Origin of the sequence: Novosphingobium sp., assembly GCF_041905565.1 — a bacterium.
In the GTDB taxonomy this organism is placed as follows: Bacteria; Pseudomonadota; Alphaproteobacteria; order Sphingomonadales; family Sphingomonadaceae; genus Novosphingobium.
This window is the reverse complement of sequence record NZ_JAYRKX010000010.1, coordinates 55,758-111,384: the sequence shown is the minus strand read 5'-3', so window position 1 is coordinate 111,384 and position 55,627 is coordinate 55,758. Positions and strand designations below refer to the sequence as shown.

Here is a 55,627-nt window from a genome sequence, read left to right as displayed (position 1 = left end):
CACCCGCTCGTCTGCTCGGCGTTCAACGCCGACTTCGACGGTGACCAGATGGCCGTCCACGTGCCGCTGAGCCTCGAAGCCCAGCTTGAAGCGCGCGTGCTGATGATGTCGACCAACAACATCCTCTCGCCCGCCAACGGCAAGCCGATCATCGTGCCGTCGCAGGACATGGTGCTGGGGCTGTACTATCTGTCGATCGACCGTGAAAACGAACCGGGGCAGGGCATGGCCTTTGCCGATATGGCCGAAGTGCACCAGGCGCTTGAAGCCAAGGCGGTGACGCTACATTCGAAGATCGTGGCCCGCGTGCCGCAGACCGACGAGCAGGGCAACCAGTATCAGAAGCGGTTCGAAACCACCCCGGGCCGCATGCTGATCGGAGAATGCCTGCCCAAGTCGCACACCGTGCCCTTCGATGTGGTCAACAAGGTGCTGACCAAGAAGGAAATCGGCGACGTCATCGACCAGGTCTATCGCCACACCGGCCAGAAGGACACGGTGCTGTTCGCCGACGCAATCATGGCGCTGGGCTTCCGTCACGCGTTCAAGGCGGGGATCTCATTCGGCAAGGACGACATGATCATCCCCGACAGCAAGGATGCGCTGGTCAATGAAACCAAGGAACTGGTGGCTGACTATGAACAGCAGTACCAGGACGGCCTGATCACCCAGCAGGAAAAGTACAACAAGGTGATCGACGCCTGGAGCCGCTGCGGCGACCAGGTCGCGAACGCCATGATGGACGAGATCAAGGCCTCGCCGATCGACCCTGAAACGGGCCGCCAGAAGCCGATCAACTCGATCTACATGATGTCGCACTCCGGTGCGCGTGGTTCCCCGACCCAGATGAAGCAGCTGGCCGGGATGCGCGGGCTGATGGCCAAGCCGTCGGGCGAAATCATCGAGACCCCGATCATCTCGAACTTCAAGGAAGGCCTGACCGTCCTTGAATACTTCAACTCCACCCACGGCGCCCGCAAGGGCCTGGCGGACACCGCGCTCAAGACCGCGAACTCGGGTTACCTGACCCGCCGACTGGTCGACGTATCGCAGGACTGCGTGGTGGTGATCGAGGATTGCGGCACCGAACGCGCGCTGGAAATGCGCTCGATCGTGCAGGGCGGTTCGACGATCGCGTCGCTGGCCGAACGCATCCTGGGCCGCACCCTGGCCGAGGACATCGTCGACAAGGACGGCAAGGTTGTTGCCGCCAAGGGCGATCTGCTGGACGAAGCTGCCGTGGCCGCGATCGAAGCCACCGGCATCCAGGCCGCGCGGATTCGTTCGCCGCTGATCTGCGAAGCCGAACAGGGCGTCTGCGGCACCTGCTATGGCCGCGATCTGGCCCGCGGGACCCCGGTGAACATCGGCGAAGCGGTTGGCGTCATCGCCGCCCAGTCGATCGGTGAACCCGGCACCCAGCTGACCATGCGTACCTTCCACATCGGCGGGGCCGCGCAGGTCAACGAGCAGTCGCACCTCGAGGCGATCTGCGACGGCACGGTGACCTATCGCGACATCCCGACCATCACCGACAAGCGCGGTCGCCGACTCAGCCTGGCGCGCAGCGGTGAAGTGGTGGTGATCGACAGCGAAGGGCGCGAGCGGGCGATCCACAAGGTCCCCTACGGTACTCATCTGCTGCACGAGGACGGCGCGATCATCAATGAAGGCGATCGCCTGGCCGAGTGGGACCCCTTCACCACCCCGATCATCACCGAAAAGTCGGGTATCGTGAAGTACCAGGACCTGGTCGACGGCAAGACCCTGACCGAACAGACCGACGAAGCGACCGGCATGAGCAGCCGCGTCGTGACCGAGAACCGTTCGGCCAGCCGCTCGAAGAAGGAAGACCTGCGTCCGCGCCTGACTTTGCTTGACGATGCCAGCGGTGAAGCCGCGCGCTACATGATGGCGCCGGGCACCACCCTGTCGGTCGAGGATGGCCAGATGGTCGAAGCCGGTGACGTGCTGGCCCGCGCCAGCCGCGAAGCCGCCAAGACCCGCGACATCACCGGCGGTCTGCCGCGCGTTGCGGAACTGTTCGAAGCCCGCAAGCCGAAGGACAACGCGATCATCGCCAAGACCAGCGGCCGGATCGAATTCGTCCGCGACTACAAGGCCAAGCGCAAGATCGCGATCATCCCCGAGGAAGGCGATCCGGTGGAATACCTGATCCCCAAGTCGAAGGTGATCGACGTCCAGGAAGGCGACTGGGTCAAGAAGGGCGACAACCTGATCAGCGGTTCGCCCGATCCGCACGACATCCTGGAAGTGCTCGGGGTCGAGGCGCTGGCCGAATACCTCGTCGCGGAAATCCAGGAAGTCTACCGCTTGCAGGGCGTGAAGATCAACGACAAGCACATCGAGGTGATCGTTCGCCAGATGCTGCAGAAGGTCGAGATCACCGATGGCGGGGACACCACCCTGCTGGCCGGCGAACAGGTCGACCGCGAGGAAATGGACGAAACCAACGCCAAGCTGGCGCCGGGGCTGAAGCCTGCGGAAGGCAAGCCGGTGCTGCTGGGGATCACCAAGGCCTCGCTGCAGACCCGTTCGTTCATCTCGGCCGCCTCGTTCCAGGAAACCACCCGCGTGCTGACGCAGGCGGCGGTTGAAGGGAAGAAGGACTCGCTGATCGGGCTGAAGGAAAACGTCATCGTCGGCCGGCTCATTCCCGCCGGGACCGGCGCTGGCATGAACCGCCTGCGGGTTGCCGCCAGCAGCCGCGACGCGGCCCTGCGCGCCAGCTATCGCAAGCTGCAGGAAGCGCTGATCGCTCCCAGCAGCGCTGCCGAGGAACACGCCGCCGAACTGGCCCAGGGTCCGGAAGCTGCCGGCTTCCACGATCCGCTGGCCGAAGTCGAAGGCGAAACCCACGGCCTCGATGCCGATGCGGGCGAATACCTGAACCCGGAAGCCGGCGAGGAATAAGCCCCTCGTCCGCGCCGATCAGGCCGCTAACAGAAAGCCCCGCCGGAGCGATCCGGCGGGGCTTTTCGCTGGGATACAATGCCTTATAGTCGTGGCCATGGAACCTGCCGCGCAATGCTTCGAGGATCGGGACGGGGGAATCGGCTGGACGGTCGATGACCGCCCCGGCCGTGTGCTTGAAGCCTTCTTTGCGGGCTACGACCGCGCCTTTATCCTGCCGGATGAAAAGGAAGACCTGGCCGGTTTCCAGGCCTGCCTTGGCCTGAATGGCCGCAAGTTTCCGTTTGCGCCGTGGCCTGTGCGCGAACTGGTGATGATTGGGCAGGACCAGCCCGGTGGGCCGGTGCTGGCGGGAGCGAACTTCCTAGCCACGCTGATCGGCGGGCGGATCGCGGTTGCGCTCAACTATGCCTATGTCGAACCGGCAGCGCGGGGCCGCGGTCTGCTGCGCCGCGTGCTCGGCGCGGTCGAACAGGCCAGCCGGGCAGCGCTGGATCGCATGTCCGCGCCGGTCACGCTGTTCATCGAGCAGAACGATCCGCTGCGCCTGTCGGCTGAGCATTATGCCGCCGACAGTGCCTTCAGCGGGATCGACCAGGTTGATCGGCTGGCCGTGTGGGCGCGAATGGGGGCGAAGCTGGTCGATCTCGATTATGTTCAGCCGCCGCTCTCGGCCGGGCAGCAGGCGGATGGCGCGCTGGTCTATGCCGCGCTGCGCCATGACGGTCCCGGGCTGCCCGGCGAATTCCTGGCCGCGCACCTGACCAGCTTCTTCGGGATCTCGGTGCTCAAGGGGATCGATCCGGTGACAAGCCGTGAGGCGGCTGCGCAGATCGATGCGGTTCGACAGGCGGGCACTGTGCGGCTCCTGCCGATGGAGCCGCCGATTGCGGCGCTGCGCCAGGATCCGCCGCCGGCTGATGGCAGCCTGATCGCGCTTGCCCGGAGGTTGTCGGCGTGAACCTGTCCAGGCCCGCCGCGCAGTTCGAACATGCGTCCGACCGGACGCTGCACTGGACCTTGTCGTTCTATATCCCGCCCGAACGGCTGTGGGATACGGGCGCATTGGCAGCGGGAGAGCAGCCGGCATTCGCGTGCCGCTATCGCCCGGAAGCAGTGGCCCGGATGCAACTGGGCGAACCGGTGTCGCGGGCCTTGCGCAACGCGGTGGAACCATTGTTCAACGACATTGCGGACCGCGAGGCCAATGGCGCAGCCTGCGATTTCATCCTGGCGGCGGATCCCAGCGGAGTGCCTGGCGTTGATCCGGATGCGCGCGCGCGGCTGGCGTGCGATGCGACGTTCCATCCGCCCGGCACGGTCAGCTGGCAGACCGAGGGACGCACTTTTACCGCATCGCCCCGGGGACTGGACGCGCCGCGCCCGGCGCGGCTGCGCCGGTTCTGGTTCGTGCACAACAACGGCGCGCTCAGCTGGCATGTCAGCTTTGCGCTGAACTATGACCACACCCCGGGCGACTATCTGTTCCTGTCGATGCTGCAAAAGCTTGCCGCGCCCAAGGAGTTTGCTCTGGATGACCGCCTGCTGGAGAAGTTCTGCAGCGAAGCGGACTGCGGCGTTTCGATCTTCACGGATGAACCGCTCGGGATCGGACCGCTCGACGATCTGCATCTGGCGGTTGGCAATGCGGTGCCGCGGCGGTTCTGGTCGTGCCTGCGCGAGCTGTTCGATGGCGATGCGGCGTGTCTGTTGGAACGGCTGGCGCAGGCGCATGCCGTGCCCGCACCTGCTGCGGGCATGCAACTGCTGCAACTGGCCGGTCTGGTCGAAGTGCCCGGACTGCGGATGCCGCGCTGTCGGACGCTGATCTATTTCAACGATGCGGTCTTTTTCGAGCGATTGTCCCGGCGGGTCGACGGTCAGGATGAGCCTGTATCGCGCCGGACGCTGATCCAGGACGGGTGCTATGCGCCCTATGCCGACCGGCTGGCCACGCTGGTTCGCCGCGCGGGCACCCGGCCCGTGCTGCTGGATGACGATCCGCGCAATCCCGACAGCTTCTGGAACTGGGTCTGCGACCGCCCGGAATATGCCAGCCTCAGCGATGCCGCGGTTGCGGCCATTCGCGCCGGAACTTTCGAGGACGGCGCTGCTCCCGGCACGAAGTGGCATATCCCGAGCTTCGCGCGCGGGCGGCCCGACTGCCTCGACTATCTGTTCCTGTCGGGCTTCAACCAGAACATCATCGATTTCATGAACCAGGACCCGTCCGAAATCCTGGACGGGATCGACCCGATCTATCCATCGACCGATATCCAGCAGGACGAGGGGTTCTTCATCCGCTTCGCCAACCATCGTTCGATGATCACCTATGCGGCGCGCTCGCGCAGTCTCGAGGTGGGGAATGATTACATCGGCACCTGCCCCTATGCGTTTCTGGTGCATGTGTTGTCGCTGCACAAAGAGTTCCTGGCCCGGGACTTCGAAGTCGATACCCTGGCGCAGCTTGCCCGGATCGACGAGCATCTGTGCGGCCGCAACCCCCAGGATGACCTGGGTGATGTCGGCACGGCCATCAACGCGCTCAAGATTGCCCGTTACCGCAATTACGAACAGCACCGCTACATCAACGTGTTCCGCTACGATACCGAACGCGATGTCTTTGCCGAGCTGGAAAAGCTGCGCGGCGTCCAGCGCAAGGAGGCGGCGCTCGACCTGGCTTTGGCCAGCCTGGAAGACCATGCCCAGGACCTCGAGGGGCGGCGCGTGCGCGAACGCGACCGCAGGGTGGCAGGGGTCGTCTTCGTGCTAGGCCTGCTGGTGCTGGCCGATGGTTTGAACCGGATCGGAGACTTCCTGGGCAGCAAGGCCGCCTTGCCGCAAGTGGGCCGGATCCTGCAATGGTCTTCCGCAGGGGCTACCCTGGCCCTGTTCTGCGCGGCCGGCGTGCTGGTGTGGCGCAATCGCGGTTCGCTGGCGGAACTGCTGGGCCTGGGCGGTAATCGCGCGCGGTCACGCTTCGGGACGGATCAATAGCTCATCCAGGGCGGGATCGGCCGGACGCGCCATCAGCCCGGGTTCAAACGTAGGCCATCCGCTCCAGCGCGCCGAAGCAATCGAGCGCGCCGGGATCGCCGAAGGGTTGCAGCTGGCTCATGAACACGCCGCCCACGCCAGTGGTCGGGTCGATCCAGTAATAGGAATTGAAGATCCCGGCCCAGTGCAGGCTGCCCGGCGCGCGGCCGTTGGGGCCCTGTTCGGGGTTGACCAGGAAGCCCAGGCTCCACCCGGTGTGCTGATCAGGGAAGGCATCATAGGGCGGGGCGAAATCGGGCATGGCGCTGCCCATGTAGCCGGCCCGGACCGCGCCGATCTGGTTGCGCGACATTTCGGCGATGCTGGCAGGCGAAAGCACCCGCGCGCCGTCGAGTTCGCCCTGGTTCAGCACCATCCGCACGAAGCGAGCATAGTCCGGCGCGGTCGAGGTGATGCCGCCGCCGCCGCCATCGAATTCCCCGCCGCCGAGGTAGATCGGCACCGGGTTCAGCGTGCCGTCCTTGCCGCGCGCATGGACCCGCGCCGCATCGGCGGGCAGTTCCGCACGGAAGGCGGTGTCGTTCATCCCCAGTGGGGCGAACAGGTTGGCGGTCAGGTAATCGTTCAGTCGTTCGCCCGTCGCCGCCTCGATCGCGAGGCCGACCCAGTCGGTCGCCACCGAATATTCCCAGCGTTCGCCCGGATCGAACATCAGCGGCATGGTGACCGAGGCGCGGGTGCCCGGCACCGGCATGCCCGTGGCGCTGAAATAGCGCAGCACTTCAGGGTGGATGAAGAAATAGCCGAGCCCCGCGGTGTGGGTCAGCAGGTGGCGCAGGGTCACCGCGCGCTTGGCCGGGCGCAGCTGCGGCTGGCCGGCATCGTCGAACCCGGTCAGCACCTGCGGATTGGCCAGTTCCGGCAGCAGTGCGCCGATGTCGGCATCCAGCTCCAGCTTGCCCTGTTCGACCAGCTGCAGCGCCCCGGCCGAAACCAGCGCCTTGGTCATCGAGGCGATCTGGAACAGCGTATCCTCGGCCATCGGCGCATCGCCGCCGGCCTCCTTTACCCCCAGGGCGCGGGCATAACGCACCCCGTCGCGGTCGACGATCAGGCCCACGGCCCCGGCGAGATTGGCCTTGGCAAAGGCGCTTTCGAACTGGTCACTGTTGCTCATGCCGGTCAGGCTAGCGCGGCGCACGGCCAAGGCAAGGCATATTGCGGCCATGGCGGCGCGCGGGTAGGGCAGCGACCATGACCGTCACCACCCGTTTCGCGCCTTCGCCCACCGGGCACCTGCATGTCGGCAATATCCGCACCGCGCTGCACAACTGGTTGCTGGCGAAACAGGCCGGCGGGCGTTTCCTGCTGCGGATCGACGATACCGACGCGCAGCGCAGCCGCGAGGACTATGTCGCAGCGATCCGCGCGGATCTTGCCTGGCTGGGGCTGGTGACGGACGGAGAGGAGCGCCAGTCCGCACGGTTCGACTTGTACGAGCGCGAATTCCAGCGGCTGGTCGCCGCGGGCCGCGTCTATCGCTGCTACGAAACCGCGCAGGAACTGGAGCTGAAGCGCAAGGTGCTGCTTGGGCGCGGCCTGCCGCCGATCTACGACCGTGCCGCGCTGGCGCTGGGCGAGGCGGACCACGCGGCGAAGGCAGCGGCGGGCGAAGCGCCGCACTGGCGCTTCCTGCTCGACCGGGACCAGCCGATCGAATGGCAGGACGGCATCCGGGGCGCCCAGCATTTCGACCCCGCCAAGATGAGCGACCCGGTGGTGCGCCGTGCCGATGGCTCGTGGCTATACCTGTTGCCATCGGTGATCGACGACATTGCCATGGGCATCACCGATGTGCTGCGGGGCGAGGATCACGTGTCGAACACTGCCGCGCAGGTGCAGATGTTCGAAGCGCTTGGCGCCGCGCCGCCGCGTTTTGCGCACGAAGCACTGCTGACCGGGAGCGAGGGCAAGCTGTCGAAGCGGCTCGGCTCGCTGGGCGTGGCCGAGCTGCGCGAAGCAGGCATCGAGCCGGAAGCGCTGGTCGCGCTGCTGGCTCGGCTGGGGACCTCCGATCCGGTCGATCCGGCGCTCGATGCGGCGGCGCTGGCGGCCAGCTTCAACCTGGCCCACTTCGGCCGCGCACCCGCCCGGTTCGACGAGGCGGAACTGCACCGGGTCAACGCGGGGATCGTCCACCGCCTGCCCTTCGCCCGCGTATCGCACCTGTTGCCCGAAGGCATGGGCGAGGCGGCGTGGGAGGCGATCCGCCCGAACCTGGAGCACATTGGCGAGGCGGCGGACTGGTGGCGGGTGATTACCGGGCCGATTGCCGTGCCCGCACTGGAAGACGAAGACCGGGCCTATCTGGCCGCCGCTGCCGAAGCGCTGGCCAGCACCGGCGCGGATTGGGCCGCGCTGACCGGCGCGCTCAAGGAAGCCACCGGCCGCAAAGGCAAGGCGCTGTTCCTGCCGCTGCGCCGCGCGCTGACCGGCATGGACCACGGCCCCGACATGGCCGCGCTGCTGCCGCTGATCGGGCGCGATGCGGCGCTGGAACGATTGCGCGCGGCTGGCTGATCCTGGTTCCACCGTCATTGCGAGCGTAGCGAAGCAATCCAGGGAAGCGCAAACCGCCCTGGATTGCTTCGCTACGCTCGCAATGACGATCTGAGAGTGCGGCTTACGCTTGGTTCTGGCGCACCCAGCGCACGATCTGCTCCACCGGCATGGCCCCTGATGTGCGCGCCAGCTCGCGTCCGCCGGACAGCAGCATCAGCGTCGGGATCGAGCGGATCTGGTAACGCTGCGACAGCATTGGCTCGGCTTCGGTATCGACTTTCAGCAGGCGCAGCTGCGGCTCCAGCACCTTGGCTGCCTGGGCATAGGCCGGGGCCATCGCCTTGCACGGGCCGCACCATTCCGCCCAGAAATCGACCAGCACGGGCAAGGTGCCCTTGGTGACATGGCGGTCGAAGCCCGCTTGATCCACTGCCAGCGGCGCAGCCGTGAACAGGCCCTTGTGGCACTTGCCGCAGGTGGGGTTCGCGCCCAGCCGGGCGGCGGGGACGCGGTTGGCCGCGCCGCAGTGCGGGCAGATCGCCAGGACGGGATCGGGCTGGGTGGTCATGGCAATGGCTTCCTTGAATGCCTCTTCTTTCGAAATGGGCGCGGCTTGATCGGTGTCAAGGATCGCGGCATCATTTTATTAGATATGGCGCATATAGCGCCCGGAGGCTGCCGATGTTCAAACTCACCATGGTGATTCACGCGGTGCTGCTGACCGGACTGGTCGGGGTGGCCGTGGCCGGAGTGCTGATCGCCGGGCTGCCCGGCTGGAAGCCGGTGGCGCTGGCGGCGGGCGGTGCGGTGATCGCGTCGTTCCCGCTGTCATGGTGGCTGGCGCGGGCGATTGCGCGCAACATTGATTGAAGGAAGGACGATCATGCACAAGGACTGGCCCGCCATGGCGAGCGAACTGTCGGCTGCGATCAAGCAGGTGCGCCTGGGTGCGCCCGATGTGATGAAGAATTTCTCGGCCATGGCCAGCGCGGCCACGGCGACCGGCGCGCTCGACACCAAGACCAAGGAGCTGATGACCATGGCCATTGCGGTCGCGATCCGCTGCGATGGCTGCATCGCCTTCCACGCCAAGGCCGCCCTGCAGCACGGCGCCACGCGCGAGGAGATCATGGAGACGATGGGCCTGGCGATCTATATGGGGGCTGGACCCAGCCTGATGTATGCCGCGCAGGCGGTGGAAGCCTTCGATCAGTTCGCCGCGCAGGGGGCGGCCTGATCAATTATTTCCCGGACATGGGGTGATCGGCGCTTTACATTGCGCTGCAGCATGGCTAGGGGCCGCCCCATGTTCGCTGCCCAGACCAAGATTATTACCAGCAAACCGACCGCACGGCGCGGGACGGTTGTTGGTGCGCGCCTGGCCTGAGGCACACCGGACAACCCGCCCCGCACGAGCAGGCGGGGCACTCCATACCGGAACAAGCGAACCCGCACTGCTCTCCACGAATGAAGGAGTAGCAATCATGGTTCATCGTTTTCCTGCCGGACAGAAGCTGAATGTCGGGATCGTCGGCGCCACCGGCGTGGTCGGTTCGACCATGCGCGAGATCCTGAAGGAACGGAATTTCCCGATCCAGACGCTGCGCCTGTTCGCCTCGGCCCGCTCGGCCGGCAAGGTGGTCGACGGCGTGACGATCGAGGATGCGGCCACTGCCGATTACAGCGGGCTGGATGTGGTGCTGTTCTCGGCCGGCGGCTCGACCTCGAAGGCGCTGGCGCCCAAGGTTGCCGCCGCCGGGGCAATCGTGATCGACAATAGCTCGGCCTACCGCTCGGATCCCGAAGTGCCGCTGGTCGTCGCCGAAGTGAACCCGCATGCGCTCGCGGACCTGCCCAAGGGGATCGTCGCCAACCCCAACTGCACCACCATGGCGGTGATGCCGGCGCTGAAGCCGCTGCATGACGAGGCCGGGCTGACCCGCCTGGTCGCCAGCACCTATCAGGCGGTGTCGGGCGCGGGGCTGGAAGGGATCGACGTGCTGGCCCGCCAGCTGGCCCATGTCGGTGACCAGGCCCGGCTGCTGGCCGAAGGCGGGCATCAGGACCTGCTGCCTGAAGCTGAAAAGTGGGCCGTGCCGATGGCGCACAACGTGGTGCCGCTGAACTATGTGCTGGGCGAAGACGGCTACACCGAGGAAGAACTGAAGCTGCGCGACGAAAGCCGCAAGATACTGGAAATCCCGGGCCTGCCGGTTTCGGCCACCTGCGTGCGCGTGCCGGTGTTCACCGGGCATTCGGTGTCGGTCAACGTGGCTTTCGAACGCCCGATCAGCGCCGAACGCGCGCTGGAACTGCTGCGCGCCGCGCCGGGCGTGGTGGTCTGCGACGTGCCCAACCCGCTGGAAGCTACCGGCCAGGACCCGGTCTATGTCGGCCGTGTCCGCGTCGATCATTCGGCCGAGAATGGCCTGGCGCTGTTCGTGGTGGGCGACAACCTGCGCAAGGGCGCGGCGCTTAACGCGGTCCAGATCGCCGAAGCGCTGATCGGTTAAGAATTGTGCGGCGCGGGAGGGCCACCGGGCCTTCCCGCGCCTGACAGTTCAAGCTGCGACTTCGACCGTCTGTTCGTCGGCGGCTTCCAGCAGCTTCTTCTCCACCGTCTTCAAGCGCGGCGCGGCATCGACCTTTTCGCCCAGCAGGTCGGTAACGTAGAACGTATCGACTGCGCGTTCGCCATAGGTGGCGATGTGGGCGGAATGAACCATCAGCTTGGCTTCGAACAGTGCGCGGGCCAGCCGGTTGAGCAGGGCCGGGCGATCCCGCGCGTTGACTTCGATCACGGTGAAACGGTTTGACGCGGCATTGTCGAATTCGACCTGCGGGCGCACTTCGAAGGCATCGGCGCGCGGGCGCGACAGCGGGCGGGCGGCCAGCTGCGGCACCAGTTTGACCCGGTTGGCCAGCGCGTCCGCGATCATCGTCTTGATCCGGGCGAGCTGGCTGTCTTCCGAGAACGGCCGGCCAAGCGGGTCCTGGACCAGGAAATTGTCCACTGCCATGCCGTTGCGCGCGGTGTGGATGCGCGCGTCGATGATGTTCCCGCCGGCCAGGTGGATGCCCCCGGCAATGCGATAGAACAGCCCCGGGTGGTCCGCCGCGATCACGGTGACCAGCGTGGCCCCGCGCGCGGCATAGTATTCGGTGTGAACGTCCAGCGCCTGGCCCTTGGCCGCGTCGAGCTGGATCAGGTTCATCGCGATGATGTCGTCCGGTTCGGCGATCCAGTAGGCATCGTTGAACTGCTTGGCATGCCGTTCGACCAGCGTCTGCTGCTGGCCCAGCCGTTCGGCCACGCGGGCCTGCTTGGCCTTGACCCGTTCGGCGCGGCCATGCTGGACGTGGCCGAGGCGCAGGCGCTCTTCCGCCGCTTCGTACAATTCGTGGATCAGCTGGCGTTTCCAGCTGTTCCACACGCCAGGGCCGACCGCGCGAATATCGACGATGGTCAGCATGGCGAGCAGCCGCAGGCGTTCGACCGACTGCACCTGAGCGACGAAATCGGTGATCGTCTTGAAGTCCGCCAGATCGCGCTTGAAGGCGACCGCGCTCATCAGCAGGTGCTGGCGCACCAGCCAGGCGACCAACTCGGTCTCATCCGGCGTCAGGCCGAGGCGCGGGCCAAGCTTGCGCGCGACATCCGCGCCCAGCACCGAATGATCGCCGCGCCGTCCCTTGGCGATGTCGTGCATCAGGATCGAGACGTAGAGCGCGCGGCGATTGAGCACCTTGTGGATGATCGCGGTGGCCAGCGGATGATCGGTCTTCATCTCGCCGCGTTCGATCTGCGCCATCAGCCCGATCGCGCGGATGGTGTGTTCGTCCACCGTATAGTGGTGATACATGTCGAACTGCATCTGCGCGTTGACCCGGCCGAAATCGGGCATGAACCGCCCGAACACCCCGGTTTCGTTGAACCAGCGCAGCGCGCTTTCGGGATCGTTGCGGCTGGTCAGCAGGTCCATGAACAGCGCGTTGGCGCGCGGATCATTGCGCACGCTGTCAACCAGCCGCGCATCGCGCACCGCCAGGCGCATCGCCTCGGGGTGGATGTCGAGCCGCTCGGCATCGGCGAGGGTAAACAGTTCGACCAGCCGCACCGGGTCTTCGGCAAACCAGGTATCGCCCGGCACGTTGATCTTGCCGCCATAGACGACATAGCCCTTGAGCATCCGCCGCCGCGCGCGGAACCCTGCCAGCAGTCCGCGCGGCTGCTTTTTTGCCGACTGTTCATCCAGCTGGGCGAGGAACAGCCCGGTCAGGTGGCCGACGCGCTTCGCCTGCAGGAAGAAGTACTGCATGAAGCGTTCGACCGCGCTTTTGCCCGGGCGGTCGGCAAACTGCATCCGCGCCGCGACCTCGCGCTGGAGGTCGAAGGTCAGCCGGTCCTCGGCGCGGCGGGTGATGGTGTGGAGGTGGCAGCGCACCGCCCAGAAGAAATCCTCCGCCCGGCGGAACGAGCGGTATTCCTGCGGGGTGAGCAGCCCGACGTCGACCAGCTCGCTGGGGTCGCGCACCTTGTGGATGTACTTGCCGATCCAGTAGAGCGTGTGCAGGTCGCGCAGGCCGCCCTTGCCCTCTTTCACGTTGGGTTCGACGACATAGCGACTGTCGCCCAGCCGCTTGTGCCGCTCGTTTCGTTCGGCCAGCTTCTCGGCAACAAACTGCCGCTCGGTGCCGGCCACCACTTCGGCGAAGAACCGGGCCTGCGCCTCGTCGAACAGGGCCTGGTCGCCCCAGACATAGCGCCCTTCGAGCAGCGCGGTGCGGATCGTCAGGTCGCTTTTCGCCATGCGCACCATGTCGTCGAGCGAACGGCTGGAATGGCCGACCTTGAGCCCCAGGTCCCACAGGAAATAGAGCATCGCCTCGATCACCTGTTCGCACCAGGCGGTCTGCTTGATCGGGGTGAGGAAGGCGATGTCGACGTCTGAATGGGGCGCCATTTCGCCCCGGCCATAGCCGCCCACCGCCATGATCGTCAGCCGTTCCCCGGCTGAACGGTTGCTGGCGCGATAGACCACGCCGGTGACGTGATCGTGGATCACGCGCACCAGCTGGTCGATCAGGAAAGCCTGGGCGGCGGCGCATTCGTTGCCCTTGCTGGGGCGTTCAGCAAGGCGCCGGGCGATCTCTGCGCGCCCGGCGGCGAGCGCCTTGCGCAGCAGGTCGACCACCTGCGGGCGGCAGGCCTGCGCGCCCTTGTCCTGCACCGCCTGCCACACCGCATCGGCCAGCGCGCGCCGATCGACGATCGCGCGCTGGTTGGGGATCCGGCTGGCGCCGGGGGTTACTTCGTCTGCTCGCTTTGCCACAGCGGCAGGTAACGGGCTTTCAGGGTGCGCTTGTCAACCTTTTCGGTGCCGAGGCGGGGCAGGTTTTCCTGTTCCTGCCACAGCCGCACCGGCACCTTGAACGCGGCGATGTGCAGCTTGAGGAATTCCTGCAGTGCGGCTTCGGACAGCGTGCGGCCCTCCTTCACCAGGTAGACCCCGGTCGGCAGTTCGCCGAACTTTTCATCCGGCATGCCGAACACACTGGCTTCGGCCACGTCGGGGTGGGCATAGATCGCTTCTTCGACCTCGATACAGGAAATGTTCTCGCCGCCGCGTATGATGATGTCCTTCTTGCGGTCGACGATGAACAGGTACTCGTCCTCGTCCACATAGCCGAGGTCGCCGGTGCGGAACCAGCCGTCCGGGGTGATCGCGGCCGCCGTCGCTTCCGGGTTTTCCCAGTAGCCAAGGAAATTGACGACCGAGCGGAACGCCACTTCGCCCACTTGCCCGGCGGGCAGGACCGCGCCGGCATCGTCGAGGATGCCCAGTTCCATGAGCGGCTTGGTGGCCGTGCCGGTGGAGCCGGGCTTGGCCAGGTAATTCTCGTTGAGGTTGCCGCAGCCCGCGCCGTTGGTTTCAGTGAGGCCATAGCCGAGCAGCGGGAAGGCGTGGGGCAGCGCGTCCTTGATCCGCCGCACGTGATCCACCGGGCGCGGCGCGCCGCCGCCGGCAAAGCTGGTGCAGCTGGTCAGGTCGTACTTGGCGCGGTTCGGGTGGGTGGCGATCTCGAAGCTCATCAGCGGTACGCCGACGAAATAGGTGACCTTTTCCGCCTCGATCAGGCGCATCGCTTCTTCCGCGTCCCACTTGGGCATCAGGACGAGTTTACGTCCGATCGCGAAGCTTTGCAGGAACAGCGGCACTTCGGCGGTTACGTGGAACAGCGGCACGTTGACCAGGCTACACGGCTGCATGGTGGGCGCTTCGCCGCGCTGGGTCAGCACGGTCAGCACGGTCAGGGTCTGGGCGACATAGCTGAAAGTGCCCTGGACCACGCCGCGGTGATCGCTGACCGCGCCTTTCGACTGGCCGGTCGAGCCCGAGGTGTAGAGCAGCGTGGCGAGGTCATCGCCGGTCAGCTGGGGCAGGGGGGTGTCGGCCCCGCCGCCCTGGGCCAGCAGTGCGGCCAGCCCTTCGCGCCAGTCGCAATCGTGGCTGAACAGCACCAGCCGCGCCGGGTGCTCGAAGCCATCGAGCCGCTGGGCGCGCTGGGCATCGGCCAGCACCAGCTTGCACCCGGCCAGCTCGATCCCGCCGGCCAGTTCCTCGCCGGTCCACCAGCCATTGAGCAAGGTGGCGCAGCCGCCCGCCATCAGCACCGCGATATAGGCGATGATCCAGTTGGCCGAATTGCGCGCGGCAATCCCCACGCGGTCGCCCTTCTGCACCCCGTGTCCGGCCACCAGCCCGCCCGCGACCACGCGCGCCGCGGCCTGCACTTCGCGGAACGACAGGCGGATCGGCCCGTCGACCAGGAACGGCGTATCGCCGTGCTGCTCGCAGTAATGATTGATGTAATCGACCAGGGTGGCCGGGGCCGCCTTGATCATCGGCAGCTGCCGACCATAGCGTTCGAACGGCACGGTTTCGAGCATTCCGCCAGGCGCGGTCAGTGCCGCGACCGCCTGGTCCATTGCCAAGTCCAATTCAGTCCGCATCAGGATTCCTTTTCCCCAATTGCTTGCGGACACGCCCCTTTTCGCGCCCGGTGCCGGTTTGTCACCCGGCCTTGTCTGTGCCAGAAGGCGCAGCGAACAAGTCCGCGGCGCCCTGTGCGTGCCCATTTAGGAGTTCGGATCGTTGCTGTCACTATCGCTTGCCGCCGCAGCGGCGCAGGCTCCGATCTATTGGCAGGACCTGGGGCTGAAGCCCTACCTGTTCCAGATCGGCGGGTTCGAATTGCGCTGGTACAGCCTGGCCTATCTGGCGGGGATCGTGCTGGGTTACTGGCACCTGACGCGAATGATGAAGGCGCCCGGATCACCGCTGGCGCAGCGCCATGCCGATGACCTGTTCTTCTACTGCACGCTGGGGATCATCCTGGGCGGGCGGCTGGGCTATGCCCTGTTCTATTCGCCCGATTTCTACCTGATCAAGCACCCCGGCGAACTGATCAAGCTGTGGGAAGGCGGAATGAGCTTCCACGGCGGGATCCTGGGGGTGCTGCTGGCGATCACCTGGGTATCGTGGCGCGGCGGTCTGTCGTTCCTGCGGGTGTGCGATTACATCGCCACTTGTGTGCCGTTCGGCATGCTGTTCGGGCGGCTGGCCAACTTCATCAATGGCGAACTGTGGGGCCGCGTGGCTGGACCGAACGTGCCCTGGGCAATGGTCTTTCCCGATGCGCCGGGCACCCTGCCGCGCCATCCCAGCCAGCTGTACGAAGCTGGGATCGAAGGGCTCCTGCTGATCCTGGTGATGCTATACCTGTTCTGGCGCACCCGTGCGCGCTGGCGGCCGGGCCTGCTGGTCGGCGTGTTTGCGCTGGGCATCGCGGCGGGCCGCTTCACGGTGGAATACTTCCGCGAACCCGATGCGCAGCTGTCGGAATTCGCGCGGACCACCGGCCTGTCGATGGGCCAGTGGCTGACCATTCCGCTGGCGCTGGTCGGGCTGTTCTTCGTGGTGCGAAGCCTGATCAAGCCGCCGCTGGGCAGCGCCGCCAAGACCCCGCAATGACCGAGGGCGAAGGGCGTGAACCGCTGGCGGACATCTTCCGCCGTCTGATCGCCAACACCGGGCCGATCAGCCTGATGCACTACATGGGCGAGGCGAACGCCCGCTACTATTCCTCGCGCGATCCGCTGGGCGGGGCGGGCGATTTCATCACCGCGCCCGAAATCAGCCAGATGTTCGGCGAGTTGATCGGCCTGTGGCTGACCGACATGTGGGTCAACGCCGGGCGCGAGGTGCCGGTCCACTACGTCGAACTCGGGCCGGGGCGCGGGACGCTGGCGCGCGATGCGCTGCGGGTGGCGAAGCGTTACGGGCTGGAGCCGCAGATCCACTTCGTCGAAACATCGACCGCGCTGAAAGACATCCAGCTCGAAACCATGCCGGGCGCGCAGTGGCATCACGACCTGTCGAGCGTGCCGCCCTATGGCCCGGTGCTGGTCGTAGCGAACGAGTTTCTTGATGCCCTGCCGGTGCGGCAGCTGGTCAAGACGCCCGATGGCTGGCGCGAACGCATGGTCATGCCGGAAGGCGAAGGCTTCGTCTGCGTGGCCGGAACCCAGCCGATGGACGCCGCCGTGCCCGAGGCGCGCCGCAATGCCCCCGAGGGGACGATCATCGAGACCTGCCCCGGCGCGGCCGCCGCGGTCTATGAAGTGGCGGGCCGCCTGATCGAACAGGGCGGGGCGGCGTTGTTCATCGATTACGGCCACGATCAGCTGCGCGATGGCTCCACCCTGCAGGCGGTGCGCGCGCACCTGAAAGTCGATCCTTTCGTCGGGCCGGGCGAGGCGGACCTGACCGCCCATGTCGATTTCGCCACGCTGGCGCAGATCGCCCAGTCGCGCGGGGTGCGCTGGCTGGGCACTGTGCCGCAGGGCCGCTGGCTGCGCGAACTGGGGATCGAGGCGCGCGCCGAGGCGCTGGCCCAGGTCGCCCCCCAGCACGCCGCCGCGATCGACAGCGCCAAGGAACGCCTGATCGGCGAAGGGCAGATGGGCGTACTGTTCAAGGTGATGGGCCTGGCTGCCCCCGGCTGGCCGGGCGGAGCCGGTTTCCACGGCTGAAAGTTACTTTCCGCTGTAACTTCTTTGCGCGCGCGTTCGGCCTTGCTATGCCTTCGGCCTGAGAGGAGTTTCCATGCGCGCCACCCCCGAGTTCGACTTTGGCCTGACCGAAAGCGCCCGGATGATCCGCGAGGCGGCGGGCCGCTTTGCCGATGAACAGATCATGCCGCTGGCGGCCGAGATCGACCGCAACGACCGCTTCCCGCGCGAGCTGTGGGAGCCGATGGGCGCGCTGGGGCTGCACGGCATCACGGTTGAGGAAGAATGGGGCGGGCTGGGCCTGGGCTATCTCGATCACGTCATCGCGGTCGAGGAAGTCAGCCGGGCATCGGGCGCGGTCGGCCTGTCTTATGGCGCGCACAGCAACCTGTGCGTCAACCAGATCCGCCGCTGGGGCAATGACGAGCAGAAGGCGAAGTACCTGCCGAAGCTGATCAGCGGCGAACATGTCGGCAGCCTGGCGATGTCGGAAGCGGGGGCGGGTTCGGACGTCGTCTCGATGAAGCTGCGCTGCGACCAGGTGGCGGGCGGCTGGCGGCTGAACGGCACCAAGTTCTGGATCACCAACGGCACCTGTGCCGATACCCTGGTGGTCTATGGCAAGACTGCGCCCGAAGCGGGTAGCCGGGGGATCACCGCCTTCCTGATCGAAAAGGACATGCCGGGTTTCGGCATCGGCCAGAAGATCGACAAGATGGGCCTGCGCGGCAGCCCGACTGCCGAACTGGTGTTCGACGATTGCTTCGTGCCGGATGAAAACGTGATGGGCCCCGTCCACGGCGGGGTCGGCGTGCTAATGAGCGGGCTGGACTATGAACGCGTGGTGCTGGCGGGCATGCAGATCGGGATCATCCAGGCCTGCCTGGACGTGGTCATCCCCTATGTTCGCGAACGCAAGCAGTTCGGCAAACCGATCGGCACCTTCCAGCTGATGCAGGCTAAGGTGGCTGACATGTATGTCGCGATGCAATCGGCACGGGCCTATGTCTATGCCGTGGCCAAGGCCTGTGATGCCGGGCAGACCACCCGGTTCGATGCGGCCGGCGCGATCCTGCTGGCGAGCGAAAACGCCTTCCGCGCCGCGGGCGAGGCGGTGCAGGCGCTGGGCGGGGCGGGCTATACCAAGGACTGGCCGGTCGAACGCTTCCTGCGCGATGCCAAGCTGCTGGATATCGGCGCGGGCACCAACGAAATCCGGCGGATGCTGATCGGCCGCGAATTGATCGGAGCGAACTGATGCGCCGCATTCTGGCCCTGCTTGCCGCGCTTTGCGCCCTGATCGCCATGCCCGCCCTGGCGCGGGTGGAAAAGATCACCGTCCATTCGCCCTCGGTCGCAGGCAACCTCGAAGGCAATTCGCCGGACCGCACGGTCTACGTGATCCTGCCGCCCAGCTATGACACGGCCAAGCAGCGGCGCTTTCCGGTGGTCTATTTCCTCCACGGGTTCAATTCCACCGCCGATACCTACATGGGCCGGATCGCGTTCGACGATGACCTGAAGGCCATGGGCAAGGGGCCGCAGGAAATGATCGTGGTCGTGCCCGACAGCATGACCAAGTGGGGCGGCTCGATGTATTCCAGCTCGCCCACGATCGGCGATTTCGAAGGCTTCATCGTCCGCGACCTGATCGGCTGGATCGATGGCCATTACCGCAGCGTGCCCCGGCGCGAGGCGCGCGGGCTGGTGGGGCATTCGATGGGCGGCTACGGCACCCTGCGGCTGGGGATGAAGTATCCGCAGCTGTTCGGCGCGCTCTATGCGATGAACCCGTGCTGCCAGATCCCGCGCCCGGCCAGCCTGATCGATCCGAAGTTCGATACGATGAGCGTTGAGCAGGCGCTCGCGCTCGACTGGATGTCGCGCGGCAATTTCGCCGTGGCAGCGGCCTGGTCGCCCAATCCGGGCAAGGCCCCGTTCTTTGCCGATCTTGGCACGAAGGACGGCAAGGCCGATAACTTCGTGCTGGCGCAGTGGGCGGCCAACAGCCCGGCGGCGATGGCGGCGCAATATGTCCCGGCGCTCAAGTCGATGGCGGGGATCGCGATTGACACCGGCGACACAGATTTCGTCCGCCCCGATGACGAGCTGATCCACGCGCACCTGACCAAGCTGGGCGTGCCGCACGACTGGGAGATGTACGTTGGCGACCATGGCAACAGGATCAAGGAACGCTTCGGGTCGAAGGTCCTGCCGTTCTTCGCCAAGCACCTGAAGGGACCGAAATGAGCGCGCCCGTCCTGCCCACGAGCCTCAATCCCGACGATCCGCAGGCCCAGGCCCGCGCCGCGCACAACCGCGCGCTGGCCGATGAACTGCGCGCCCGCGTGGCCGAGGCCGCGCTGGGCGGGGACGAGCGCAGCCGGACGCGCCACACCGCGCGAGGCAAGCTGCTGCCGCGCGAACGGGTGGAACGGCTGCTCGATCCCGGCGCGCCGCTGCTCGAACTGGGGCAGCTGGCCGCCTGCGACATCTATGGCGGCGAAATTCCCGGCGCCGGGATCATCACTGCCATCGGCCGCGTTTCGGGCCGGATGTGCATGATCGTGGCCAACGACGCGACGGTGAAGGGCGGGACCTATTACCCGATGACCGTCAAGAAGCACCTGCGCGCGCAGGAGATTGCCGAGGCGAACCACCTGCCGTGCATCTACCTGGTCGACAGCGGCGGGGCGAACCTGCCGCACCAGAGCGAGGTGTTCCCCGACCGCGACCACTTTGGCCGGATCTTCTTCAACCAGGCGCAGATGAGCGCCAAGGGCATTCCCCAGATCGCCTGCGTGATGGGCAGCTGCACCGCTGGCGGGGCCTATGTCCCGGCCATGTCGGACGAAACGGTGATCGTGCGCGAACAGGGCACGATCTTTCTGGCCGGGCCGCCGCTGGTCAAGGCCGCGACCGGCGAGGAAATCAGCGCCGAGGACCTGGGCGGGGGCGACCTGCACGCCCGCAAGTCGGGCGTGGTCGACCACCTGGCGGAGAACGACCTGCACGCATTGTCGATCGTGCGCGACATCGTCAGCCATCTTGGCCCGGCGCACCGCCACGACTTGACCGTGCTGGAACCGCGCGCGCCGCTCTATCCGCCCGAAGAAATTTACAGCGTGATCCCCGACGACGTGCGCGCGCCCTATGACGTGCACGAGGTGATTGCCCGGATCGTCGATGGCAGCCAGTTCCACGAGTTCAAGGCGCATTACGGCGCTTCGCTGGTCTGCGGCTTTGCCCATATCTGGGGGATGCCGGTGGCGATCCTGGCCAACAACGGGGTGCTGTTCAGCGAAAGCGCGGTCAAGGGCGCGCATTTCATCGAGCTGGCCTGCCAGCGCAAGGTGCCGCTGCTGTTCCTGCAGAACATTTCCGGCTTCATGGTCGGCGGCAAGTATGAGGCGGAAGGCATCGCCAAGCACGGGGCCAAGCTGGTGACTGCGGTGGCCACGGCGACAGTGCCCAAGCTGACCGTGCTGATCGGCGGCAGCTTTGGCGCGGGCAACTATGGCATGTGCGGCCGCGCCTACAGCCCGCGCTTCCTGTTTTCCTGGCCCAACAGCCGGATCAGCGTGATGGGCGGCGAACAGGCGGCCAGCGTGCTGGCGACGGTCCACCGGGATGCGGAAAAATGGACGCCGGAGGAAGCCGAGGCGTTCAAGGCCCCGATCCGGGCGAAGTACGAGGACGAAGGCAACCCCTATCACGCCACCGCGCGGCTGTGGGATGACGGGGTGATCGATCCTGCCCAGACCCGCGACGTGCTGGGCCTCGCGCTCGCCGCCAGCCTCGAGGCGCCGATTCCCCAAAAGCCACAGTTCGGCGTGTTCAGAATGTAGCTATTCCGCCAGGCGGCGATGCTGCTAGTCTGGGGCGTACAATCGGGGAGAATGCATGGAAGGCGATGCGGCTGAACGGCCACCGACGCTGCTGTCGCGCCTGGTCAAGGGCCTTCTCCTGTGGCTCTATCGCTGGAAGGGCTGGCGGCTGGAGGGCGAGGATTTCATCCCCCCGCGCTGCGTGATCCTGGGCGCGCCGCACACCAGCAACTGGGACTTCGTGTTCTTCCTGGGGGCCACGCATCAGCTGGGCATCGAACCGGCCTTCATGGGCAAGCATGCGCTGTTCAAATGGCCGCTGACGCGCTTCATGTTCGACATGGGCGGGGTGCCGGTCAACCGCAGCACCGGCGGCAACTATGTCGAGGGACTGGTGGCCGAGTTCAAGCGGCGCACCCGGCTGGCGCTGGTGATCGCGCCCGAAGGGACGCGCAGCGCGACCAAGGGCTGGCGATCGGGCTTCTACCACATCGCGCTGGGGGCGGGCGTGCCGATCGTGCCGGCCTGGGTCAACCATGCCACGATGCGCGGCGGGATCGGCCCGGCGCTGATGCCCAGCGGCGATTTCCGGGCCGACATGGCGCGGATCGCGGCGTTCTATCGCTCGGTCCTGCCGGGCCATCCCCGCAACGACGGGATCGAAGCCAACGTGCCGCGTGAAGGAGAAGCCGATGCTTGAAGCCCTGCTGGTCAATGCCGCGGTGGATGTCGGCATGATGCTGGCGCTGTGCTGGGTCGCGGCGCGGATCCGCGACGTGTCGTTCATCGATGCGGTATGGGGCGCCGGCATGGTGGTCATGGCTGCGTCCAGCTGGCTGCAACTGGCCGAGCCCGGCCAGCGCGCTACGCTGCTGCTGGGCATGACCGCGCTGTGGGGGCTGCGGCTGGCGCTGCACCTGTACACCCGCTGGCGCGCCCACGGCGAGGATCCGCGCTATGCCCGCATCCTGGGCAAGGCGAAGGAGCAGGGGCGCTATGGCAGCGCCGCGTTCAAGCTGGTGTTCGGTCCGCAGGCGGTGCTACTGTTCCTGACCTGCCTGCCCGCGCAGCTTGGCGTCCTCGCCAGCGGCGCAGCCGCCGGGCTGGGCCCGCTAGGCTGGGCAGGCACGGCGCTGTGGCTGACGGGCATGGTGTTCGAAACGGTCGGCGATGCGCAGTTGAAGGCGTTCCGCGCCAATCCCGCGAACAAGGGCAAGGTGCTGGATACCGGGCTGTGGCGCTATACCCGCCATCCCAACTATTTCGGCGATACCTGCGTGTGGTGGGGCATCTGGCTGGTTGCGGCCGAAGCCGGCACGGGCGTGGCGCTGGCCAGCCTGATCGGCCCGGTGTTCCTGACCTTCACGCTGACCCGCTGGTCGGGCAAGCCCTTGCTGGAAAAGGGCCTGGCCAAGAGCCGCCGGGGCTATGCCGAATATGTCGCGCGCACCTCGGGCTTCATTCCCTGGCCGCCGCGCCGGGGCTGAGCGTTACTTGCCTGCGCCCGCCCGGTCCTCGGCCGGGACGGGGCGGGGCGGGGTCGCCTTGAGCCAGGCTTCCAGCGCGTCGAGATCGGACAGGCCGATTACCCGGTCGCGCTGGCGGTTGAACAGGCTGAAACTGTCGCCGCCGCCCGCCAGGAAGCTGTTGGTGGTGATGCGATAATTGGCCGCCGGATCGATCGGCTGGCCGTTCAGCGTCATCGCGGTCACCCGGTCGCCCACCGGGCGCGACAGGTCGAAGCGATAGGCGAACCCCGCCGAGGGCGAGAGCGCCTGCTTGGGCTGGTAATCGTCGAAGCCCTGTTCCAGCACCGCCTTCAGTTCCGCGCCGGTCATCGTCTGGGTGACCAGCGTGTTGTTGAACGGCTGGGCGGCATAGATGTCGCCAAAGGTCAGCGAGCCGTCCGCCGCCGGGTTGAGCGGGGCGCGCAGGCCGAACGGGTTCATGAAGGCGATCTGCGCGCCTGCGCCCTGCGTTGCGGCCAGTTGCGCATCGGCGATCAGGTTGCCGAGCGAGCCGCCCTGGTTGCCCAGGCCCCCGCTGGCCCCGCGCGCGACCGGACCGGCCAGCTTGCCCACGGGGCGCAGGCTATAGGCCTTGGCCGCTTCGGTATACTGGCCGACATAGGCCGCGACATCCGGCCGCGCGGTGAAGCGCGGCAGATCGGCGGCATTGTTCACCGGCCCGCGCGGCGAGACATAGGGATCGCCCTGGACCACCACGTTGCGGGCGCGCTTTGATACCACCTTGCCCGCGCGCGGGTCGATTTCCAGCGTGATGTCGGTAATCAGCTGGCCGTAAACCCCGGCGCTGGTCAGCAGGATCGGCTTTGCCGGATTGATCTGGCCGTAATCGCAGACATAGGACCAGTGGGTGTGGCCGGAAACCACCACGTCCACGCCCGGGTCCAGCTGGTCGAGGATCGGCTTGATCTCGCCGGTCAGGTTGGCGCAGCTGCTGGGGTCGGGATTGCCCGAGGTATAGCCGCCCTGGTGGATCAGCACGATCACCGCATCGGCCCCGGCCTGGCGCAGCCGGGGGACCTGGGCGTTGATCGCCGCTGCCTCGTCGCCAAAGGTCAGGCCCTTGATCCCGTCGGGCGACACCAGGTTCGAAGTGTCCTTCAGGGTCAGCCCGATAATGCCGACCTGCACCGCGCTGCGCCCCTTGCCGAAGCTGCGCATGCCGGTGGCGGGGAACAGGGTGGAACCATCGGCCCGCACGGTGCTGGCCGCGAGGTACTTGAACTTCGCGCCTTCGAACCGTTCGATCTGGCAGGGCTTGCGCGCGGTATGCTGGGCGCAGCCGCCGGTCTGCTTGCGCAGCAGTTCCTCGGTCCCCTGGTCGAATTCGTGGTTGCCGACCGCATTGAAATCGAGCCCGATGCGGTTGAGCACCCCGATCGCCGGTTCATCAAGAAAAAGCGACGAGGCGATCTGCGAGGCCCCGGTCAGGTCCCCCGCCGCCACGGTGACGGAGTTGGTGTAATTCTTGCGCACACTTTCCACCGCTGAGGCGAGGAACGCCGCGCCGCCGGCCGGAACGGGGCGGGCGCCGCCCTGGCCATCGGGCACCATCACGGCCGTGCGCGGCGCTTCGATGCTGCCGTGGAAATCGTTGAGGCCGATCACCCCCACGGTCACCGGGGCAGGCCCGCCAGCGCCGGTGCGCGGGCCGCCGGCACAGGCCGCCAGCAACGGCAGCAGCACCAGGGCAGGGACGATTCGGGCGATAGAGCGGGGGCATTGGTTCATCGGGTCTTCCTAGCCGAGTGGCGCATGGCGGCAAGGGGTGCGTATTGTATCGATAAGACAGTTTCTTGAAATTCGCCGCCGCGTGTTTATCTTGATCGACACAAAACTTCGGCGGGAGAGATTTCGTGATGGCGCGGCCGCAGACGGACATCGAAGCCGGACGGGAACAGTTGATCGATCTGGTGATCGGATTGATCGAGGAGCGCGGCTCGACCAGCCTGACCGTGGCCGAACTGGCCGCGCGCGCGCAGATGTCGCCCGCCAACCTCTATCGCTACTTCGACAGCAAGGAGGCCCTGATCGACGCCGTGGCGGAACGGTGGTTCCAGCCCAAGGTCGCGATCATGGAGGACGTGGTTGCCAGCGAATTGCCGCCGCGCCGCAAGATGTACGAATTCTTCGCCCGCCGCTTCGCGCAGATGAAGACGGAATGGGAGCACGACCCGGTGGCCTTCGCCAACTATGTCGAGCTGGGCAAGGAGAACTTCGATCTGGTCCGCTCCTACGTCGACCTTGGCGATCACTACCTGTCGGTGATCATCGGCGAGGCGATGGCCGAGGGGCATTTTTCCGGCCTGTCGATCGACGAGGCGCTGAGCCTGATCAACCAGATGGTCAACTGCTACGTCAACATCGGCGCGATGGAGCAAGTGATGCACCGGCTGACGACTGACAAGCTGGCGCGGATCATCGATGCGGTGTTCGATGGCCTGTCGGCCCAGGATCGCGGGGCCAAGGGGCTTACGGGACTGCGCGCGGCGTAACCCGCGCGGCATAGGGTGCGCGGGCCAGGGCAAAGGCTGCTGCGCTGAGCAGGCAGGGAAGCGGCAGCACCCGGAGCGCTGTGTCGAGCCCCCAATGGTCGGCCAGCCAGCCAACGATCAGCGGCCCAGGCGCCAGCCCGATCAGGTTGTTGGCCAACGCCAGCGTGGCCATGGTCGTGCCGTGGATCGCGCGCGGGGTCATGTTGGCAGCCATCGCTCCGGCAATGCCGGCAACCGCTGCCACGATGAACAGTGCGGCAGCTAGCAGCGCCATTTGCAGCAGGCCGGGCGGGCTGAAAAAGGTTGCAGCAAACAGTGCGGCTGAACCCAGGGCAAACAGCGATGCCAGCTGCGGCTTGATCGCGGGCGCTCCCTTGGCCATGCGGTCGCTGATGATGCCGCAGGTTACCATTCCCGCCGCGCAAACCATCAGGAACAACGCGGTGGCCTTGCCCGCGCGGTCCACCGGCAGGGCATAATAGCGGTTGAGATAACTCGGCAGCCACACTGCCAGAGTGCCGGTGCAGAACATTTGCACGCCCGAGCCGAAATAGGTCAGCCGCAGCGCGGCAGGGCCGAACAATTGCCCCAGCAGGCGGCGCCACACGATCGGTTCCCGCGCCAAAGGACTGCCGATCCGGCTTTCGCGGACCACCAGTAAATAGAGCACCGCCAGCGCCAGCCCGGAATAGCCGATCACTTCAAACGCGGTGCGCCAGCCATGCGTGGCCGCAACCTGGCCGCCCACGGCGACGCCCAGAACCTGTCCGACCATGGTGCCCGCCAGGAAGGCACTTGCGAGGGTGGAGCGCATGTGGATCGGAAACACCGCCAGCACTACCGCGATCCCGACGCTGCCATAGGCTGCTTCGCCCACCCCGACGCAGAGCCGGGCGACGAGCATCTGGCCATAACCCTGCGCCCAGGCCCCGGCGAGGGTCGCCACGCTCCACAGCACTGCCATCGCCGCCAGGCTGCGCACCCGCCCTAACCGGTCGGCAGCCAGCGACAGGGGAAAGGTCAGCAGCCCGACCGCAAGCGAGACGACGCTCGACAGGCTGGCCAGTTCTGCATCGCTCAGCGCCCATTCGGCTTTGAGTAGCGGGTTGACCGCATTCAGCACCTGCCGCGCCATGTAATCCGACATCAGCAGCCCGAAACTGAGCGCAAACACGATCCAGCCATAGGCGGTGGCGCGGTCCGGGCCGGGTTCGTCGCTGATTATCGCCGCACCTGCCACGTCAGAACATCCCCCCGTTGGGGCTGATGATCTGCCCGGCAAGGTAATGGTTGTCCCCCGCCAGATAGACCGCCAGGCCCGCATATTCGGCCATCGTACCCAGTCGGCCGGCGGGGACAAACTGAAACATGCGATTGCGCGATTCCTCGTCCAGCCGGGCCAGGTAATCCTCGAACATCGGCGTCGCGACGCCGCCCGGGGCAATCGCGTTGACGAAGATGTTGGCGCCCGCGACTTCCGAAGCGACAGCGCGGGTGAAGGCCACCACCGCGCCCTTGGTGGCGCTGTAGTGCGGGCTGTGCGCGCTGTACATCGACAGGCCCGCGACCGAGGCCACGTTGACGATCCGGCCATAGCCGCGCGGCTCCATCTGGCGCAGCGCGGCACGCGTGCAGAAGAAGGTGCCGTGGACGTTGACACCCCAGTATTTCAGCCATTCCGCATCGCTCATCGCGCTGGTGAAGCCCAGCGAGGTGCGTGGCACTGGCGTGGTGATATAGGCGTAATGCTTGCTGCGCCGCACCTCGTCATCCGGCCCGCCGGGGACCAGCGCGGCGTTGTTGACCAGCACCTCGACCGGGCCGAGTTCCTGTTCCACCGCCGCGAAGAAGGCATCGACGCTGGCCGAATCGCTGACATCGCAGCGCGCGGCGTAAACCGCGATGCCTTGCGCGCGAAGGTCCGCCGCCGTCGCCGCCAGTTCCGCGTCCAGCACGTCGCACAAGGCGAGGCGACCGCCGGCAGCCCCTAGTGCCGCGGCGATCGCCTGCCCGAGCCCGCGCGCCGCCCCCGTGACGACGCAGACTCTCCCCTCCACTGAACTCACGCGTATTCCCACCGCGGCACGCCGCGCTGGCCCGGCTGGCGATTGGGCGAATAGCCCACCTTCCGCAGCGTCTCGTCGGTCGACTGGTAGAAGGTGCCGATCTGGTAGATCTGCTTGGCTTCCGGCCCGCTGGCCACGTCGCGGTGCAATTCATTCGCGATGCGGACCATCTGTTCGACCTGCTGGACGCTGGTCATGCGTTCGCCCTTGCGGCTCCACAGGTTGTCCTCGATCCCGCAGCGCACGTGCAGGCCCAGCGCAATGGCGATGGCGCTGAACGGGGCGACGTTGCGCATGATCGATTCGATCGTCAGCACCGCGCCATCGGGCACGCGGCGGGCGAATTCGATCAGGTCGGCCGGGTGGGTGCCGGCCGCGCTGCTGCCGATCGCGACATAGTTGAGCACCAGCGGCCCCTGGTAATGGCCCTTGCGGATCAGCCGCTCGACCGTTTCCAGCTGGCTCAGGTCGCCCAGCATGAAGTGCGGCTGGATGCCATTGGCAACCAGTCTCCGAAGGTGTTCCTCCACGAAGGCCGGACCGCTTTCGTAATGCATGTTGCGATAGGCTTCGAACATCGCCGGGTTGGTCAGACTGGTGCCGGCGATATCGCTGGCGTCCATCAGTGCAGAGATGTCCATCTGGTTGGTGTTGATCGCGATGGTCACCTGGTCGGGCTTGGGCTTCAGTTCGGCCAGCATGTGGCGGGTGTCGTCGGACAGCCACTTGGCCTCGGCGCCTTCGCCTTCGGGGGCGAAGCTGATCGAGCCGCCAACCTGGATCAGCATGTCGGGGCAGGCACTGCGGATGCGGTCGATCATCTCGTTGAACATCGACAGGCGCTTCGATCCGCTGCCGTCCGCCTCGCGGCAGTGCAGGTGCAGCACGGTGGCCCCCGCGTTATAGCAATCGACCGCCTTCTGGACCTGGTCGGCCATGGTCACCGGAATGTCTTCGGGAAAGTCGCCCGGCAGCCACTGCGGGCCATAGGGGGCGACCTGGATCACCAGCTTTTCCTGGTTTTCGGGCAGCAGGCTGTCATCAAGGAATTGCATTGCTCAGTCCTCCCTGGCGGCGGGAACAGGCATCCCGCGAGCGTTCATTTCATCGACGAGATGCGGCGTGCCGAGCGCGACCGAATGGATCCCCAGCACGGCGACCAGTTGCAGGACGGCCATGATTTCCTCGGGCGTGACCCCCAGGTCCAGCGCCTTGGCGATGTGCCGCTTGACCCCCGGCGAATACATGTGGGTGCAGCTGGCATCGACCGCGATCGCGATCAGCTCGTAGGTCTTGGGATCGATGATCCCCTTGCGCACCGAATGGGTCCCCATGTCGAGGAACTTTTCCATCCATTCGGCATCAAAGGCAGCGGCCTGGTCCCAGGCCTGGTTCCATTGACCTCCGGTGCGAGCGGCGTCGCTGATCGGCGTCTGGCTCATGGTGCATGCTCTCCCGTCAATGATGCGATCATAGGGCGAGGCGGGATTGCATTATTTATTAATTGCGCCATAAACTTTTGAATATGAGCCAAGCCAGAGGTCTGACCGTGCGCGCCGCCGCCCTGACCGGGCTGGCTGCGCTGTGCCGGTCCTATGGCGTCGATGCCGCGCCGCTGCTGCGCCGCGCGGGGCTTCCCGCCAATGCCGAGGCCACGCCCGACCTGCGCCTGCCGGTCACGGCGGTCAATCTGGCCTTTGAACTGGCCGGGCAGGCCTGCGGGCGGGACGATTTCGGCCTGCGCCTGTCGGAACTGCGCGGTTTTGCCAATCTTGGCCCGATCAGCCTGCTGGCGCGCGACGAACCCACAGTGGGCGCGGCGCTGGCGGCTATCTCCGCCTATTTGCCGCTGCACAACGATGCCCTGGCGATCACGCGCGAACGGTTTGGCGACGTGGTCGTGCTGCGCTCTACCGTGCTGGCACCGGGGCCCAAAGCGCAGGCCACCGACATTGCCGTGGCCATGCAGCACCGCATCCTGCGCCAGTTGACCGGCCCGGCGTGGGAGGCCGAGGAAGTGTGCCTGTCGCGCCCGCGCCCGGTGGACCCGGCCAAGTTTCGCCAGGTGCTGGGGCCGCATGTGCGCTTCGATGCCGATTTCGACGGGATCGTGGTCCGCGCCGAGCTGCTCGAGCGCCCAAACCCGATGGCCGAGGCGGCCTTGCGCCCCTATGCCAGCCAGATGTTGCGGCTGGCCGATCCGGGCATCGGCGAAAGCACCAGCGAGCGGGTGCGCCGCGTGCTGGCCCTGCTGCTGTCGAGCGGACGCTGCACCGCCGGTCATGTCGCCGCGCAGCTTGGCATGTCGCGCCGCACCCTGACCCGTGCGCTGGAAGCGGAAGGCACGCGTTTCCTCGCCCTGCTCGATGCGGAGCGGGCGGAAGTGGCGCAGCGCCACCTGGCGGGGCGGGCGCGTTCGATCGGGCAGATCGCTGAATTGCTGGGCTTTTCCAGCCCGGCCGCGTTCAGCACGTGGTTTCGCGGGCACTTCGGGATGAGCCCGCGGGAGTGGCGCAAGCAAGGCGGCTAACCCGCCAGTTGCCGGATCAGTTCAACCCCTTCATCCCAGGGTCCGAACCCGGCGGGCGGGTTGATGTGACCCACCGCGCCCGCATCGTGCAGGTCCGCGCCCCAGCAGGCAGCCAGTTCCGCCACTTTGTCGAACGCGGCCAGCGGATCGTTGCGGCTGGCGGCGACGATGGCGGGGAAGGGCAGGGGGCTTCGCGGGATCGGGACCCAGCCGTTGGCGGTCAGATCGTCAAAGCTGGGATAGCCCGGCGGCAGCGGGTTCTCGACATCGGCGGGCGTGGCCAGCAACGCGGCCTTGATCGGCCGCGTCGGAGCCAGCGCCCAGTGCGCGACCATCAGGCACCCGGCCGAATGGGCGGCGAGCACCACTTCGCCCGGGATGGCTTGCAAGGCGGCGTCCAGCGCCGCCACCCGCGCCGGGCGAGAGAGGCGGTCGCTGGTCAGCGGCTCGACCGTCACCGCTCCGGGAAAGGCCCGGGCGGCGCGGGTCTGCCAGTGGTCCTCGACGTGGTCGCGCAGACCGGGCACGAAGAGGACCGTCGCGCTCACGCCGCGCGGGCCCGTTCGCGCGGCCAGCGGCGGCCGGGCTTGACGCCGGGCAGCCAGCCGTTCTTCTCCAGCGTTTCCTCGACGCTCGAATAGAAGGTGCCGATCTGGTAGATTTCGCGCGCCTCGCGGCCCGTGGCGATCGGGCGCCACAGTTCCTCGGAAATCCGCACCGCCTTTTCGATCTGCTGGACCGAAGTGGCGCGTTCGCCCTTGCGGCCCCACAGGTTGTCTTCCTGACCCACGCGCACGTGCAGGCCCATCGCGATGCCCATGGTGATCAGCGGGTACATGCTCCGCATCAGCCCTTCGACCGTGCAGACGGCGTTCTGCGGCAGGCGATTGACGAATTCCATCAGGTTGCGCGGGTTGGGGCCATCGTGGCCGCCGCCGATCGCCACCCAGTTGCAGACCATCGGACCCATGTAGTGGCCGCCCCGCACCAGCCGCTCGACCGTTTCCAGATCGCGCGCGCAGCCGACCTGGAAATGGGTCTGGATGCCCGCCGCGGTCAGCCGCTTCATGTGTTCCTTCATGAAGGCCGGGCCGGCGTCGTAATACATCTCGGTATAGGCGTCGCGGTAGGTGTCCCACATCGTGGTCCCCTTGGCGTCGTCCTCGGTGATCAGTTCCATCACGTTCATCTGGTTGGTGTTGACCGCCAGCGTGACCTGATCGGGTGCGGGCTTGAGATCGGCCAGCATGTGGCGCGTATCATCGGACAGCCACATCGCCGCCGCGTCCTCGCTCTTGGGGGCAAAGCTGATCGAACCGCCGACCTGCAACACCATATCGGGCACGGCGGTGCGCAGCCGGTCGAGCATTTCGTTGAACCGGTCGAGGTCCTTGGAGCCCTGGCCGTCCGGTTCGCGCACGTGCAGGTGCAGCACGGTTGCCCCGGCGTTGTAGCAATCGACCGCCTTCTGGACCTGCTCGGCGAAAGACACCGGGATGTCATCGCTGTCCTGGGGCATGAAGCTGGGGGCATAGGGGGCGACCTGGATGACCAGCGGGTCCTGGTTTTCCGGCAGCAGGCTTTCATCGAAGAACTGCATTTTTCCTCTCCTTAGAAGGGTTTGTCGCCAATGATCCCGGCACGCTCCATCTGGCGCACGCAGGGGGGGTAATCCATTACGGCGTAGTGCTGGGTGCAGCGGTTGTCCCAGATCGCCATGGAACCGGGCTGCCAGCGCCAGCGCACCTGGTATTCCGGGATCTGCGCGCGTCCGATCAGGTAGTGCAGCAGCGCCGCGCCGCCGGGGGCATAGTCCTGCCCGTAGCGGACATTGGCGCTGGTGTGGAAATTGGTGAAATGGGTGGTGAAGCCGCAGACATACAGGCTCTTGCGGCCGGTTTCGGGATGGGTGCGGACCACCGGGTGTTCGGCATCGGGGAACCGGGCCTTCAGCGCCGCGCGCTGTTCGTCGCTCATCCTTGCGCCGAAGCTGGCTTCGATCGAGTGGCGGGCCTTGAGGGGCGCGATGGTTTCCTTGATGTGGTCGGCCAGATCATCATAGGCCTTTTCCATGTTGGCCCACATCGTGTCGCCGCCGACCGGCGGGCAGGTGATGCAGCGCAGCACCGCGCCCAGTTGCGGCGTCTCGCGCCAGGTGGTGTCGGCGTGCCACGAATTTTCGTAGAAATCGGGCGGCGAATTCTCGTCCTTGTAGATGCGGACCAGGCCGGGATGGTCGGGATCGCTGCCGGCAACCGGGTGGTCTTCCAACGGGCCGAACCGCTCGGCAAAGGCGACGTGGTCGGCGCGGGAGATGTCCTGACCCCGCAGGAACAGCACCTTGTGTTCCAGCAGCGCCGCCTTGATCGCGCCGAACAACTCGTCATCGCGGGCCGCTTCGGCGAGGTTCACGCCCGACAGTTCCGCGCCGATGTGCTGGGTGAGCTTCTCGACCTTCACAGCACGAACACCGATGAGCCGATGGTCTTGCCGCTTTCGAGGTCGGCGTGGCCCTGCGCGGCCTGGTCCAGTGTATAGCGCTGGCCGATCTCGACCTTGATCCGCCCGGCGGACAGGTGATCGAACCAGAACTGCGCCAGTTCGGCGCGCTCGGCCGGGTCGGCGTAGAAATCGGCAAAGGCGGGGCGGATGAAATAGACCGAGCCTTGCAGCATCAGTTGGAACGCGTCGAGCGGCGGGAACGGGCCAGAGGCCGTGCCGCAGCCGACCAGCACCCCGCGCCGCCGCAGCGATTTGAGCGACCCTTCGAAGGTGTCCTTGCCGACGCTGTCGAACACCGTCTGCACGCCCTCTCCGCCGGTCAGTTCCCTGACCCGCGCCGCCACGTCCTCGCGGCGGTAGCAAATGATCTCGTCGCAGCCCATCGCGCGGGCCTTGGCGGCCTTTTCCTCGGTGCTGACCGTGCCGATCACTCGCAGCCCGATCAGCTTGGCCAGTTGCACCGCGAGCAGCCCCACGCCGCCCGCTGCCGCGTGCAGCATGATCGTATCGCCGGGGCGCAGCCTTGGATCGGCGCGCAGCAGCCAGTAGGTTGCCGACAGGCCGCGCATGGTCGATGCGGCGGCGGTCTCGTAGGAGACGTTGTCCGGCAGCCTGAACAGCGGCGCGGCGGGCATCACGCGCTGCTCGGCATAGGCGCCCAGCGGGCCGCCGTTGTAGCTGACCCGGTCGCCAACGCGGACATTGGTCACCCCTTCGCCCACCGCCAGCACTTCGCCCGCGCCTTCGACGCCGATCCCGCAGGGCGGCTGGACCGGGTAGGTGCCCGAGCGGAAGTAGGTGTCGGCAAAGTTGCAGCCCACCGCGTGGTGGCGGATGCGCACTTCGCCCGGGCCGGGCTCGCCCACCGGCAGATCTTCGAGTTGCAGCACTTCGGGGCCGCCGGTGGTGTGGAAACGAACAGTCTTGACCATGAGTGGCATCCTTCTCCCGCCGCTTGGGATAGGCTCACCACTGCGCCGTCATTTGACCAATCACGACAATTGCTGCACATTTGGCGACATGGAACTGGTCCGCGCCGCGACCCTGACCGGATATTTCGAGACGGCTGCCGCACTGCGGCTCGATCCCGTCCCGCTGCTGCGCCGCGCCGGACTGACCCGCCGGGCGATTGCCGAACCCGACCGGATGATTCCGGCGCGCGCCACCATTGCCCTGCTGGAAGACAGCGCCCGCACCAGTCAGTGCCCGACTTTTGCCCTGCGTATGTCACAGCGCCGCACCGTGGCGGACCTGGGGCTGGTCAGCCTGCTGATCGCCCACCAGCCCAACCTGCGCGAGGCGCTGGCGGTGATGCAGCGCTATCGCAACCGGATCAATTCGACCCTGGTGCTGCAACTCGAGGAGCGCGGCGGGGTAGTGGTGCTGCACGAGAGTTTCGCGCTCAATCCGCCGCTGGTCTCGCGCCAGGCGGACGAGCTGGCGATGGGGGTGATGGCCGGGGTGGGCCAATGGCTGCTGGGTGAGCGCTGGCGGATCGAGGAAGTGCGCTTTGCCCACGCCGCCCCGCCGGTGGGTGAAATGCCGGTCTATCAGCGCAGCTTTGGCGCGCCGGTGCGGTTCGGCAGCGATTTTCTGGGGCTGGTGCTTGATCCGGCAGTGCTGGATCTGCCCAATCCTCGCGCCGATCCGGCTCTGGCCACCCATGCCCGCGCGATGGCCGCCGCGATGATCGAAGACGCGGCCCGGACGATCGAGCAGGAAGTGGAAGAAGCATTGCTGCAGCAGCTGCCCGAAGGCGGGGCCAGCCTGGCAGCCACCGCCCGCGCGCTGGGGCTGCACCCGCGCAGCCTGCAACGCCGGCTGGATGAAGCGGGCCAGCCGTTCGGCGCGCTGCTTGAACGGGTGCGCCGCCAGCAGGCCGCGCGACACCTGGCTAATCCCCGGCTGAGCCTGACTGATGTCGCGGGGCTGACCGGCTATGCCTCGCTCAGCGCCTTTACCCGCTGGTACAGCGCCAGCCACGGGCAACCGCCCAGCTGCGCGCGCGCCTTGCGCAAGGTCAATGCCCCCCGCTGATTCGCTTGCCACCATGCGCGCAAAGGATCACCCTGCCCAGATGACCAAGCCGCTCAACCTCACCTTCCACGGCGCCGCCCGGACCGTCACGGGATCGTGCCACGAATTCGTCCACGATGGCCGGCGCGTGCTGGTCGATTGCGGGATGTTCCAGGGTTCGCGCACGCTGGAAGGGCTGAACGCCGGGGCCTTCGGCTTCAACCCGGCCAAGGTCGACGCCGTGGTGCTGACTCACGCCCACATCGACCATTCCGGGCTGCTGCCCCGGTTGGTGGCCGAAGGCTTCACCGGCAAGATCTGGTGCACCCAGCCGACTGCCGACCTGCTGGAATACATGCTGGCCGATGCGGGCCGTATCCAGGAAGCCGACGTTGCCCGCCGCAACCGCCGCCGCGACCGCGCGGGCGAGGAGGAATTCCAGCCGCTCTATACCGAGGCCGACGCGCTCGCCGCATGGGACCAGTGCGAGGCGGTGGCGCTGGAAGAATGGTTCGAGCCCGCCCCCGGCTTTCGCGCAAGGCTGTGGAACGCGGGGCACATCCTGGGTAGCGCTTCGGCCGAACTGGAAGCGGGCGGGGCGCGGGTGCTGGTATCGGGCGATCTCGGGCCGGACAACAAGGCGTTCCACGCCGATCCGGAAAGCCCGTCCGGGTTCGATTTCGTGCTTTGCGAAAGCACCTATGGCGACCGCGCGCGCGAACCGATCACGATCGAGCAGCGCCGCAAGCTGCTCCATGCCGAAATCCGCGGCGCGCTGACCCGCGGCGGCAACCTGGTGATCCCCACCTTTGCGCTGGAACGCACGCAGGAACTGCTGCTCGACATTGCCGAACTGGTGCGAACTGGCGCGCTGCCCGACGTGCCGGTGTTCATTGACAGCCCGCTGGCGCACAACGCCACCCACGTGTTCGAACGCCACGCCGCCGAACTGGAAGACGTGCATCCCGACTGCACCTTCAAGTGTCCCAACTTCCACTTCACCGAAAGCGTGCAGGAATCGATCCGGCTCAATTCGGTATCGGGCGCGATCATCCTGGCGGCATCGGGGATGTGCGAAGCTGGTCGCATCCGCCATCACCTGGTCCACAACCTGTTCCGGCGGGATTCGACCGTGCTGTTCGTCGGCTACCAGGCGCAGGGCACGCTGGGCCGGGTGATCCTCGAAGGGGCTGAGCGGGTGCGGATCTCCGGGCAGGACATCACCGTGCGCGCCGCGATCCGCCGGATCGACAGCTATTCCGCCCACGCCGACCAGGGCGAGCTGCTCGACTGGATTGCCGAGCGCGCGCCGATCCGGGGCAGCCTGTTCCTGGTACACGGCGAACAGGACGCGCTGGAGGAACTGCGCCGGCTGACCCAGGCACGCCTGCCCGAAGTCCAGGCGGTGCTGCCCGAAATCGGCGAAAGCTATGACCTTGTCGCTGGCCAGCCCGCCAAACGCACCCATACCGGGCGCAGTGACCTGACCCGCGCCGCCGGGCATGACTGGCAGAACAGCTACGCCGATTTCGTCAGCGGGCTGAAGCGCGACCTCGCCCGGATCGACAGCGCCCAGCGCCGCGCCGAAGCGGTCGAAGCGATGCGCAAGGTACTGGAAAGCTACACCGATTTTCGCCACAACCGGAAGGAACACGGCAAGAGGTAACGGCGATGGACCAGCATGAGGGCGCGGCCGATCTGGACAGTTCGCCGCGCACCAAAGTGGGCGTCGCCGTGCTGGTCGTGCTGTTTCATGTCATCGTGGTGCTGGGCCTGATCCGCGCCTTTGCGCCAGATTTCGCGGCCAAGGCGGTTGAAACTGTCGTCTCTACCTTTACCGTCACCATCACCGCGCCGCCGCCGCCCGAACCCGCCAAGGCGCCGGACAAGGCCGGGGCGGCGGGCGATGCGGGCAGGAAGGCGGTGGCGCGCGAAGTGAACGCGGCCAAAGCGAAAGTCGAACTGGCCAAGACGCCCGCGCCGCGCGCCGCCTCGACCGGTGCGGCGAACACCAGCGGGGCGGCCCAGACCGGGGGCGGAACCGGGGCGGGCGGAACCGGCAGCGGCCCGGGCGCAGGCGGTAGCGGCACTGGCGCGGGCGGCGGCGCGGCCAGCAAGGTCCAGCACATCGGCGGCCAGATCAACAACGCGCGCGACTTTCCCGTTCCCCCCGGCGGACGCGAGGAACGGATCGGCAAGGCGGTGATTCTGGCGCTGACCGTTGCCCCATCGGGTCGGGCCACCGCCTGCCGCGTCTACAAGTCGAGCGGTCTGCCCGATACCGATGCGGCTGCCTGCCGGCTGGCGATGGAGCGGCTGCGCTTCAAGCCCGCAACCAATGCGGCGGGCGAACCGGTGACCGCGACCTTCTATTGGCAGCAGAAGTTCTTTTTCTGACCCCGCGCGAGCCCTCACGCGTCTCCCAATCGAGACACACGGCGGCTTTCCGCCTCGCGCGGCATTGACGTGCGCGCCTGCCGCCTCCTACCTGCGATCAAACCCGAATCTTGCTGGAGAGAGCAATGGCCACCACCCATCCCGTCCCCGCCGAATGGGCCCAGCGCGCCTTGATCAACGCCGATGTCTATGCGCAGAAGTATCGCGCCGCGCTGGAAAGCCCGGAAGCGTTCTGGCGCGAGGAGACGGCCCGGCTCGACTGGATCAAGCCGTGGACCAAGCTCAGCCAGTGTTCCTATGACGAGGCGGACTTCGGGATCGAATGGTTCTCCGATGGCACGCTCAACGTCTCGGCCAATTGCCTTGACCGGCACCTGGCCGAACGCGGCGATACCGTGGCGATCATCTGGGAAGGCGATGACAGCGAACACCAGCGCCGGCTGACCTACGCCCAACTGCACGGTGAAGTGTGCAAGATGGCCAATGCGCTGAAGCAGCTGGGCGCGAAGAAGGGTGACCGGATCACCATCTACATGCCGATGATCCCCGAAGCGGCGGTGGCGATGCTGGCCTGCACGCGGATCGGCGCAATCCATTCGATCGTGTTCGGTGGCTTCAGCCCCGAAGCGCTGGCCGGGCGCATCCAGGATTGCGACAGCAACCTGGTGATCACCGCCGATGCCGGGATGCGCGGCGGCAAGCAGGTGCCGCTCAAGGCCAATGTCGATGAAGCGCTGGGTCACTGCCCCTCGGTCAAGGCGGTGCTGACCGTGCGCCACGTGTCGAACCCGGTGACGATGGAGCCAGGCCGCGATCACTGGTGGCACGAGCTGCGCGACAGCGTGAGCGACGATTGCCCTTACGAGGAAATGGGCGCGGAAGACCCGCTGTTCATCCTCTACACCAGCGGTTCCACCGGCAAGCCCAAGGGCGTGCTGCACACCACCGGCGGCTACCTGACCTGGGCGGCGATGACCCACCAGTATGTGTTCGATTACCGCCCCGGCGAAGTGTACTGGTGCGCGGCCGACATCGGCTGGGTGACGGGCCATTCCTATGTCGTCTACGGCCCGCTCGCCAACGGGGCGACCACGGTGATGTTCGAAGGCGTGCCGAACTATCCCACCCACAGCCGGTTCTGGGAAATCGTCGATCGCCATAACGTCGAGATCTTCTATGGCGCGCCCACGGCGCTGCGCGCGCTGATGCGCGAGGGCGACGGCTGGGTGAAGAAGACCAGCCGCAAGAGCCTGCGCCTGCTGGGCAGCGTGGGCGAGCCGATCAACCCCGAGGCCTGGGAATGGTACTGGCGCGTGGTCGGCGATGAACGCTGCCCGATCGTCGATACCTATTGGCAGACCGAAACCGGGGCCTGCATGATGACCCCGCTGCCCGGCGCCCATGCGCTGAAGCCCGGCGCGGCCAGCTTTCCGATGTTCGGGGTGGTGCCGCAGATCGTCGATGGCGATGGCAACGTGCTGGAAGGCGCGACCGAGGGCAACCTGTGCATCACGCAAAGCTGGCCGGGGCAGATGCGCACCGTCTGGGGCGATCACGAACGCTTCTTCCAGACCTATTTCACCACCTATCGCGGCAAGTATTTCACCGGCGACGGGTGCAAGCGTGACGCGGACGGGTACTACTGGATCACCGGCCGCGTCGATGACGTGATCAACGTGTCGGGCCACCGCATGGGCACGGCCGAGGTCGAAAGCGCGCTGGTTGCCCATGCCAAGGTTGCCGAAGCCGCGGTTGTAGGCATGCCGCACGAGATCAAGGGGCAGGGCATCTATGCCTATGTCACCCTGAATGCGGGCGAGGAGCCGAGCGAGGCGATGCGCAAGGAGCTGGTGCAATGGGTCCGCCACGAAATCGGCCCGATCGCCACGCCCGACGTGATCCATTTCGCCCCGGGCCTGCCCAAGACCCGGTCGGGCAAGATCATGCGCCGTATCCTGCGCAAGATCGCGGAAGGCGATGTGTCGAACCTCGGCGATACCAGCACGCTGGCGGATCCCGGCGTGGTCGATGTGCTGCTGACCAGCGGGCGCTGACCCGCTGGATCAGGGCTGCTGCGTGATCCGCAGCATCGACGTGTCGTAGCCCAGCGCCCGCGTCCGCGCGATGATCGCATCGCGCGTGGCCGGGGCGGGCACTGCCTCGCGCGTCAGCAGCCACAGGTAGCGGCCTGACGGTTCGCCGACGATCGACCAGCTGTAATCGTCCGCCCGGTCCAGCACCCAGTAATCGCCATAGAACGGGCCAAAGAAGCTGACCTTCAGCTTAGCGCCGGTGGCCGTGTCGACCACCTTGGCCTTGCCCTTGGCCTGGGTGGTGCGCCCATCGGGCTTGCGGCAGGCATTGAGCACGCTGATCTTGCCGTCTTCGCGCCGGGCATAGTTGGCGCTGACCCCTTCGCAGTCCTTCTGGAAGCCCTGTTCATAGCGCGCCATTTCGTACCAGCGACCCAGGTAGCGATCGAGCTCGACCGGCTTGGCCGGCTGCGGCACCGCCGCGTTGCCGACCGGGTGCTTTGGCCCCAGCGCCGCGCAGCCTTGCAGCAGAACGCCCGCGAAAATCGCAATCAGGATGGGACGGACGGTGGGGGGCAACATGGCAAACTCCGACGTTGGTATTAGCCGGTTGTACTTGAAAGTGATCCCGCTTGGAGCATAGACCAAGGGGCATGATCGCCCAGACCATCCAGCTTGCGCTTGCCCCGGTGTTTGTCCTGGTGGCGATCGGCAACATCATGAACCTGCTGTCCACCCGGCTTGGCCGGATCGTCGACCGGTCGCGCCAGTTGCAGGAACGCCACGTCGAAACCGAAGGGCCGGAACATGACGAGGTGGTGCGCGAAATGCGGGCGATTGCCCAGCGCATCCACCTGATCACCCGCGCGATCTTCCTGCTGGTGCTGTCGGGCCTGGCCATCGGGACGACGGTGGCGGTGTTGTTCCTCGACGAGGTTGCCGGGTTCAAGCTGCCGCTGGTGGCAGCCGGCTTCTTCCTGGTGGCGCTGGCGCTGATGATGGTGGCGCTGCTGCTGTTCCTGGCCGAAACCCGCGTTGCCGCCGCGCAGTTGCGCATTCCGCGCGGCTATCTTGAGCTTGAGCGCGAGCTTTAGCGCCAGCCGTCAGGCCGGGCCCAGCAGCCTCCTGGCCTTGGGTTCCAGCGCCGCCTTGATCATGGGCGCGGCGAACGACAGCGCGGTCGGCAAGTCGAAATTGAAGCTGACACTGCTTTCGCCGATCTCCACTGCGCCGGTGATCTGCTTGCCCATCGCCGAAACCTGAAGTTCCATCCGCTCGGCGCTGGGCCAATGGGTGGTCACTTCGGCCATGCCGGGGGCGATGTTGGCAATCTCTGCCTCATGTTCGCGCAGGCGGCGGCAGGCTTCGGCCTGGCCGAGGCTGTGGGGAAAAGTCAGTTCCATTGGGTCAGTCCACCTTGGCCGCGTCGTCCAGCGCACCGCCATACTTGTAGTCAAGGAAGCGGGTCTGGATCGCCAGATTATCGATCGCCCCGCTGGCCAGCTGGCGGGTCACGCTGTCGATTTCGCCGCTGATCTTGCCCAGGCTTTCGGTCAGCCGCTGATCAGGGGAAGCGCCGCCATTGGCCTCGCCGCGCAAGTGGCGCGGGATGCTGGTATAGGTGGAAACCAGCCCGGGCAGGTGTTCGCCCACCAGCTTGCGCACTTCGCGCGCGGCGGGTGCGGCCTCGTCCAGTCCGTCAAGCTGCTGGCCCAGCGCGTCAAGCTGCAGCCCGATCTGGTCAACCAGCCGCACCGCCGGAGCGGGCAGTGCCGGGCGCTGGCTTTCCAGCCACATTTCGGTTCGCCCGACCAGCGAGCGGGTATCGCCCTGGCCAAGCGATTCAAGCGTCGGCACTTTCATCTTCGGGAACGAGGAGAATACCCCCGCCGCGACGACAATCGCCAGCATGGTGACGATCACGCCGGTCCAGCCGATCCCGTCGAGCACCAGTCCGGCAACCATCGCGGCAAAGATCACCCCGGCCACCGCCAGCAGCACCCGCACCAGCTTGCGGAAGGCATGTTCGCGCTTGAGCGCGGCCGAGCGGCGGCCGATCGAGCCGGCCCGCCGCCCGCCGGCGCGCTGGTTGGATAGCGACTGGCGCGCCTGCCGCAGGATCAGGTCAGACTGGTTGGCTTCTCCGGCCATGCGCGGATCAGCCCTCCAGGCTCAGCAGGCTGGGGGCATCGCCCGCCTTGGCCGCCTGGGCGGCGCCTTCGGCGCGGGCGATATAGCCGCGCGACTTTTCCACTTCGGCGGTCAGCGTGGTTACCGTCTGCTTCATGCTGTCCAGCGCCTTGACCTTGAACGTGTCGATGTTGTCCATCGTGTCATAGATGTTCTGGAAGGCGCGCTGCAGCGTTTCCACGGGGATCGTGCTGGATGCGGCCTGTTCGTGGATCTTGCCGGTCTGGTCGCGCAGCAGCTGGCTGGTGGAATCGATCAGCCCGGCAGTGGTGTCGTTCAGCGCGGTGATCTGGCTCAGTACCAGTCGCTGGTTGTACATCGCCTGGGCCACGGTCACCGCAGTGCGCAGCGCGCCCACGGTGGTGGTGCTGGCGCGGTCCACGCCCTTGACCAGTTCGACGTTGTTCTTCTTGACCAGGTCCAGCGCCAGGTAACCCTGCACGGTCACCGCCATCTGCGTCAGCAGGTCCTGCGTGCGCTGACGGACATAGAACAGCGCGCTTTCGCGGATCGCCTTGGCCTTGGCCGCGTCGGTCGCGTCCAGCTCGTTCGCCTTGTCTTCCAGCCTGGTGTCCAGCGTGCGGCTGATGTGGATCATCTGCTCAAGGTTGCCCATGGCTTCCCACAGCTTCTGGCGTTCCACGTCGATCGCGGCGTTGTCCATCAGCAGCTCGTCCTTGCCCGAGGCGAGGTGGCCGAGGATGCCCTGGATGTGCCCCTGCGCGCTTTCATAGGACTGGAAGTAGCGCTTCACCGTGTTGCCGAATGGGATGAAGCCCAGGATCTTGCGCCCGGTGGACAGCTGGCCTTTCTTGCCGGGGTCCAGTTCCTCGACCACCTTGCGCAGTTCCGCCAGGTTGGCGCCGACGCCCGAATCCTTGTCCATCGCCCGCACCGGCCGGTCGAGAAAGCGGTTCGACATCGCGGCGGCGGCGGCAATTTCCTTGCGGCCCATGTTGGTCAGCTGATCGACCCGCTTGCCGAATTCGGGCGAATTGGCGTCCTGCGCGACCAGTTCGTTGACGAAGGCATCGACCTTGGTCTGCAGCTTGTTCTTGTTGTCATCCGACACGGGCACCAGCCCCACGGCCTGTTCCGGCGCGATCACCGGCACCGGCTCGGGCGGGGTCAGGGTGATGGCGGGAGCGGCAGTCTGATCAGGCGTATTGGCCATGGCGTCTGTTCCGTACTTTCTTCTCGAGCGGATATGTTGTGTGCGACACGATCGAGTTCAAGCTGTGTTATCGAAATAAGACAGGGCTCGCAAGCATGATGCTGCGCAAGCCGATGAAAAGGCCCAAGCAAAGCGTCCCGGCCACCGCCTGGGGTGACCGGGACGCTTGTTTCAACGTGTCGGCGCGGTTCAGGCGGCCAGCTTGAGCGGTTCGATCTCGCCCGAAAGGAACATCTTCTTGGCCTTGGCCCGGCTCAGCTTGCCAGAGCTGGTGCGCGGCAGGGTGCGCGGCGGGACCAGTTCGACCACGCAGTTCATGCCGGTGATCGAGCGCACCTTGTCGCGGATCATGTCGCGCAGTTCGATCCGCGCGGCGGGATCGGACACGCGGCAGTGGACCAGCACGGCGGGCGCTTCCTCGCCGTTCTCGGTCTCGATCGAGAAGGCGGCGATATCGCCGTGGTTGAACCCCGGCAGCTGCTCCACGGCCCATTCGATGTCCTGGGGCCAGTGGTTCTTGCCGTTGATGATGATCATGTCCTTGGCGCGGCCGACGATGAACAGGTAGCCATCGACCATGTAGCCCATGTCGCCGGTGTCCAGCCAGCCATCAACCAGGCAGGCTTCGGTCGCTTCGGGATCGCGGAAATAGCCGACCATCACCGACGGCCCCTTGCACCACACCTTGCCGATGTGATGATCGGGCAGCACTTCGCCGCCTTCGCCGCGAATTTCCAGCGCCATATCCTTGACCGCCTTGCCGCAGTTAACGATCGCGCGGTAGCGGGCCGGGCGAGACAGGTCGCGCGGAGTGCCAGACAGGCGCTCTTCCTCGACCAGCTCGACGCGGATCCCTTCGCCCGGCGGCATCAGGGTGACCGCCAGGGTTGCTTCGGCGAGGCCATAGGAGGGCAGGAAGGCCTGGGCCTTGAACCCGGCTTCGGCAAAAGCGTTGACGAAGCCCTGCATCACGTCGGGACGGATCATGTCGGCGCCGTTGCCGGCGATCCGCCAGCGCGACAGGTCAAAGCGTTCCGACACATGGCTCTGGCTGGAAATGCGCCGCGCGCAGATGTCATAGCCGAAGGTGGGCGAGTACGAGATCGAATTGCCCGGGTTGCGGCTGATCATGTCGAGCCAGGCCAGCGGGCGGCGGGCGAAATCCTCGGTCTTGATGTAATCGACCGAGATCTGGTTGGCGATCACTGACAGGAAGCAACCAACCAGCCCCATGTCGTGATACCACGGCAGCCAGCTGATGCAGCGGTCCGGCTGCTGCAATTGCATCCCTTCGCCATGGCCGGCCAGGTTGTTGAGCAGGCTGGCATGGGTCACCGCCACGCCGTGCGGAAAGCGGGTCGAGCCGCTGGAATACTGCAAATAGCAGATGTCGTCGCCGCTGGCCGGGGGCAGGGTGCAATCGGCCGGTTCGGTCTGCGCGAAGTCCTGCCAGGTGATCCCTTCGCAGCCCTGGCGGGCGGCGGCGGCACCGGCCATTTCCGCGATTTCGGCGGGATAGAACAGCACCTTGGGGTCGCTGCTGCTGAGCTGCACGGCCAGCTGGTCGATATAGCTGTCCTTGCCGCCGAAGCTGGTCGGCAGCGGCAGCGGCACCGGCCAGGCCCCGGCATAGACCGCGCCGCAGAACAGCGCGGCGAATTCCGGCCCGGTTTCGGCGACCAGCGCGACGCGGTCACCCTTGGTGATGCCGTGGGCGATCAGGCGGCGGGCCATGACCAGCGCGTCCTGACGGAGTTCACTGAACGGATAGACCCGCGCCAGATTGCCGCGCGGATCGTGGAAATTCATTCCCCGCTGCCCTTGCGCGGCATAGTCCAACGCTTCGCCGAAAGTGGCGAAATCGGAAAAGCGGCGCGGCAGCTCGTCGAAATTGGGGGTCGGGACCAATTGGTCCACAGCAGTCGTCACCATGGCGGCGGCGTCAGTCATTGCGCGATAACCCGTTTATTTTCAAAGGGATCGACCATCATTGGGCCTGGCTCCCGATCGTTACACGGCACGACCCTGCGAACAGGACGTGCCCCCGAGCGTTCCCAATTGCGGCACAGTGTGGCACGAATATGGCCAAGATGACCCGCGAACGCCGCAATCCCCGGCCGCTTGATGCCACGCGGCTCAACGACATGGCGCTGGCCTATGTCGCGCGCTTCGCCACCAGCGCCGCGAAACTGGAAGGCTATCTGCGCCGCAAGCTGCGCGAACGCGGCTGGGCGGGCGAGGGCGCGCCGCCGGTGGCCGAACTGGTGCAGCGCATGGTGTCGCTGCGCTATGTCGATGACGAAAGCTTTGCCCGCGCGAAAAGCGGCAGCCTGCTGCGCCGGGGCTATGGCCCGCGCCGGGTGGATCAGGCGCTGGACCAGGCGGGCATCGCCGCCGCCGTGCGTGACGAGGTGCGCGCTGCCCCCGCCGCGCAGCGCCAGGCCGCGCTGGCCATGGCGCGCAAGCGGCGGCTCGGCCCGTTCGGCCCCGGCGCGGCGGACCCGAAGGCGCGCGAAAAGCAGGTGGCGGCGCTGCTGCGCGCCGGGCACCCGCTGGACAGCGCGCGTAATTTGGTTGATGCCGCCAGCATTGCCGCGGCCGAGGAATGGGCCGCCGAATTCGATGGGGATCAATGATGCGTCATCCGTTGCTTGCCGCTGCCGCGCTGGCCCTGCTTGCGGCCTGTTCCGCCAATTCGGGCGAGGCGGGCGCATCGGTCGCGCAGGCCCCCTCGGTCCACCCCGAATCCGGGCTGCGGGTGATTCCGCTGACCGTGACCCACGCCGGCAAGAAGCACGTGTTCCGGGTGGAAGTGGCCGCAACCAGCCGCGAACAGGCCAAGGGGCTGATGTTCCGCACCGCGATGGGCCCGGATGAAGGGATGATCTTCCCGATGGATCCGCCGCGCGGGGCCTCGTTCTGGATGCGCAACACCGTGCTGCCGCTCGACCTCCTGTTCATCGGCGTCGACGGCAAGGTCAGCAACATCGCTGCCAATGCCGTGCCTTATGACGAAACCCCGCTGTCCTCGGTCGGGCTGGTCAAGGCCGTGCTGGAACTGAACGGCGGGCGCGCCGCGCAGTTGGGGATCGTTCCCGGCGATACCGTGGAATGGTAAGGCCAAGCCCCCTTTCAAGCGGCGAACAATTCGGCTAGGCGGCGGCCATGGGAATCCTTGGCAAGATCTTCACATGGTGGAACGGCGCGACCGTGACCACGCTGCTCAACAGCGCGCTGACCGGCGAACAGGTTGGCACCGACGCGCAGGGCAACACCTATTACCGCGCGAAGAAGCGCTATCCGGCGGGCCACCCCTTTGCCGGGCGCGAACGCCGCTGGGTGATCTACAATGGGGCCAACGATGCCAGCCGCGTGCCGGCCGAATGGCACGGCTGGCTGCACGGCACGCTTGATGGCGTGCCTGAAAGCAACCTGCCCGCACCGCGCATCTGGGAAGCCGAATATACTCCCAACGCCACCGGCACCGCTGCCGCCTACCGCCCGCAGGGCGCGCTGGAACGCGGCGGCAAGCGCGTCGGCGCCACGGGCGATTACGAAGCCTGGTCGCCCGAAGCCTGATGATGCGTCGGGCGCTTGCCCTGCTGCCTGTGCTGGCGCTGGCCGCGTGCAATTCGGGCGGCGAGCCTGATGCGGCCGCCACCGAAGTGCCCAAGGACGTGGCCGCCGCTGCCGCTTCGGCCCAGGCTGTGGAAAGCGAATACGGCACCCCGGTGAAGGACCGCGTCGCCACGCTGGGCCTGCTCAACAAGCGCAACAACCTCAGCCAGGACCTGGTGATGAAGCCGGGCGAATCGCGCCGGGTGGGCAACGTGGTGGTCAAGCTGGCCAGCTGCGAACGCACCCTGCCGTGGGAAAGCCCGCCCGAAGTGGGGGCCTTCGTCCAGGTTTTCGTGGAAGAACGCGCCAATGCCGAGAGCGCGCTGCAATGGCGCAAGGTCTTTTCCGGCTGGCTGTTCAGGAATTCGCCGTCGCTCAACGTGGTTGAGCATCCGGTCTATGACGTCTGGGTCAAGGACTGCGCAATGAAGTTCCCGGGTGAGGAAGACAGCCCGGCCGCCGCCGCATCGCCCAGCAGCGCGGCAAAGCCTTCGGGCAGCGCCAGCGGCTCGCCAACGCCAGTGCCAAGCCCGGCACCGTCGCCCAAGCCGGCCGCAACGCCCAGTCCTGCCGCATCGCCCGCTGTCGGGCTCTGAGCCGCGCGCAGCAGCACCAGGTATTCCGCCTGGGTGATTTCCACCGCGCCGAGCGAGGCGAGGTGTTCGGTCATGAACTGGCAGTCGAGCAAGCGCGCCCCCGCCCGGCGCAGCGCCGCGACCAGCCAGGCCAGCGCCACCTTTGACGCGTCCGGCACGCGGCTGAACATGCTTTCGCCGCAGAACACCCGGTCGAATCCCACGCCGTAGAGCCCGCCAACCAGCTGGCCATCCTGCCAGCATTCGATCGAATGGGCGGCGCCGCGCGCATGCAACTGGCGATAGCTCGCCTCGATCCGCTCGCTGATCCAGGTGTCCCCCTCATCCCGGCGCGGCCCGGCGCAGGCCTGCATCACCGCGCCAAAATCCCGGTTGCAGGTTACGGCAAAGCGCCCGCGTCGCAGCGTGCGGGCCAGCGATTTCGACAGGTGGAAGCCGTCCAGCGGCAGAATCGCCCGGCGGCGCGGCTCGACCCAGAAGATCTCGGGATCGTCGCGCGCGTCCGCCATCGGGAACACGCCGCCGCGATAGGCCAGCATCAGCAGGTCCGGATCGATCGGCGGGGGCGGGGCCGGGGCGTGCATTGCCCCCTGTGTAGCAGTTTCGTCATGTTCGGGGGAAGGGAAGGATTTGCAGCCTTGCCAAGCTCTGTAGTAACCTATAGAGGCCCGTCCGCCCGCAGGAGTGTAGCTCAGTTGGTAGAGCATCGGTCTCCAAAACCGAGGGCCGCGGGTTCGAATCCTGCCACTCCTGCCAGCATGCCCCTTCCACCCAGCGATGTGCCCATGTCCGCCGAACCTCCCTTCGAGCAGTTCAACGTGCGGGGCAGGTCGCGGCCCGGCTGGTTGTGGGGCGAACCCACCCCGCGCGAAAGTTTCTGGCTGGGCCTGATCCTGGCCGTGCTGGCGCTGCTGCCGGTGTTCGTCGCCCAGTATCCGCAGATGGTGGACTATCCCGCGCACCTGGCGCGCTACCACGTCATGCTGAACCGCGATTCGAACGCGTTCCTGCAAGCATACTATGGCTTCCAGTGGCGCTGGTCGGGCAACCTCGGGGCCGATCTGCTGATCATCCCGCTGGCCCAGCTGATGTCGCTGGAAGCTGCCGGCAAGATGATCGTCTATGTCACCGTGCTGCTCAATGGCCTAGGCGTGCTGGCGGTGGAATGGTCGCTGCGGCGGCGCATCGGGATCGGCGGCCTGTTTGGGCTGCTGTTCGTGTGGTCGCCGGCGATGCTGCTGGGCTTCCTCAACTTCGGGCTGTCGCTGGCCGCCGCGCTGTTCGCCTTTGCGCTGTGGGTGCGGCTGGACGGCCGGAAATGGCGCGCGCCGCTGTTCATGCCGATCGGGCTGGTGGTCTGGCTGTGCCACGTTTCGGGCTGGGGCACGCTGGGCGTGATGGTGTTCGGCTATGAATGGCACAAGGACAAGAGCTGGCGCGCGTTCGTGGCGCCTTGGCCGCTGATGCTGCCGTTCGCCGCGCTGATCGGCCTGTCGATTGCGGGCGAGAAAAGCGGCGGCGAACTCTATTCCTACGGCAAGGTCGTGGGCACCTACAAATGGGCGATCTGGCGTCAGGCGATGCGCGATACCTGGCGCTGGCTCGATTACGGCACGCTGATCGGGATCGGGGTGGTGCTGGTCGGCTCGCTGGGGCTGCGGCGGCTCGATGGGCGGCTGGCCTGGGCGGCGATCGCCATGCTGGCGCTGTCGCTGGTGCTGCCGCGCCACATCATCGGCGGTGACTATGTCGATGCGCGGATGATCTATACCGGGCTGATGGTCGGCTGCCTGGCGCTCAGCTGGCGCGCCCCGCGCCTCGTGCTGCTGCTGGCCGCGGCGTTGTTCCTGGGCCGGCTCGGGCTGACCACGCACACCTGGTACACCGAATCGCAGCGCACCGAACGGCTGCTGGCGATGATCGATCCGCTGCCGCAGGGGGTGAAGATCGCCAGCCTGGTCGAAACCGAGATCGGCGTTTGGCCAATCAACCCGCAGGAACACATCGCCGGCTATGCGGTGGTGCGCAAGGATGCTCTGGTCAACATGCACTTCGCCCTGCCGTTGATCCACATGCTGACGATCAACGAAGGCGGGAAATACTTCCGCGACCCCTACCACCGCCTGCTGTGGAAGAAGGGCCGCAAGACCGACATGACCACCTATGCCCCGGCGCGCTACGTCGACTGGTTCTGGTATGTCGGCCAGCACGAGCTGGACGCCCTGCCGCGCAAGGCCGAGGTGACGCTGCGCACCGACGAGGCGCTGCTGGCGCGCATGCCCCCACCGCGCCCCGAGCGCGGCCTTGCAAAACCGCCGGGCGATAGCTAAGTGCGGCGGTGTCTTCCGTCATTTGGAGAACACGCTCACCCCGGTAGCCCCCTGCGGCGCCGGGGCGGCGCTGTTCCCCAAGGCCGCGGCAGACGCCAGGAAACGCAATTTCAACAGGACGGGCGATAGCTGCCATGGCCAAGATCAATCCCGGCGAATTCATGCGCCAGGTTCAGGCGGAAGCACGCAAGGTCGTATGGCCGACGCGGCAGGAAACGGTCAGCACCGCGATCTTCGTCGCGATCCTGATGTTCATCCTGGCGGTATTCTTCCTGGGGATCGATTCGCTGTTCGGCGCGATCGTGAAATGGCTGCTGTCGCTGGCCTGATCGGCCCCGCGCGAAACGAAGGTTAGAGACGAAACATGGCTCGCTGGTACATCATCCACGCCTATTCCGGGTTCGAGAACAAGGTTCGCGAATCGATTCTGGCCGAAGCGGAACGCAAGGGCCTGGAAGCGCTGGTCGAAGCGGTCGAAGTGCCGCATGAAACCGTGACCGAGGTCAAGCGCGGCAAGAAGGTTCAGGTCGAACGCAAGACCATGCCCGGCTACGTGCTGGCCAAGCTGTCCTTGAACGACGATGTCTATCACCTCGTCAAGAACACCGCCAAGGTCACGGGCTTCCTTGGCCCCAATGGCAAGCCGCAGCCGATTACCGACCGCGAAGCCGCCCGCTATTTCGGTGCGCGCGATGCCGCTGCCGCCGAACCCAAGAAGCACGTCAGCGTCGATTACGAGATCGGCGATTCGGTCAAGGTGCTCGACGGTCCGTTCAACAGCTTCACCGGCGTGGTGGAAGAACTGGATTTCGACAAGAACCGGGTCAAGGTTTCGGTCTCGATCTTCGGTCGCGCGACTCCGGTCGAACTCGATTTCGAACACGTCGAACTGGTGAAGTAACCATGGGCCGGGCGGTGCGGGGCAACTGGTCCGTCGCCCTGGCGCTGGGCCTGGCCGTGCTGGCCCAGCCCGCCCTGGCGAAACCCGCCCCGGCCAAGGCTGCGCCGGCTGCCAAGATCGCACCCAATCCGGTTCCGCCGGAACTGGCCGCGGTTCTGGCCTCCAAGCGCTTCGCCGCCGCGCGTGAGGCGCTGCGGCTCGATCATCCGCGCATGGTCGAACAGCTCGTCACTCTGACCGAAGTGCCCGCCCCGCCGTTTGGCGAGGCGGAGCGCGGCAGCACCTTTGCCGCGCTGCTGCGCGGCAGCGGGCTGGCCGAAGTGACCACCGACGCGGTCGGCAATGTCATCGCGGTGCGCAAGGGCACCGATCCCAAGGCCGCGCCGCTGCTGGTCGCCGCCCATCTCGACACCGTGTTTCCCGCCGGCACCGATGTGAAGGTGAAGCGCGAAGGCACGCGGCTGATGGCGCCGGGGATTGGCGATGATACGCGCGGGCTGGCAGTGATGCTGTCGATCATCCGCGCGCTCGACAAGGCGGGGATCCGCACCAAGCGCGACGTGGTGTTCATCGGCAACGTGGGTGAGGAAGGGCCGGGCGATCTGCGCGGCACCCGCCACCTGTTCGCGCAGGATGCCCGGGCCAAGGCGGCGGCGGGCTTCATCACCATCGACGGCGCGGGGCAGGGGCTGATTACCACCCAGGGCGTCGGCTCGCGCCGCTACCGGTTAACCTTCAATGGGCCGGGCGGGCATTCATGGGGCAAGTTCGGGATCGTCAACCCGATGGCTGCGCTGGCCCGCACCGTTACCGGGCTTTACGCCGTGCCGGTGCCGCAGGACCCGCGCACCACCTATTCGGCCAGCGTGGTTGGCGGGGGCACCTCGGTCAACACCATCCCGAACGAGGTGTTCCTTGAAGTGGACATCCGCTCGGTCGCCCCGGCCGAGGTCGACCGCGTCGATGCCGCGCTGAAAGAGATCGCCGCGCGCGCCGTGGACGAGGAAAACGCCGCGCGCGATACCTCCAGCGGCAAGGTCAGCGTGACGTTCAAGCCGATCGGGGATCGCCCCGCCGGCTCCACGCCCGATGACAGTGCGCTGGTCCGCATCGCCTTTGCCGCCGCCCGCGCGCAGGGGATCGAATCGAAGGCCGGTTCGCAATCGACCGATGCCAACGTGCCGATGAGCCTTGGCATTCCCGCCATCGCGATCGGATCGGGCGGCAGCGGCGGCGATGCCCATGCCCCCAGCGAATGGATCGACGTGGCCGAAGGGCCAAGCCTGGCCGGCATGACCGCCGCGATGGCGACGATCCTGGGCGCGGCCGGGATCGAGCGTTAGGTCTCCTTAACCATAGTCCGCTAGACCCGGCGCCATGGCCGGGACTGCCCCCGATTACCCCGCCGAGGCGCCCGCGCGGCTGACCCGGCTTGACGGACTGCGCGGGATCGCGGCCTGCGTGGTGGCCTTTGCCTATCACCCGCGCACATTGTTCGCGCCGGAACTGTTCACCGGGCACGGCGCCGTGCTTAGCTGGCTGAGCCACTGGGGCTGGGCCTTTGTCGACCTGTTCTTCCTGCTTTCGGGCTACATCTTCGCCCATGTCTACCTGGCGGGGGAAAAGCTCGCCCGGCCCGGCGCGCTGGAACAATTCGCGGTGGCGCGGATCGCGCGGCTCTATCCGCTCCATCTGCTGACCCTGCTGGTGGTCGCCCTGTTCGCCTGGGGCGAGGATGGCAACACGGCCAGTGCCTTTGCCATGCACCTGGTCATGGCGCAGAATTTCGTGCGGCCGGTGCCCGATACCTTCAACGGCCCGGCCTGGTCGCTCAGTGTCGAGGTGTGCTGCTACCTGCTGTTCGCTTTCGCGGCGATGCGCGGCAATGGGCGGCGGCTGCGGCTGGTGACAGGCGCGGCGATCGCGCTGGGGCTGGGGCACCTGCTGCTCAGCGGCCTGCCCGAAGGCCCGTGGGTGGCGGACAACCTGCCGCGCGGGCTGCTGGGGTTCTTCCTGGGGGTGGTGCTGTGGCAAGGCCGCACTGTGCTGGCCCGCGTGCCCTGGCCCGTGCTGGCGGCGCTGCTGGCGATCGGGCTGACTGTGCCGACGGGGGCGCTCTCTTCGCTCTTGCCGCTGGTCCTGCTGGCCTTTCCGGCCGCGCTGCTGCTGGCGCTGCGCCAGACATGGCTGGATTGGCGGGTGATGCAGTGGCTGGGCGACCGCTCCTATGCGATCTACCTGATCCATCTGCCGGTGATCGCGCTGGTCAAGCGCCAGACCGGACCGGTGCTGGGTGAAGGGCCGCTGGTTTGGGCGCTCTATGGTGCGATCATTGCCGCCGTCCTGCAGCTCTCGGACCTCGCCTATCGCCGCTTCGAGATGCCGGCGCGCCGCGCGATCCGGCAGGCGTGGGAGCGCCGCCGCGCGGCGAAAACAGCGGTTTTGCCAGCCGCCGCTTGATTTCATCCCCATTCTGGCCTAGGCGCGCGCCTTCGCCCGGGCACCCCTGGGTGATTCCGTGCGGGAGAAGGGCAGTGCGTCCTTTGTTTGACCGCTTGATCTGAGGGCCGGTTTTCCAGCCCGACAGGAAGAAAGGAGGCCATCCGTGGCCAAGAAGATTGAAGGCTATATCAAGCTGCAGGTGCCGGCTGGCGATGCCAAGCCCGCCCCGCCGATCGGTCCGGCGCTGGGTCAGCGCGGCGTGAACATCATGGAATTCTGCAAGGCGTTCAACGCCGCCTCGCAGGACCTTGAAAAGGGCATGCCGATCCCGACCATCATCACGGTCTATGCCGATCGCAGCTTCACGTTCGTCACCAAGACGCCCCCGGCCAGCTACCTGATCAAGAAGGCCGCCAACCTCAAGTCGGGTTCGAAGGAACCGGGCAAGGTTTCCGCCGGAACCATCGCCCGCTCGAAGCTGGCTGAAATCGCGCAGACCAAGTTTGCCGATCTCAACGCCAACGACATCGAACAGGCCACCAAGATCATCGAAGGCTCTGCCCGTTCGATGGGTCTGCAGGTTGTGGAGGGCTAAGGACATGGCAAAGCTGACCAAGAAGCAGAAGTCGCTTAACGAAAAGCTGGGCGACAACCAGAAGCTCTATGGCGTCGATGAAGCCATCCAGCTGCTCAAGGACCTCAAGACCACCAAGTTCGACGAGAGCCTGGAAGTGTCGCTGAACCTGGGCGTCGATCCGCGTCACGCCGACCAGATGGTCCGCGGCATGGTCGTGCTGCCCTCGGGCACCGGCAAGGACGTCAAGGTTGCCGTGTTCGCGCGCGGCGACAAGGCTGAAGCCGCGCTGGCCGCCGGGGCCGACAAGGTTGGCGCCGAAGACCTGCTGGAAGACATGCAGGCCGGCAACCTGGACTATGGCCGCGTGATCGCCACGCCGGACATGATGGGCATCGTCGGCCGCCTCGGCAAGGTGCTGGGCCCCAAGGGCCTGATGCCGAACCCGAAGCTGGGCACCGTGACCCCGAACGTCGCCGAAGCCGTCAAGGCGGCCAAGGGCGGCCAGGTGGAATACCGCGTCGAAAAGGCCGGGATCATCCACGGCGGTCTGGGCAAGCTGTCGTTCTCGAACGAAGCGCTGCGCGCCAACTTCGACGCGTTCGTCGATGCGGTGGTCAAGTCGAAGCCGGCTGGCGCCAAGGGCAAGTACGTCCGCAAGGTCGGCCTCAGCTCGTCGATGGGCCCGGGCCTGAAGATCGACGTGGCGCAGGTCCACGGCGGCTAAGCCAGCCGGGGTAACCCAAGCTTGAAAGGGCCGGGAGGGGAAACCTTCCCGGCCTTTTTCATTCAAGGTTCGCGGCGGTGTAGCATTCCACGACATAGGCCAGCGCTGCCCCGTCCGGCAGGCGCAGCAGCGCGCGGTGCGACAATACCGTGCCGCGCGGGCAATAGTCCGCCGCGCCGCGCTCGCCCGCCAGCCGCTCACGGGTGAAGCGCAGCGGCGCGGCGACCCGCCCGAACGGGGTGTCGGTATCGTCCAGCGTGCGGTTCATCTCGGGCGTCAGCCGGCCGGTGGCATACCAGTTGTGCGCTTCGGACAGCAGTTTTCCACCGCAGGTCAGCCGGACGTGGCGGTAGCCCATCCGGTCATCCCCCGACAGGTCGAGGATGCGGCGCAGGTCGCCCGGCGGATCGTTGGTCCGTCCGCTGATTACTGCGGCGCGGATCTGGGGATCGGGGGCCAGATGGCGCGCCGCGCACCATTGCCCCAGCGCAGCCGTGGCGCTGGGCTGCGCGGCCAGCGCCTGTTCGAACTGGTCCAGCGTGGAGGGCGGCCCGCTCGCCCCCAGCAGCAGCGCCGCCAGCACGGGCAGCGCGCGGCGGCGTTCAGATCCCACCCGGCACAGCCTCGCGCCCGGCGGCGCGGATGCCCTGGGCGATCTCCTCAAGGCATTCGTCGATCACTGCCGGATCGGTGGAGCGGACCACGAAGTTCGCGCCGACCCGGCCTTCGCGGAAGAACGGGTAGGAGCCGATCGACACACCTTCGCGCGCCTGTTCGGTTTCGCGCAGCAGGTCGGCCACTTCGGTTTCGCCGATCCACGCGCCGATGGTGCCCGCCAGCAGCGGCAGCCCGCCCTCCAGCGTGCCGGTCAGCGCGTCGAGCATGCCCGCAGTGATTGCCGGCACCCCGGCCATGATGAACACGTTGCCGAACCGGATGCCCGGCGCGCCCGACATGCGGTTGTCGATCAGGTCGGCCCCGGCGGGGACACGGGCCATGCGCAGCCGCGCCTCGGTCAGTCCGCCGCGCGTGGCATAATACCCTTCGAGGATCGCCCGCGCCTTGGGGTGGACTTCCACAGCCACGCCCAGCGCCTCGGCAATGGCATCGACGGTGATGTCATCGTGGGTCGGGCCGATCCCGCCAGTGGTGAACAGGTAATCGTTGCGCGCGCGCAGCGTGTTCACCGCTTCGACGATGGCTTCCATCACATCGGGCACCACCCGCACTTCGCGCAGGCGGATGCCCTGGACGTTCAGCCAGCTGGCAACTTGCGCGATGTTCTTGTCCTGCGTGCGGCCAGAGAGGATTTCATCCCCGATGACGATCAGCGCGGCGGTCCAGATGCGTTGGGTTTCGGCCATGACTGATGGTTAGGTCCGCATTTCGGCTTGGGCAAGTTTTCCCGGAACCGGTCAGGCCAGAAATCAGGCCTGGACCAGTTCCTTCGCCCGGGTGAACTGCAGCACGCCATCGTCGATCGGGGCCTGGCGCATGTCCATCCGGTCTTTGCGGTAATCCTGGTTGAGCCGCCACGGCATGGCCGGGGCGTTGCGCGGCATCATGTCCTTGCCGCGGGCGAGATAGCCCGAGGAGAAGCCTTCGAACACGTCCTCGGCCTGCATCGTGGTGCCTTCGGGCAGGGCAGGGGTAGCCGCCACCGCGCCGTAAACGTCCATCTGCTTGAGCAGGCGGGTGATGTATTCGCCGATGATGTCGACCCGCAGCGTCCAGCTGGCATTGATGTAGCCGAACACCCCGGCCATGTTCGGCACGTTCGAGAACATGCAGTTGCGGTAGTAGAACGTCTTGGCGAAATCGACCGGCTTGCCATCGACCGCGATCGCGATCTTGCCGGCAAAGGCCAGGTTCAGGCCAGTCGCGGTGACAATCACGTCGGCATCGAGGTGCTTGCCCGACTTCAGCTTGATGCCGGTTTCATCGAAGCTGTCGATATGGTCGGTCACCACGCTGGCGCGGCCATCATTGATCGCATCGAACAGGTCGGCATCTGGCACCAGACACAGGCGCTGGTCCCACGGGTTGTAGGGCGGCACGAAGTCGGTTTCGTTGAACTTGTCGCCCAGCAGCTGCTTGACCCCGTCGACCAGGAA

The 55,627-nt window shown here is 66.6% G+C and carries 53 protein-coding genes, 1 tRNA gene and 1 pseudogene (2 of these 55 only partly in view); 33 read left to right on the top strand and 22 right to left on the bottom strand.

Annotation, left to right across the window (positions count from 1 at the left end; all coding sequences use genetic code 11):
- From rpoC to ACE3N9_RS09985, 3 genes are all read left to right on the top strand, one after another.
- On the top strand, positions 1-2,934 hold the 3' portion of the coding sequence (gene rpoC, locus ACE3N9_RS09995) for a DNA-directed RNA polymerase subunit beta' (RefSeq protein ID WP_374283404.1). Its footprint begins 1,350 nt before the window's first position; only the last 2,934 of its 4,284 coding nucleotides appear in the window; its start codon lies beyond the left edge, outside the window; the stop codon is at positions 2,932-2,934.
- Between the two features lie 91 nt (positions 2,935-3,025).
- Positions 3,026-3,895: a hypothetical protein gene (locus ACE3N9_RS09990; protein WP_374283402.1), complete on the top strand. Its 870-nt coding sequence runs from the start codon at positions 3,026-3,028 to the stop codon at positions 3,893-3,895.
- Positions 3,892-5,931 (top strand): hypothetical protein, encoded by a 2,040-nt coding sequence (locus ACE3N9_RS09985; protein WP_374283400.1) that lies wholly within the window; start codon positions 3,892-3,894, stop codon positions 5,929-5,931. Before ACE3N9_RS09990 ends, ACE3N9_RS09985 begins: the two co-directional genes overlap by 4 nt.
- 43 nt (positions 5,932-5,974) lie before the next feature.
- Here the strand turns inward: ACE3N9_RS09985 and ACE3N9_RS09980 are convergent, their stop codons facing one another.
- A complete protein-coding gene (locus ACE3N9_RS09980; protein ID WP_374283398.1) occupies positions 5,975-7,108 on the bottom strand; it encodes a serine hydrolase domain-containing protein in 1,134 nt (377 codons plus the stop codon).
- A gap of 77 nt (positions 7,109-7,185) precedes the next feature.
- Between ACE3N9_RS09980 and gltX the strand changes: the two genes are divergently transcribed.
- Positions 7,186-8,511, top strand: a complete 1,326-nt coding sequence (gene gltX, locus ACE3N9_RS09975; protein ID WP_374283396.1) for a glutamate--tRNA ligase — start codon at positions 7,186-7,188, stop codon at positions 8,509-8,511.
- 103 nt (positions 8,512-8,614) lie between these two features.
- Here gltX and trxC read toward each other — a convergent pair whose 3' ends face one another.
- The gene (gene trxC / locus ACE3N9_RS09970) at positions 8,615-9,061 is read right to left on the bottom strand and encodes a thioredoxin TrxC (RefSeq protein ID WP_374283394.1); all 447 of its coding nucleotides are present in this window, start codon (positions 9,059-9,061) and stop codon (positions 8,615-8,617) included.
- Between the two features lie 113 nt (positions 9,062-9,174).
- On the opposite strand from trxC, the gene ACE3N9_RS09965 reads away from it, so the two are divergent.
- The 3 genes from ACE3N9_RS09965 to ACE3N9_RS09955 all read left to right on the top strand — a co-directional run bounded on the left by ACE3N9_RS09965 (position 9,175) and on the right by ACE3N9_RS09955 (position 11,006).
- The gene (locus tag ACE3N9_RS09965; RefSeq protein ID WP_374283392.1) at positions 9,175-9,363 is read left to right on the top strand and encodes a hypothetical protein; all 189 of its coding nucleotides are present in this window, start codon (positions 9,175-9,177) and stop codon (positions 9,361-9,363) included.
- A 13-nt stretch (positions 9,364-9,376) separates the two neighbouring features.
- On the top strand, positions 9,377-9,730 hold the full coding sequence (locus ACE3N9_RS09960; protein ID WP_374283389.1) for a carboxymuconolactone decarboxylase family protein: 354 nt from the start codon (positions 9,377-9,379) through the stop codon (positions 9,728-9,730).
- A 247-nt stretch (positions 9,731-9,977) separates the two neighbouring features.
- Positions 9,978-11,006 carry an aspartate-semialdehyde dehydrogenase gene (locus ACE3N9_RS09955; protein ID WP_374283387.1) on the top strand — a complete coding sequence of 343 codons (1,029 nt, stop codon included), beginning with the start codon at positions 9,978-9,980 and terminating at the stop codon, positions 11,004-11,006.
- 48 nt (positions 11,007-11,054) lie between these two features.
- Here the strand turns inward: ACE3N9_RS09955 and ACE3N9_RS09950 are convergent, their stop codons facing one another.
- Positions 11,055-13,826, bottom strand: a complete 2,772-nt coding sequence (locus tag ACE3N9_RS09950) for a [protein-PII] uridylyltransferase (RefSeq protein WP_374283385.1) — start codon at positions 13,824-13,826, stop codon at positions 11,055-11,057.
- Entirely contained in the window at positions 13,802-15,508 is a 1,707-nt protein-coding gene (locus ACE3N9_RS09945; protein WP_374283383.1) for a class I adenylate-forming enzyme family protein, read from the bottom strand. Before ACE3N9_RS09945 ends, ACE3N9_RS09950 begins: the two co-directional genes overlap by 25 nt.
- Positions 15,509-15,653: 145 nt before the next feature.
- Between ACE3N9_RS09945 and lgt the strand changes: the two genes are divergently transcribed.
- The 7 genes from lgt (at position 15,654) to ACE3N9_RS09910 (ending at position 22,883) form a co-directional block, all read left to right on the top strand.
- On the top strand, positions 15,654-16,529 hold the full coding sequence (gene lgt, locus ACE3N9_RS09940; protein WP_374283425.1) for a prolipoprotein diacylglyceryl transferase: 876 nt from the start codon (positions 15,654-15,656) through the stop codon (positions 16,527-16,529).
- Positions 16,526-17,590 (top strand): class I SAM-dependent methyltransferase, encoded by a 1,065-nt coding sequence (locus ACE3N9_RS09935; protein WP_374283381.1) that lies wholly within the window; start codon positions 16,526-16,528, stop codon positions 17,588-17,590. The genes lgt and ACE3N9_RS09935 overlap by 4 nt, the downstream gene beginning before the upstream one ends.
- Positions 17,591-17,663: 73 nt before the next feature.
- A complete protein-coding gene (locus ACE3N9_RS09930; protein WP_374283378.1) occupies positions 17,664-18,827 on the top strand; it encodes an isovaleryl-CoA dehydrogenase in 1,164 nt (387 codons plus the stop codon).
- Complete coding sequence (locus ACE3N9_RS09925) at positions 18,827-19,819, top strand: alpha/beta hydrolase (protein ID WP_374283376.1); 993 nt, start codon at positions 18,827-18,829, stop codon at positions 19,817-19,819. The genes ACE3N9_RS09930 and ACE3N9_RS09925 overlap by 1 nt, the downstream gene beginning before the upstream one ends.
- On the top strand, positions 19,816-21,417 hold the full coding sequence (locus ACE3N9_RS09920; RefSeq protein ID WP_374283374.1) for a carboxyl transferase domain-containing protein: 1,602 nt from the start codon (positions 19,816-19,818) through the stop codon (positions 21,415-21,417). Before ACE3N9_RS09925 ends, ACE3N9_RS09920 begins: the two co-directional genes overlap by 4 nt.
- A gap of 55 nt (positions 21,418-21,472) precedes the next feature.
- Positions 21,473-22,096 (top strand): lysophospholipid acyltransferase family protein, encoded by a 624-nt coding sequence (locus tag ACE3N9_RS09915; protein ID WP_374283372.1) that lies wholly within the window; start codon positions 21,473-21,475, stop codon positions 22,094-22,096.
- Positions 22,089-22,883: a DUF1295 domain-containing protein gene (locus ACE3N9_RS09910; RefSeq protein WP_374283370.1), complete on the top strand. Its 795-nt coding sequence runs from the start codon at positions 22,089-22,091 to the stop codon at positions 22,881-22,883. Before ACE3N9_RS09915 ends, ACE3N9_RS09910 begins: the two co-directional genes overlap by 8 nt.
- Positions 22,884-22,886: 3 nt before the next feature.
- On the opposite strand, the gene ACE3N9_RS09905 is transcribed toward ACE3N9_RS09910, so the two are convergent.
- Entirely contained in the window at positions 22,887-24,653 is a 1,767-nt protein-coding gene (locus tag ACE3N9_RS09905; RefSeq protein ID WP_374283368.1) for a bifunctional UDP-sugar hydrolase/5'-nucleotidase, read from the bottom strand.
- Positions 24,654-24,781: 128 nt separating this feature from the next.
- Here ACE3N9_RS09905 and ACE3N9_RS09900 point away from each other — a divergent pair, with 128 nt between their 5' ends.
- Positions 24,782-25,417, top strand: a complete 636-nt coding sequence (locus tag ACE3N9_RS09900; protein ID WP_374283366.1) for a TetR/AcrR family transcriptional regulator — start codon at positions 24,782-24,784, stop codon at positions 25,415-25,417.
- On the opposite strand, the gene ACE3N9_RS09895 is transcribed toward ACE3N9_RS09900, so the two are convergent.
- From ACE3N9_RS09895 to ACE3N9_RS09880, 4 genes are read right to left on the bottom strand one after another with little or no spacing between them, the layout of a single operon-like run.
- On the bottom strand, positions 25,395-26,657 hold the full coding sequence (locus tag ACE3N9_RS09895; RefSeq protein WP_374283364.1) for an MFS transporter: 1,263 nt from the start codon (positions 26,655-26,657) through the stop codon (positions 25,395-25,397). The two genes, ACE3N9_RS09900 and ACE3N9_RS09895, sit on opposite strands and share 23 nt — an antisense overlap.
- Position 26,658: 1 nt before the next feature.
- Positions 26,659-27,483, bottom strand: a complete 825-nt coding sequence (locus tag ACE3N9_RS09890) for an SDR family NAD(P)-dependent oxidoreductase (protein WP_374283362.1) — start codon at positions 27,481-27,483, stop codon at positions 26,659-26,661.
- Entirely contained in the window at positions 27,480-28,538 is a 1,059-nt protein-coding gene (locus ACE3N9_RS09885) for a 3-keto-5-aminohexanoate cleavage protein (RefSeq protein WP_374283360.1), read from the bottom strand. The genes ACE3N9_RS09890 and ACE3N9_RS09885 overlap by 4 nt, the downstream gene beginning before the upstream one ends.
- Positions 28,539-28,541: 3 nt before the next feature.
- Positions 28,542-28,925 carry a carboxymuconolactone decarboxylase family protein gene (locus ACE3N9_RS09880; protein ID WP_374283358.1) on the bottom strand — a complete coding sequence of 128 codons (384 nt, stop codon included), beginning with the start codon at positions 28,923-28,925 and terminating at the stop codon, positions 28,542-28,544.
- 83 nt (positions 28,926-29,008) lie between these two features.
- Between ACE3N9_RS09880 and ACE3N9_RS09875 the strand changes: the two genes are divergently transcribed.
- Positions 29,009-30,013 (top strand): AraC family transcriptional regulator, encoded by a 1,005-nt coding sequence (locus ACE3N9_RS09875; protein WP_374283356.1) that lies wholly within the window; start codon positions 29,009-29,011, stop codon positions 30,011-30,013.
- Here the strand turns inward: ACE3N9_RS09875 and ACE3N9_RS09870 are convergent.
- Genes ACE3N9_RS09870 through ACE3N9_RS09855 form a run of 4 tightly spaced genes read right to left on the bottom strand, consistent with a single transcriptional unit; the run spans position 30,010 to position 33,447 of the window.
- A complete protein-coding gene (locus ACE3N9_RS09870; RefSeq protein WP_374283354.1) occupies positions 30,010-30,561 on the bottom strand; it encodes an RBBP9/YdeN family alpha/beta hydrolase in 552 nt (183 codons plus the stop codon). The two genes, ACE3N9_RS09875 and ACE3N9_RS09870, sit on opposite strands and share 4 nt — an antisense overlap.
- The gene (locus tag ACE3N9_RS09865) at positions 30,558-31,613 is read right to left on the bottom strand and encodes a 3-keto-5-aminohexanoate cleavage protein (RefSeq protein ID WP_374283352.1); all 1,056 of its coding nucleotides are present in this window, start codon (positions 31,611-31,613) and stop codon (positions 30,558-30,560) included. The genes ACE3N9_RS09870 and ACE3N9_RS09865 overlap by 4 nt, the downstream gene beginning before the upstream one ends.
- Before the next feature lie 11 nt (positions 31,614-31,624).
- The gene (locus ACE3N9_RS09860; protein ID WP_374283350.1) at positions 31,625-32,473 is read right to left on the bottom strand and encodes a TauD/TfdA dioxygenase family protein; all 849 of its coding nucleotides are present in this window, start codon (positions 32,471-32,473) and stop codon (positions 31,625-31,627) included.
- Positions 32,470-33,447, bottom strand: a complete 978-nt coding sequence (locus tag ACE3N9_RS09855) for a quinone oxidoreductase (RefSeq protein WP_374283348.1) — start codon at positions 33,445-33,447, stop codon at positions 32,470-32,472. Before ACE3N9_RS09855 ends, ACE3N9_RS09860 begins: the two co-directional genes overlap by 4 nt.
- A gap of 88 nt (positions 33,448-33,535) precedes the next feature.
- Here ACE3N9_RS09855 and ACE3N9_RS09850 point away from each other — a divergent pair, with 88 nt between their 5' ends.
- The 4 genes from ACE3N9_RS09850 to acs all read left to right on the top strand — a co-directional run bounded on the left by ACE3N9_RS09850 (position 33,536) and on the right by acs (position 38,982).
- Positions 33,536-34,552, top strand: coding sequence for an AraC family transcriptional regulator (locus tag ACE3N9_RS09850; RefSeq protein ID WP_374283346.1), 1,017 nt, complete (start codon positions 33,536-33,538; stop codon positions 34,550-34,552).
- A 40-nt stretch (positions 34,553-34,592) separates the two neighbouring features.
- Positions 34,593-36,197, top strand: a complete 1,605-nt coding sequence (locus ACE3N9_RS09845; protein ID WP_374283343.1) for an MBL fold metallo-hydrolase — start codon at positions 34,593-34,595, stop codon at positions 36,195-36,197.
- Positions 36,198-36,202: 5 nt separating this feature from the next.
- Positions 36,203-36,928, top strand: coding sequence for an energy transducer TonB (locus tag ACE3N9_RS09840; protein WP_374283341.1), 726 nt, complete (start codon positions 36,203-36,205; stop codon positions 36,926-36,928).
- A gap of 125 nt (positions 36,929-37,053) precedes the next feature.
- Complete coding sequence (acs, locus tag ACE3N9_RS09835) at positions 37,054-38,982, top strand: acetate--CoA ligase (RefSeq protein ID WP_374283339.1); 1,929 nt, start codon at positions 37,054-37,056, stop codon at positions 38,980-38,982.
- A 9-nt stretch (positions 38,983-38,991) separates the two neighbouring features.
- On the opposite strand, the gene ACE3N9_RS09830 is transcribed toward acs, so the two are convergent.
- Complete coding sequence (locus tag ACE3N9_RS09830) at positions 38,992-39,543, bottom strand: lipocalin family protein (protein ID WP_374283337.1); 552 nt, start codon at positions 39,541-39,543, stop codon at positions 38,992-38,994.
- Positions 39,544-39,614: 71 nt separating this feature from the next.
- Between ACE3N9_RS09830 and ACE3N9_RS09825 the strand changes: the two genes are divergently transcribed.
- The gene (locus ACE3N9_RS09825; protein WP_374283335.1) at positions 39,615-40,055 is read left to right on the top strand and encodes a DUF2721 domain-containing protein; all 441 of its coding nucleotides are present in this window, start codon (positions 39,615-39,617) and stop codon (positions 40,053-40,055) included.
- 9 nt (positions 40,056-40,064) lie between these two features.
- Here the strand turns inward: ACE3N9_RS09825 and ACE3N9_RS09820 are convergent, their stop codons facing one another.
- The 4 genes from ACE3N9_RS09820 to ACE3N9_RS09805 all read right to left on the bottom strand — a co-directional run bounded on the left by ACE3N9_RS09820 (position 40,065) and on the right by ACE3N9_RS09805 (position 44,275).
- Positions 40,065-40,364: a polyhydroxyalkanoic acid system family protein gene (locus ACE3N9_RS09820; RefSeq protein WP_374283333.1), complete on the bottom strand. Its 300-nt coding sequence runs from the start codon at positions 40,362-40,364 to the stop codon at positions 40,065-40,067.
- A gap of 4 nt (positions 40,365-40,368) precedes the next feature.
- Positions 40,369-41,112, bottom strand: a complete 744-nt coding sequence (locus tag ACE3N9_RS09815; RefSeq protein ID WP_374283332.1) for a hypothetical protein — start codon at positions 41,110-41,112, stop codon at positions 40,369-40,371.
- A gap of 7 nt (positions 41,113-41,119) precedes the next feature.
- Positions 41,120-42,325, bottom strand: a complete 1,206-nt coding sequence (locus ACE3N9_RS09810) for a toxic anion resistance protein (RefSeq protein WP_374283330.1) — start codon at positions 42,323-42,325, stop codon at positions 41,120-41,122.
- Between the two features lie 189 nt (positions 42,326-42,514).
- Positions 42,515-44,275, bottom strand: coding sequence for a fatty acyl-AMP ligase (locus tag ACE3N9_RS09805; protein ID WP_374283328.1), 1,761 nt, complete (start codon positions 44,273-44,275; stop codon positions 42,515-42,517).
- Between the two features lie 131 nt (positions 44,276-44,406).
- On the opposite strand from ACE3N9_RS09805, the gene ACE3N9_RS09800 reads away from it, so the two are divergent.
- Genes ACE3N9_RS09800 through ACE3N9_RS09785 form a run of 4 tightly spaced genes read left to right on the top strand, consistent with a single transcriptional unit; the run spans position 44,407 to position 46,539 of the window.
- A complete protein-coding gene (locus ACE3N9_RS09800) occupies positions 44,407-44,961 on the top strand; it encodes a regulatory protein RecX (RefSeq protein ID WP_374283326.1) in 555 nt (184 codons plus the stop codon).
- The gene (locus tag ACE3N9_RS09795; RefSeq protein WP_374283324.1) at positions 44,961-45,443 is read left to right on the top strand and encodes a DUF192 domain-containing protein; all 483 of its coding nucleotides are present in this window, start codon (positions 44,961-44,963) and stop codon (positions 45,441-45,443) included. Before ACE3N9_RS09800 ends, ACE3N9_RS09795 begins: the two co-directional genes overlap by 1 nt.
- A gap of 47 nt (positions 45,444-45,490) precedes the next feature.
- Positions 45,491-45,904 carry an NADH:ubiquinone oxidoreductase subunit NDUFA12 gene (locus tag ACE3N9_RS09790; protein WP_374283322.1) on the top strand — a complete coding sequence of 138 codons (414 nt, stop codon included), beginning with the start codon at positions 45,491-45,493 and terminating at the stop codon, positions 45,902-45,904.
- Entirely contained in the window at positions 45,904-46,539 is a 636-nt protein-coding gene (locus ACE3N9_RS09785; protein ID WP_374283320.1) for a DUF2155 domain-containing protein, read from the top strand. The genes ACE3N9_RS09790 and ACE3N9_RS09785 overlap by 1 nt, the downstream gene beginning before the upstream one ends.
- A gap of 47 nt (positions 46,540-46,586) precedes the next feature.
- Here the strand turns inward: ACE3N9_RS09785 and aat are convergent.
- A pseudogene (gene aat, locus ACE3N9_RS09780) lies at positions 46,587-47,078 on the bottom strand (leucyl/phenylalanyl-tRNA--protein transferase); the annotation flags it as partial.
- Between the two features lie 141 nt (positions 47,079-47,219).
- On the opposite strand from aat, the gene ACE3N9_RS09775 reads away from it, so the two are divergent.
- The 8 genes from ACE3N9_RS09775 (at position 47,220) to rplA (ending at position 53,513) form a co-directional block, all read left to right on the top strand.
- Positions 47,220-47,295: transfer RNA gene (locus ACE3N9_RS09775), tRNA-Trp, on the top strand.
- A 29-nt stretch (positions 47,296-47,324) separates the two neighbouring features.
- Positions 47,325-48,869 (top strand): hypothetical protein, encoded by a 1,545-nt coding sequence (locus ACE3N9_RS09770; RefSeq protein WP_374283318.1) that lies wholly within the window; start codon positions 47,325-47,327, stop codon positions 48,867-48,869.
- A 134-nt stretch (positions 48,870-49,003) separates the two neighbouring features.
- On the top strand, positions 49,004-49,198 hold the full coding sequence (gene secE, locus ACE3N9_RS09765; protein WP_374283315.1) for a preprotein translocase subunit SecE: 195 nt from the start codon (positions 49,004-49,006) through the stop codon (positions 49,196-49,198).
- Between the two features lie 35 nt (positions 49,199-49,233).
- Positions 49,234-49,770 (top strand): transcription termination/antitermination protein NusG, encoded by a 537-nt coding sequence (nusG, locus tag ACE3N9_RS09760; RefSeq protein ID WP_374283313.1) that lies wholly within the window; start codon positions 49,234-49,236, stop codon positions 49,768-49,770.
- A 2-nt stretch (positions 49,771-49,772) separates the two neighbouring features.
- On the top strand, positions 49,773-51,113 hold the full coding sequence (locus ACE3N9_RS09755) for a M20/M25/M40 family metallo-hydrolase (RefSeq protein WP_374283311.1): 1,341 nt from the start codon (positions 49,773-49,775) through the stop codon (positions 51,111-51,113).
- Between the two features lie 34 nt (positions 51,114-51,147).
- A complete protein-coding gene (locus ACE3N9_RS09750; protein WP_374283309.1) occupies positions 51,148-52,230 on the top strand; it encodes an acyltransferase family protein in 1,083 nt (360 codons plus the stop codon).
- 145 nt (positions 52,231-52,375) lie between these two features.
- Positions 52,376-52,807 (top strand): 50S ribosomal protein L11, encoded by a 432-nt coding sequence (rplK, locus tag ACE3N9_RS09745; protein ID WP_374283307.1) that lies wholly within the window; start codon positions 52,376-52,378, stop codon positions 52,805-52,807.
- Positions 52,808-52,811: 4 nt separating this feature from the next.
- Positions 52,812-53,513: a 50S ribosomal protein L1 gene (gene rplA / locus ACE3N9_RS09740; RefSeq protein WP_374283305.1), complete on the top strand. Its 702-nt coding sequence runs from the start codon at positions 52,812-52,814 to the stop codon at positions 53,511-53,513.
- A gap of 58 nt (positions 53,514-53,571) precedes the next feature.
- On the opposite strand, the gene ACE3N9_RS09735 is transcribed toward rplA, so the two are convergent.
- The 3 genes from ACE3N9_RS09735 to ACE3N9_RS09725 all read right to left on the bottom strand — a co-directional run.
- A complete protein-coding gene (locus ACE3N9_RS09735; RefSeq protein ID WP_374283303.1) occupies positions 53,572-54,126 on the bottom strand; it encodes a hypothetical protein in 555 nt (184 codons plus the stop codon).
- On the bottom strand, positions 54,116-54,877 hold the full coding sequence (locus ACE3N9_RS09730) for a competence/damage-inducible protein A (protein ID WP_374283301.1): 762 nt from the start codon (positions 54,875-54,877) through the stop codon (positions 54,116-54,118). The genes ACE3N9_RS09735 and ACE3N9_RS09730 overlap by 11 nt, the downstream gene beginning before the upstream one ends.
- A gap of 63 nt (positions 54,878-54,940) precedes the next feature.
- Positions 54,941-55,627, bottom strand: partial view of a flavin-containing monooxygenase gene (locus ACE3N9_RS09725; RefSeq protein WP_374283299.1) — the end only. The gene runs 807 nt beyond the window's last position; 687 of the gene's 1,494 nt are visible here — the last part of the coding sequence; the start codon falls outside the window, past its right edge; it ends in the stop codon at positions 54,941-54,943.

Excerpts from the sequence above, each read along its gene's own strand:
- ACE3N9_RS09980 (WP_374283398.1), bottom strand. The coding sequence starts at position 7,108 with ATGAGCAACAGTGACCAGTTCGAAAGCGCCTTTGCCAAGGCCAATCTC.
- gltX (WP_374283396.1), top strand. The coding sequence starts at position 7,186 with ATGACCGTCACCACCCGTTTCGCGCCTTCGCCCACCGGGCACCTGCAT.
- trxC (WP_374283394.1), bottom strand. The coding sequence starts at position 9,061 with ATGACCACCCAGCCCGATCCCGTCCTGGCGATCTGCCCGCACTGCGGC.
- ACE3N9_RS09965 (WP_374283392.1), top strand. The coding sequence starts at position 9,175 with ATGTTCAAACTCACCATGGTGATTCACGCGGTGCTGCTGACCGGACTG.
- ACE3N9_RS09960 (WP_374283389.1), top strand. The coding sequence starts at position 9,377 with ATGCACAAGGACTGGCCCGCCATGGCGAGCGAACTGTCGGCTGCGATC.
- ACE3N9_RS09955 (WP_374283387.1), top strand. The coding sequence starts at position 9,978 with ATGGTTCATCGTTTTCCTGCCGGACAGAAGCTGAATGTCGGGATCGTC.
- ACE3N9_RS09945 (WP_374283383.1), bottom strand. The coding sequence starts at position 15,508 with ATGCGGACTGAATTGGACTTGGCAATGGACCAGGCGGTCGCGGCACTG.
- ACE3N9_RS09935 (WP_374283381.1), top strand. The coding sequence starts at position 16,526 with ATGACCGAGGGCGAAGGGCGTGAACCGCTGGCGGACATCTTCCGCCGT.
- ACE3N9_RS09930 (WP_374283378.1), top strand. The coding sequence starts at position 17,664 with ATGCGCGCCACCCCCGAGTTCGACTTTGGCCTGACCGAAAGCGCCCGG.
- ACE3N9_RS09925 (WP_374283376.1), top strand. The coding sequence starts at position 18,827 with ATGCGCCGCATTCTGGCCCTGCTTGCCGCGCTTTGCGCCCTGATCGCC.
- ACE3N9_RS09920 (WP_374283374.1), top strand. The coding sequence starts at position 19,816 with ATGAGCGCGCCCGTCCTGCCCACGAGCCTCAATCCCGACGATCCGCAG.
- ACE3N9_RS09915 (WP_374283372.1), top strand. The coding sequence starts at position 21,473 with ATGGAAGGCGATGCGGCTGAACGGCCACCGACGCTGCTGTCGCGCCTG.
- ACE3N9_RS09910 (WP_374283370.1), top strand. The coding sequence starts at position 22,089 with ATGCTTGAAGCCCTGCTGGTCAATGCCGCGGTGGATGTCGGCATGATG.
- ACE3N9_RS09905 (WP_374283368.1), bottom strand. The coding sequence starts at position 24,653 with ATGAACCAATGCCCCCGCTCTATCGCCCGAATCGTCCCTGCCCTGGTG.
- ACE3N9_RS09900 (WP_374283366.1), top strand. The coding sequence starts at position 24,782 with ATGGCGCGGCCGCAGACGGACATCGAAGCCGGACGGGAACAGTTGATC.
- ACE3N9_RS09885 (WP_374283360.1), bottom strand. The coding sequence starts at position 28,538 with ATGCAATTCCTTGATGACAGCCTGCTGCCCGAAAACCAGGAAAAGCTG.
- ACE3N9_RS09880 (WP_374283358.1), bottom strand. The coding sequence starts at position 28,925 with ATGAGCCAGACGCCGATCAGCGACGCCGCTCGCACCGGAGGTCAATGG.
- ACE3N9_RS09875 (WP_374283356.1), top strand. The coding sequence starts at position 29,009 with ATGAGCCAAGCCAGAGGTCTGACCGTGCGCGCCGCCGCCCTGACCGGG.
- ACE3N9_RS09865 (WP_374283352.1), bottom strand. The coding sequence starts at position 31,613 with ATGCAGTTCTTCGATGAAAGCCTGCTGCCGGAAAACCAGGACCCGCTG.
- ACE3N9_RS09855 (WP_374283348.1), bottom strand. The coding sequence starts at position 33,447 with ATGGTCAAGACTGTTCGTTTCCACACCACCGGCGGCCCCGAAGTGCTG.
- ACE3N9_RS09850 (WP_374283346.1), top strand. The coding sequence starts at position 33,536 with ATGGAACTGGTCCGCGCCGCGACCCTGACCGGATATTTCGAGACGGCT.
- ACE3N9_RS09845 (WP_374283343.1), top strand. The coding sequence starts at position 34,593 with ATGACCAAGCCGCTCAACCTCACCTTCCACGGCGCCGCCCGGACCGTC.
- ACE3N9_RS09840 (WP_374283341.1), top strand. The coding sequence starts at position 36,203 with ATGGACCAGCATGAGGGCGCGGCCGATCTGGACAGTTCGCCGCGCACC.
- acs (WP_374283339.1), top strand. The coding sequence starts at position 37,054 with ATGGCCACCACCCATCCCGTCCCCGCCGAATGGGCCCAGCGCGCCTTG.
- ACE3N9_RS09830 (WP_374283337.1), bottom strand. The coding sequence starts at position 39,543 with ATGTTGCCCCCCACCGTCCGTCCCATCCTGATTGCGATTTTCGCGGGC.
- ACE3N9_RS09825 (WP_374283335.1), top strand. The coding sequence starts at position 39,615 with ATGATCGCCCAGACCATCCAGCTTGCGCTTGCCCCGGTGTTTGTCCTG.
- ACE3N9_RS09820 (WP_374283333.1), bottom strand. The coding sequence starts at position 40,364 with ATGGAACTGACTTTTCCCCACAGCCTCGGCCAGGCCGAAGCCTGCCGC.
- ACE3N9_RS09815 (WP_374283332.1), bottom strand. The coding sequence starts at position 41,112 with ATGGCCGGAGAAGCCAACCAGTCTGACCTGATCCTGCGGCAGGCGCGC.
- ACE3N9_RS09810 (WP_374283330.1), bottom strand. The coding sequence starts at position 42,325 with ATGGCCAATACGCCTGATCAGACTGCCGCTCCCGCCATCACCCTGACC.
- ACE3N9_RS09805 (WP_374283328.1), bottom strand. The coding sequence starts at position 44,275 with ATGACTGACGCCGCCGCCATGGTGACGACTGCTGTGGACCAATTGGTC.
- ACE3N9_RS09800 (WP_374283326.1), top strand. The coding sequence starts at position 44,407 with ATGGCCAAGATGACCCGCGAACGCCGCAATCCCCGGCCGCTTGATGCC.
- ACE3N9_RS09795 (WP_374283324.1), top strand. The coding sequence starts at position 44,961 with ATGCGTCATCCGTTGCTTGCCGCTGCCGCGCTGGCCCTGCTTGCGGCC.
- ACE3N9_RS09790 (WP_374283322.1), top strand. The coding sequence starts at position 45,491 with ATGGGAATCCTTGGCAAGATCTTCACATGGTGGAACGGCGCGACCGTG.
- ACE3N9_RS09785 (WP_374283320.1), top strand. The coding sequence starts at position 45,904 with ATGATGCGTCGGGCGCTTGCCCTGCTGCCTGTGCTGGCGCTGGCCGCG.
- ACE3N9_RS09770 (WP_374283318.1), top strand. The coding sequence starts at position 47,325 with ATGTCCGCCGAACCTCCCTTCGAGCAGTTCAACGTGCGGGGCAGGTCG.
- secE (WP_374283315.1), top strand. The coding sequence starts at position 49,004 with ATGGCCAAGATCAATCCCGGCGAATTCATGCGCCAGGTTCAGGCGGAA.
- nusG (WP_374283313.1), top strand. The coding sequence starts at position 49,234 with ATGGCTCGCTGGTACATCATCCACGCCTATTCCGGGTTCGAGAACAAG.
- ACE3N9_RS09755 (WP_374283311.1), top strand. The coding sequence starts at position 49,773 with ATGGGCCGGGCGGTGCGGGGCAACTGGTCCGTCGCCCTGGCGCTGGGC.
- ACE3N9_RS09750 (WP_374283309.1), top strand. The coding sequence starts at position 51,148 with ATGGCCGGGACTGCCCCCGATTACCCCGCCGAGGCGCCCGCGCGGCTG.
- rplA (WP_374283305.1), top strand. The coding sequence starts at position 52,812 with ATGGCAAAGCTGACCAAGAAGCAGAAGTCGCTTAACGAAAAGCTGGGC.
- ACE3N9_RS09730 (WP_374283301.1), bottom strand. The coding sequence starts at position 54,877 with ATGGCCGAAACCCAACGCATCTGGACCGCCGCGCTGATCGTCATCGGG.